This window comes from Paraburkholderia sp. J10-1 (assembly GCF_905220165.1).
GTDB lineage: Bacteria > Pseudomonadota > Gammaproteobacteria > Burkholderiales > Burkholderiaceae > Paraburkholderia.
Genome location: NZ_CAJMYW010000012.1, coordinates 115,344 through 170,657, shown reverse-complemented (window position 1 = coordinate 170,657; position 55,314 = coordinate 115,344). Strand labels below are relative to the sequence as shown.

The following is a 55,314-nucleotide window of genomic DNA, read 5'->3' as shown; positions in this document are numbered from 1 at the left end:
TCCTGCACCCAGCCCAGCGCACCGATTTCCGGCGACTGGAACGCATCCACCGCGTAGGTGCTGACCTTCGCGACGTCGCGTGCGCAATGAATGCGGTTGTTGAACGCCACCAGCACACCCTGCCCCGCCGCCGCCTCGCTCGCCGCGAGCGTGACGGCGTTGAGCAGATTGAGCGGACCGTCGGCGGAAAGCGCCGTGGCGGGCCGCATGGCCGCGGTCAAGATGCACGGCTTCGCACTCTTCACCGTGAGATGCAGCAGATACGCGGTTTCTTCGAGCGTGTCCGTGCCGTGCGTGATCACGACGCCGTCGATCTCGTCGCTGGCCAGCAGTTCGTTCACGCGCTGCGCGAGCGTGGACCACAGCGCGAGCGACATGTCCTTGCTGTCGATGCTCGCGATCTGCTCGGCGTGGATCTGCGCGATGACGTCGAGGCCTGGCACAGCCGCCAGAAGCTGCGCGACACCAATCACGCCGGCCTGGTAACCCGCGGTGTTCGCTGCGTCCGCAGCGGAGCCCGCGATCGTGCCGCCCGTGGCGAGCACAGCGATGCGCGGGAGCGCCTTGGGCGCCGCCGCGGAAGAGGAAGTGGAAGTATTCATGGCGGCGATTTTAAGCGATCCGCCGCCCGTCGGGAAAATCAGCCCGCCTTTCAGGTTGCCTCGCGCAACTGGCTCGCGATCTGCTGCTCGGTGAGTTGCGGCGCGAACATTTCGATGAGCCGGTACGCATACTGGCGCAGGAACGCGCCCTTGCGCAGGCCCACTCGCGTCGTGCTCGCTTCGAACAGATGCTCCGTGTCGAGCGCGACGAGTTCGCTGTCGCGCTTCGGGTCGTAGGCCATTGCCGCGACGATGCCCACACCCATGCCGAGTTCGACATAGGTCTTGATCACGTCCGCGTCGATGGCGGTCAGCACCACGTCGGGCACCACGCCCGCCTTCGCGAACGCCTGGTCGATATGCGAGCGGCCCGTGAAGTCCTGGTCGTAGGTGATGATCGGATATTCGGCCACGTCTTCGAGCGTGAGGTTTTCGCGGCCCACGAGCGGATGCGTCTTCGGCACGACCACCACGTGATGCCACGAGTAGCACGGGAACGTGACGATATCGGGGAAGCGGTCGAGCGCTTCGGTCGAGATGCCGATGTCGGCCTCGCCGTTGATGATCATCTGCGCGATCTGCTGCGGATTGCCCTGGCGCAGCGCGAGGTGGACTTTCGGAAACACTTCGCGGAACTGGTGCACGACCTTCGGCAGCGCGTAACGCGCCTGCGTGTGCGTCGTCGCGACCACGAGGTGACCGCTGTCCTGGTCGGCGAACTGGCGCGCCACGCGGCGCAGGTTCTCGGCGTCGAGCAGCATGCGCTCGATCAGTTGATGCACCGCCTTGCCCGGCTCCGTGAGGCCCGTCAAGCGCTTGCCGCGACGAATGAAGATGTCCACGCCGAGCTCGTCTTCGAGATCCTTGATCTGCTTGGAGACGCCCGACTGCGACGTGTACAGCACGTTAGCCACTTCGGTCAGGTTCATGTTCTGCCGCACGGCTTCGCGCACGAAACGCAACTGCTGAAAATTCATGGTCTTCTCTCCGGGACTGCTGACCGATTGTTCGTTTTTGTCGATGTGAGCACTGTAACGCGCATTGCGCCGCGATTTAAGCCGCGAGTCTAAGCCGGGAATCTAAGCCGGGAAAACGCGCAGCCCGCGCGGCACCGCCGTCACGCCCTGGCCCACCGTCAGCCCGAGCGCGCGCCACGACTCGCGGTCGAGCTCGGCTTCGAGCGCGCCGCCGGTGCGGCTTTCCAGCTCCACGCGCACCGAGCCGCCCAGCGTCACCACCCGGCGCACGTCGACGACGATGCCGTCGCGATGCTCGCTCGCTTCGCGGTGCAGCACGAGGTCGTGCGGACGCACATAGGCGAGCGCCGGGCCTTCGAAGCTCGCGTGCACCGAGATCGGCTGCGCCGCGCCTTCGGCCACGAAGCCGCGTGCATCCACACTGCCGCGCAGCCGGTTCGCGGCGCCGAGAAACTCGTAGACGAAAGCCGTCTGTGGATGATCATAGACGTCCTGCGGGCTGCCCACCTGCTCCACATGCCCATGATTCATCACCACGATGCGATCGGCCACTTCGAGCGCCTCTTCCTGGTCGTGCGTGACGAAGATCGTAGAGATGTGCAGGTCGTCGTGCAGGCGGCGCAGCCATGAGCGCAATTCCTTGCGCACCTTGGCGTCGAGCGCGCCGAACGGCTCGTCGAGCAGCAGCACCTTCGGCTCCACGGCGAGCGCGCGCGCGAGCGCGATGCGCTGACGCTGGCCGCCCGACAGTTCGGACGGGTAACGCTGGGCAAGCCAGTCGAGCTGCACGAGCTTGAGCAGCTCATGCACCTTTTCGCGGATCACAGCCTCCGAGGGCCGCTCGCCGCGCGGCTTCACGCGCAGGCCGAACGCCACGTTCTCGAACACCGTCATATGGCGGAACAGCGCGTAATGCTGGAACACGAAGCCCACCTGGCGCTCGCGCGCGCCCACCTCGCCCACGTCCTGGCCTTGCAGCACGACCTGGCCCGCGTCGGCGTATTCAAGGCCCGCGATCACGCGCAGCAGCGTGGTCTTGCCACAACCGGAAGGTCCGAGCAGCGCAACCAGTTCGCCCGGCGGAAAGTCGAGCGAGACGTTGTCGAGGGCGGTGAAGTCGCCGAAGCGCTTGTGCAGATTGCTGACGGTGATGCCCATGGTTACTGCTCCCCTACTTGAATCGGTTGGCGCACGGCGCGCGCCGTTGCGTGATCTGTCGCGTGTTGTGAAGCGTGTTGCACGGCCACCGCTTGCGGGCCGGCGTAGGCGGGAATGTCATCGGCGCTGCGCAGTTGCGCCGAAAGACGGCGCTCCGCGAGCAGCTTCAGGCCCAGCGTGACGAGTGCGAGCAACGCGAGCAGCGATGCCACGGCAAACGCCGCCGCGAAGTTGTACTCGTTGTAAAGGATCTCGACGTGCAGCGGCATCGTATCGGTCTGGCCGCGAATATGGCCCGACACCACCGAAACCGCACCGAACTCGCCCATCGCGCGCGCATTGCAAAGAATCACGCCGTACAGCAAGCCCCAGCGGATATTGGGCAGCGTCACGCGGCGGAACATCTGCCAGCCCGAGGCGCCCAGCACGTGCGCGGCCTCTTCTTCATCGTTGCCTTGCGCCTGCATCAGCGGAATCAGCTCGCGCGCAACGAACGGGAATGTCACGAAGATCGTGGCCAGCACGATGCCCGGCACCGCGAAGATGATCTGCACGTTACGGTCTTCGAGCCACGGCCCAAGCCACCCCTGCGCGCCGAACAGCAGCACATAGATGAGACCCGAGATCACGGGCGAGACCGAAAACGGCAGGTCGATCAGCGTGGTGAGCAGCGCCTTGCCGCGAAACTCGAACTTCGCGATCGCCCACGAAGCCGCGAGACCGAAGGCCAGATTCAGCGGCACCGCGATCGCCGCGGTGATCAGCGTGAGCTTGATCGCGGAGAGTGCGTCGGGGTCGACGAGCGACGTGAAGTAGAAGCCAATGCCCTTCGAAAGCGCCTGCCAGAACACGGCAACGAGCGGCACCACGAGAAAGAGCGCGAGAAACGCGAGCGCGATGCCGGTCAGGAGCCAGCGCACCCACGGCGCTTCGGTGACCGGATCCGGCCGGCGCGTGCTGCGTTGTTGCGGCAGCGTGCTCATTGCGCACCTCCCGCGACGGTTGCGCCCACCACGGCATTCGGCGCGCTGCCGGCCGAAACGCCCCGGCTCGTACGGCGTTGCAAATACCACTGCAGCGAGTTGATGAGAAGCAGCATGACGAACGAAACGCAGAGCATCATCACGGCAAGCGCGGTCGCGCCGGCGTAGTCGTATTGTTCGAGCTTCGTGATGATGAGAAGCGACGTGATCTCCGACTTCATCGGCACGTTGCCGGCGATGAAGATGACCGAGCCATACTCGCCCAGCGCGCGCGCGAACGCGAGCGCGAAGCCGGTGAGCAGCGCCGGCAGCACCGCGGGCAGCACGACGCGGCGGAACGTGAGCCAGCGCGAGGCGCCAAGGCACGCTGCGGCCTCCTCCTGCTCGCGCTCGAAGTCCTCGAGCACCGGCTGCACCGTGCGCACGACGAACGGCAAGCCGATGAAGGTCAGCGCGACGAGCACGCCAAGCGGCGTGAACGCGATCTTCAGACCGAGCGGTTCCAGGAACTGGCCGATCCACCCATTGCCAGCGTACACGGCGGCGAGCGAGATGCCCGCGACGGACGTCGGCAGCGCGAACGGCAGATCGACGAGCGCATCGATCACGCGTTTGAACGGGAACGGATAGCGCACGAGCACCCACGCGAGCAGGAACCCGAACACCGCGTTGATGAGCGCCCCGCCGAGCGCGGCCGTGAACGTGAGCCGGTACGACGCGATCACGCGCGGCGACCACACGGCGCGCACGAACTGGCTCCAGTCGAGCGTCGCCGTCTTGAGGAAGGTGGCGGCAAGCGGAATGAGCACCACGAGGCTCAGGTAAGCCACCGTGATGCCGAGCGTCACGCCGAAGCCCGGCAGCGCACTGGGCTTGCGCAATCGAAACGTTGTCATGCTCATCGTCCAGACATGGGTTGCGCGCTTGCCGGGTTCGCCGGCGGCGCCGAAAAGCGCGCCCGTGGGCGCGCTTCTTTGTTATGCGGTTGCGTCGTGATCGACTGCCAACCGGTACTGCGGTGCAGCGATGTTGCGTGACTTACTGCGGCTGGTAGATCGAATCGAACACGCCGCCATCTGCGAAATGCGTCTTCTGCGCGTTGGTCCAGCCGCCGAACGTGTCGTCGACCGTGTAAAGCTTCAGCTTCGGAAACTTCGCCGTGAGCGCCGCCGGGACCTTGTCCGAACGCGGACGGTAGAAGTTCTTCGCGGCAATCTCCTGGCCCTCTTCGCTATAGAGGAACTGCAGGTAGGCCTCGGCCTCCTTGCGCGTGCCCTTCTTTTCGACGACCTTGTCCACCACCGCAACCGGCGGCTCAGCCAGAATGCTCACCGAAGGGACCACGATCTCGAACTTGTCCGGGCCGAATTCCTTGAGCGAAAGGAATGCTTCGTTCTCCCATGCGATCAGCACATCGCCGATACCGCGCTGCACGAAGCTCGTCGTTGCGCCTCGCGCGCCCGAGTCGAGCACGCCTGCATTCTTATAGAGCTTCGAGACGAAGTCCTTGGCCTTCTGCTCGTTGCCGCCCGGCTGGTGCAGCGCATAGGCCCACGCCGCGAGATAGTTCCAGCGCGCGCCGCCCGAGGTCTTCGGATTCGGCGTGACGATCGACACGCCCGGCTTCGTCAGATCGTCCCAGTCCTTGATGTGCTTGGGGTTGCCCTTGCGCACGAGAAACACGATCGTCGACGTGTACGGCGAGGCGTTGTCGGGCAAGCGCTTTTGCCAGTCCTTCGCAACGATGCCCTTGTTGGCGAGCGCGTCGATGTCCCATGCGAGCGCCAGCGTCACGACGTCGGCCTGCAGGCCGTCGAGCACCGAGCGCGCCTGCGCACCCGAGCCGCCGTGCGACTGCTTGATGGTGAGCGTTTCGCCCGTCTTCGCCTTCCACTGCTTGATGAAGGCCTCGTTAATGTCCTGATACAGCTCGCGCGTCGGATCGTAGGAGACGTTGAGCAGCGACGTGTCCGCATGAGCGGCCACGGGCGCCATCGCCGCAACTGCGACGAGCGGCGCAACGCCGATAACCAGTTTTGCCGCCAGTGATTTCAGCCAGCCTGCGCGCCCCGTATGTGTCGTGCCCATCTATCTGTTCTCCGTTTTCGTGTGTGCTCGTTCGCGCTCATCCGTGCGCATCTGCGAATTGCAGCTAACGATGGAGGCCAGTCTAGCGATCCGCTTACATTATTAAAAATGATGTTTTCTCATTTTTTAATACGCAAAAGTGGTAAGGACAGAGGAAGTCGCTGCTAGAGCGCGATTTCGTCCGCACAAACGCGGGAAAACGGCCTGATAGCAACGCTCAGTTGACGAACTTCAAGTAACACTTGAAAAGTGGCGAGTACTGTATAAAAATACAGTTACCTGTTCAAACATACAGTGGCGCCATGACCAAACTCACCGCACGACAGCAGCAGGTTTTCGATCTGGTTCGCCGGGCGATCGAACGCACGGGCTTCCCGCCCACGCGCGCCGAGATCGCGGCGGAACTCGGCTTCAGCTCGGCCAACTCCGCGGAGGAGCATCTGCGCGCGCTGGCGCGCAAGGGCGTGATCGAACTGGCTGCGGGCGCCTCGCGCGGCATCCGCCTCATGCCGGGGCCCGACGACCTGCCGCACCAGTTCACGCTCCCGCACCCGAGCATCATGCAGCTCTCACTGCCGCTCGTTGGCCGCGTCGCAGCGGGTAGCCCGATCCTCGCGCAGGAGCACATCTCGCAGAACTACATGTGCGACCCGGCACTGTTCTCGAGCCGCCCTGACTATCTGCTGAAAGTGCGCGGCCTTTCCATGCGCGACGCCGGCATTCTCGACGGCGACCTGCTCGCCGTGCAGAAGAAGGCCGAAGCGAAAGACGGGCAAATCATCGTGGCGCGCCTTGGCGACGACGTCACCGTGAAGCGGCTGAAGCGCCGTTCGAACGGGCTCGAACTGATCGCCGAGAACCCCGATTACGACAATATTTTTGTCGAGGCTGGCAGCGCGGAATTCGCGCTGGAAGGCATCGCGGTTGGCCTGATCCGCCCCACCGAATTCTAAGCAATCCGTCTGCGCGCGTTGTGCGCTGAGTTTACGCACTACCTGGAGAGAGTCATGGAACGCCTTGCCCGCTTGCTGCCCTTCCGTCAATTCGGCCGTCTTCGCCACCTCCGTGGAATCGCCTCTTGCGCGGTGCGCGAGGTGCGCGACTCGGCCGCCGCACTGAGCGGCTCGCTCTTCGAAGACTCGCCAGAGATGGTGGCCGCCAGCACGGCCGACCTGCCGGCGCTGCCCTCGGCCCAGCCGGCGTTTGCGCGCGTGTCGCTCAACAGCACGCTCAACACCGAGCAGCCCATGCGCCGCGCGCCGGTGCGGGTCTATCAAGGTCAGTCGCGGCTCATTCTCGTCGGCACGGTTGACGCGGTCTGCCGTGCGATCGACCGCTGCATCGCGGAGCAGCACAGCGACCTGCCTGCAGCGCTGGCGAAGTAAGGTCGAATCGAGCGCGAATTCGCCAATACGCGGCTCAAATGTGAGAAGAGGTTACGGTCGGGATCGTTCAATCAAGTTTGCGGTCAACACCCTGTTTGAACGATTTGTCCTATGCCGATGACGGAATCTCCCTCAACCCCTCGTAAAACCCAAGGCTGGAAGAAGCCCGTAGCGATCACCGTTGCGCTCGCCATGATTGTTGGCGCGCTTGGCTACGCGTATGCGTCGCCCTATATCGCGGTGAAACACATGAAAGCCGCCGCCGACGCTCGCGACGCCGCCACGCTCAACGAGTACGTCGATTACCCTGCGCTGCGCCTGAGCCTCAAACAGCAGGTTGGCGAGATGCTGCATCGGCGCATCGAAGGGCAACACAGCAGCAATCCGCTGCTGATCCTCGGCGCCGTGATTGGTGCGGCACTGATCAGTCCGCTCGTGGATGCCTACGCAACGCCAGAAGGCGTGGCCGCCCTGCTGAGCGGCATGCCGCCGACAGGCAAGCCTGGCGACCGGCCGCACGCGCCGCCGCCGACGGAGTCCAGCGAGCAATCGGCAGAATCCGCGCAATCGGCACAATCGGCGCAATCGGCGCAATCGGCGCAATCGGCACAATCGGCGCCGTCACCGGCCCCAGCGGCGTCGGGCAATCCCGCGCCCGAGGCTCGGCCGGTCACCACGGCCGGCTATCGCGGCCTCAATGAATTCGCGCTCACGTGGGAGCGCGGCAATACGGGCGAGCACTATGCCGCCATCCTGCAGCGTCACGGGCTCTTCTCGTGGAAGCTCGCAGCGGTCGAGCTAGACGAAGGAAACGTCTCGAACTGAGACAGATTGGGAGCGAAAACGGAAACAGGCCGGTTCCGTGCGAACCGGCCCGCTTGGTCCTGCTTGATCCCGCTCGATCAACTAAGCGGCGGCTTGCTGCTGTTTTTCCTCAGCCGCCGACGAACACGCCACGAGAATGCTGCACGACACGCGGTCGAGCAGCGGCGTATTGCCCGCGCCCATCCACCAGCGCGAAAGCCCCGTGCGGCAGCGGTGACCCACCACCACGAGGTCGGCATTCAGTTCGTTGGCCAGATTTGCGATTTCGTCGATCGGATGCCCGAACGCGAAGTGCCCCTGGGCGCGCACGCCACGCTCGGTTAGCCAGTCCACGCCTTCCTGAAGGATTTCGCGCGCCGTTTCCTCGAAGCGGCCGCAGGCCACATCGGTCAGCAGGCCCGCGCTCTGCGCGATCGTCGAGCGCATGTCGACAACCGAGAGCAGATGCGTTTCCGCCTGCAGATCGAGCGCAAGGTCGGCGCCGCAACGCAGTGCCTTGCGGCCTTCGCGCGAGCCGTCGTAACAGAGCAGAATTTTTTTGTAGCTCGCCATGATCGATTCTCCCCGCCCGCGTGATTTGCAGGCTGTGCGATTCTCATGATGGTGCGCCGCAATTCCACACGCAAGGGCTGGAAAACGCCAGGTGGGCATCGAAAACCGCCAGATGCGTCTTAGGCAACGCACACCTCTTGTGCATGGCCTGATGCTTGCCGCGACATGCATTCGCCTCGTGCCACGTCGAACGGCCTGGAAGCGCCGCCCAACCCGCCACGCAGCAATGCACTAAAATGGGCCGCCTTGTTTCGCGCGATTGTTCGTTTGCTTTTGCGTTCGCTCTTGCGTGCGCCTCGCGCGACACCCGTTCGACTCACGTTCAACTGGTCCATGTCCGCACCCGCCATCGAATTCGAGCAGGTCATCAAACATTACGGAGACAGGACGGTCGTCAACGGCCTGTCGTTCAACGTCCTCCCCGGTGAATGCTTCGGGCTGCTCGGCCCCAATGGTGCTGGGAAAACCACGACGCTGCGCATGCTGCTCGGCATCGTTTCGCCCGATGCGGGTCGCATCAGCCTGTGTGGCGAGCCGGTGCCCGCTCGCGCGCGTCACGCCCGCCAGCGCGTGGGCGTCGTGCCGCAGTTCGACAATCTCGACCCCGACTTCACCGTGCGCGAGAACCTGCTCGTGTTCGGCCGTTACTTCGGCTTGTCCGCGCGTGAAACGCGTGACCTCGTCGCGCCGCTGCTCGAATTCGCGCGCCTCGAAAGCAAAGCCGATGCGCGCGTAGGTGAGCTCTCGGGCGGCATGCGCCGCCGTCTCACACTGGCGCGCGCGCTCGTGAACGACCCCGACGTGCTCGTGATGGACGAGCCCACGACAGGCCTCGACCCGCAGGCGCGGCATCTGATCTGGGAGCGGCTGCGCTCGCTGCTCGCGCGCGGCAAGACGATTCTCCTCACCACGCATTTCATGGAGGAGGCCGAACGACTTTGCAATCGCGTCTGCGTGATCGAGGAAGGCCGCAAGATCGCCGAGGGTGCGCCCAAGGCGCTGATCGAATCGGAGATCGGCTGCGATGTGATCGAGGTGTACGGCCCGGACCCGGTCTCGCTGCGCGACGAGCTTGCAGCCGATGCGAAGCGCACGGAGATCAGCGGCGAGACGCTATTCTGCTATGTCGACGACCCCGCGCCCGTGCATGCGAAGCTGCGCCACCGCTCGGATCTACGCTACCTGCACCGGCCCGCGAATCTCGAAGACGTGTTCCTGCGGCTCACAGGCCGCGAGATGCAGGATTAATGCGGCAGGATTGACGGCGGCATACGAATCGCCAAGGACACCATGCAGACACGCACCAACAACCCGACGCCCTCGCGCCCCACCCAGGCGCCCATGCGCGAGCCGCGCGCCGCGCTGCCTTCGAACGCCACGCACTGGATCGCCGTGTGGCGGCGCAATTATCTGGTCTGGCGCAAGCTCGCCCTTGCGTCGATGTTCGGCAATCTCGCCGACCCGATGATCTATCTCTTCGGTCTCGGCTTCGGGCTTGGGCTGATGGTGGGGCACGTCGACGGCGTCTCGTACATCGCGTTTCTCGCGGCGGGGACGGTGTCGTCCTCGGTCATGATGTCGGCGAGCTTCGAGTCAATGTACTCGGGCTTCTCGCGCATGCACGTGCAGCGCACGTGGGAGGCGATCATGCACACGCCGCTCACGCTTGGCGACGTCGTGCTAGGCGAAGTCATGTGGGCCGCGAGCAAGTCGATGCTCTCGGGCGCGGCGATCATGGTGGTGGCCGGTTTGCTCGGCTACGCGAGTTTTCCTTCCATGCTGCTCGCGCTGCCCGTGATCGCGCTTGCGGGCCTCGCGTTCGCGAGCTGCGCGATGATCGTCACCGCGCTCGCGCCGTCCTACGACTTCTTCATGTTCTATCAAACGCTCGTGCTCACGCCCATGCTGCTGCTCTCGGGCGTGTTCTTCCCGATCGCACAGTTGCCCGCGGCCGCGCAGCACATCACGCTGATGCTGCCGCTCGCGCACGCCGTCGCGTTGATCCGCCCCGCCATGCTCGACCGGCCTGTCGAGCAGGCCGGGCTGCACCTGCTCGTGCTCGCGATTTACGTGGTGGTGCCGTTCGCGATCGCTTCGGTGCTGTTTCGCCGGCGCATGATGCATTGAAGGACGTTTAAGCACATTAAGGCACGCCAAGGCATCGCGAGGCACTCAGTCCTCGTCGTCTCCCCAGGGAATATCGACGTCCGAAATAAACGCGACCGTCGCGAACGGGCCGCCTTCCTGGCGGCCGATCTTGCCGTCGGCGCGATGCCATTCCACGCGAAACATCGTCGATTGGGTCTGGGCGAGCAAACGCACCGTGCGGATCTCTTCCGGGTCCGACTCCTCCACCGGGCCATCGAGCGAAACCAGCAGCGACTGCGGCCACAGACCGTCGGCCGGGTCGTAAATGCGATCGCCGTCGGGAATCGAGGTGTCCGCTTCGACGCCGATGGTGGCCGAAGCCTCGACGATCATCTTGCCGAGCGCGCGCAGCACTGCGGTGGCGCGGGCCGAATTGGCCTGGCGGATGGCGAGGTCGCCGCGCGTGAGCGCCTGCTCGAGTTTCGGATTGGTTTTCTGCTTTGCCATGCTGGTTTTCGGGCCGAGGCCCGCTCCGTGGCGGACGGCGAACCGCCCGCGTATTACAAGAATGCCAACGCTGAACGCATGGCGACTGCCTCGTCGCGACGTCCCTAGAAGCCGAGGGTCACCGCCGCGAGCCCCGCGACGATGCCGAAGAACACCACCGTCGTGCCGACGATTGCCAGCATGCGCGGCCGGAACGAGCCCGCCAGCATCGCGAACGACGGCACGCTCACGGGCGGCAGCGTCATCAGGAGCGCGCCCGCGGGCCCCACGCCCATGCCGAGCGCGAGCATCGCCTGAATGATGGGGACCTCGCCGGCCGTCGGGATCACGAACAGCATGCCGACCACGGCGAAGGTGACGATCCAGCCAAGGCTGCTCGTCACTTCCGGGCCGATATGCGGAAAGAGCCACGCGCGCGCGGCGCCGAGCAGCAGCACGAGCACGATGTACTCCGGCACGAGACGCACGGCCATGCGCGCGAAGATGCGCACCCAGCGCACGAAGACGTTGCCGCCTTGCGCCTGTTGCTCAGTGAGAAGCGCCAGGCGGTCTTCGGCGGCACGCGACTCTTCAGGCGTGACGAGCCGGTTGCAGACCCAGCCGAGGCCAAACACCATCAACAAGCCTAGCGTGAGGCGCAGCGCACTCCACTGCCAGCCGAGCACGAAGCCCATGAACACCAGCGTGGCGGGATTGAGCACGGAGTTGCCGAGCCAGAATGCAATCGCGCCACCCGCCGACGCATTGCGCGCGCGCAGGCCCACGACCACAGGCGCAGCGCAGCAGGTGCACATCATGCCGGGCACCGCGAGCAGGCCGCCCGCCGCGACGCTGCCAAAGCCGCGCCGGCCGAGCACCCTCGCGACCCATTGCACGGGCAGGAGCGCCTGCACGCCGGAGCCGAGCAGCAAACCGAGCACCATGGCCTGCCAGATCGCCTTGCCATAGGCGAAGGCGTAATCGAGCGCGGCGGAGAACGAGGGATCCGGCGCTGTGGACGCGCCGCCCATCAGGATCGATTTGCCGATGGAGTGGGTTTCCTCGGCGGTGAATGCGCGGTGATAGTACGGGAACCACTTCACGTAGAAGAGACCGGCCACCGCAAGCAAGATAAAAATGGGCCAGCCATAGGACGGAGGTGATTGCGCTGGACGTGCGCTCGTCATTTTGAATTCTCCGGGCTTGAGCGTATGGACGGCCGGTCGGGGCGCCGTCACACGAAGCGTGATGGTGCCCCAACCAGCGCATGCTGGATCGTAGTGTATGCCTTGCGAATCGCCAACGACTTTGCCGAGTTAGCCGCTAACGCGGCGCAGCGCAGCGCGGCCCGGAAGGGACCGCGCTGCGCCCTGCTATTCCGCTTAAGGGGCAGGATTAGGCTGCTGCTCGTGCAGCACGTCGATCTGCGCGAGCAATTCGGGGGTGAGCTTGACGTTGGCGCTGGCGATGTTTTCCTTCAACTGCTCGAGCGAGGTCGCGCCGATCAGATTGCTGGTGAGGAACGGCCGGCTGTTGACGAAAGCGAGCGCGAACTGCGCGGGCGTATAGCCGTGCGCCCGGGCGAGTTCCACGTAGCGCGTGGTCGCGGCCACCGATTCCGGCTTGCTGTAGCGCTTGAAACGCTCAAACCGCGTGATGCGCGCGCCTTCCGGACGCGCCCCGCCCTCGTACTTGCCCGACAGCCAGCCAAACGCGAGCGGCGAATACGCGAGCAGGCCCACGCCTTCGCGATGTGCGAATTCGGACAGGCCGCTTTCGAACGTGCGATTGAGCAGGCTATACGGATTCTGAATGCTGACGATGCGCGGCAGCCCCAGCTTTTCGGAGGCGCGCAGGAACTGCGCAACACCCCACGGCGTTTCGTTCGACACGCCGATATGGCGGACCTTCCCGGCCTTCACGAAATCGGCGAGCACGCTGAGCGTTTCCTCGATCGGCACCGTGTACGCGTCGTCGAGATACGGATACATGTTGCGGCCGAACGTCATCGTGCTGCGGTCGGGCCAGTGCAGCTGATACAGATCGACGTAATCGGTCTGCAGGCGCTTCAGGCTGCCATCGAGCGCCTCGGTCAGATTCTTGCGGTCGAACTGGTTCTGCGGCCCGCGAATGTGCTGCGGATTGTGCGGCTGGCGAGCCGGGCCCGCAATTTTGGTGGCGAGCACGATGCGCTCGCGTGCCGCGCGATGCTGCGCGAGCCAGGTCCCGATGAAACGCTCGGTCTGCCCTTGCGTCTCCGGGCGCGGCGGCACGGGGTACATTTCAGCCGCGTCGATCAGCGTGACGCCCTGGTCGAGCGCGTAGTCGATCTGTTCGTGCGCCTCGCGCTCCGTGTTCTGCTCGCCCCACGTCATCGTGCCGAGCCCGATCAGGCTCACCTTGACGTCGGTATCGCCGAGTGTGCGGTATTCCATGGAAACGTTATCCGTCAGTTCGGTTGGGGAAACGCTGACGCTATCACGCCGCGAGAATTTTTTCAGGGAATGCTGAATGCGGCCAGATTCCGCTGAATGTGCTGCGGCCGGCCGCTTCCCGAACCAGGACAACGCCTTCGACGCCGCTTTCGACCGCATTCGCGAGGCCATCGACCAGCGCGTTCGCGGCGCCGCCTGAGAAGACGCTCGCCTGAAAAGCAAAAAGCCGGACGTCGAAACGACATCCGGCTTTCAGGCCGCCCGACTGGCGAGCGGCCCGGCAACTTCGGTGCGGCTTACTGGCCGAAGAAGACCGATTGCGGGCCCGTGGCCTTCGCGTGGCTGCCCGACTGCGAAGCCGAACCGGCAACGCCGCCGTATGCCGTTTGGGCGCCTTGTTCCTGGACGCGCTCGGCGGCCACGGTCTGAACGCTCTGGCCACGCTGCGAAGCCGGCGCGCCAACGTCCGGGCGATAGAACGGTGCCGGACCATAGCCGCTGGCGAACGCCGGAGCGGCAACAGAAGCGGTAGCTGCGACCAGCAGCGCTGCGATGAGTTTGGTCTTCATGGTGGACTCCAATATCAGGTTCAATTGCGGATCGGGAAGGCGCCGCGCCTGGGAGGTCAGTGCCCACGAGCTGCGTCAACGAAACTCAGTGTATACACCTACTATCAGAAAATAATCGCGATAATCCGAATTTACTATTCTCCATTCCACAACAATCGCGTCAGGCAATTCTGACAAGGCTGAGCGACGAACAGACCCTAAAAACACGCTCAAAAAAATTTGCGCGACGCAGCAAATTGCTTGGGAATTACATAATTGAAGTAGGGTTTTTCGGCCGAAAATGGCCATCAGGCGCGCTTCCTGCATGGGCATTTGGCAAATTGGCGCAGTGCGCAAAGGGTACGAAGAGCCGCGCCCGTATGCGTTAAAATGCAAGGTTGATCCACGCCAGCCGTTACTCACCGGTTTCCCATCGCCATGTCCGCCAACCGTCAAGCCAGCCCCCGCCGCGTTTCCGTCGCGCCGATGATGGACTGGACCGATCGCCACTGCCGCTCGCTGCATCGCTTCATCTCCCGGCACGCGTGGCTGTATACGGAGATGGTGACGACGGGCGCCCTTCTCCACGGCGACGTGCCGCGCCATCTCGCGTTCACGCCGGCCGAAGCGCCGGTCGCGCTCCAGCTGGGCGGCAGCGAACCCGACGACCTCGCGCGCGCCGCGAAGCTCGGCGAACAGTGGGGTTACGACGAAATCAACCTGAACTGCGGCTGCCCGTCCGAGCGCGTGCAGCGCGGCGCATTCGGCGCGTGCCTGATGAACGAACCGCGACTCGTGGCGGACTGCGTGAAGGCGATGCGCGACGTCGTCTCCGTGCCCGTGACGGTCAAGCACCGCATTGGCGTGGATGCGGTCGAGGACTATGCGTTCGTGCGCGACTTTGTCGGCACGATTGCCGAAGCGGGCTGCGACGTTTTCATCGTCCACGCGCGCAACGCGATTCTGAAGGGCTTGAGCCCGAAGGAAAATCGCGAGATCCCGCCGCTCAAGTACGACTACGCGTACCGGCTCAAGCGCGACTTCCCGCAGCTCGAAATCATCATCAACGGCGGCATCAAAACGCTCGACGAAGTCGAGCAGCACTTACAGCATGTCGATGGCGTGATGCTCGGCCGCGAGGCTTATCACAACCCCTATGTGCTCGCCGACGTCGATGCGCGCTTCTATGGCGCAACCGAAGCCGCGCTCACGCGCGAGGAAGTGGAAGCGAAGCTCATCGAGTACTGCGCAAGCGAGATCGCGCGCGGCACTTACCTCGGCTCGATCGTGCGCCATGCGCTGGGTCTCTATCGCGGCGTGGCCGGCGCGCGCGGATGGCGCCGCATCCTCTCGGACAACCGCAAGCTCGCGAAGGCAGATCTCGCGATCTTCGACGAGGCGCGAGAATATTTGCGCGTTGCGGATGAAATTCTTGAATAAAGGGCTAGGCAAGTCTGCTTTGGTGTGTATATAATCTTGCTTCTTGATTGACGCCGCTTCCAAAGCAGCGCTGATTGAGAAAAACAGCGGTGGCTGTAGCTCAGTTGGTAGAGTCCAGGATTGTGATTCCTGTTGTCGTGGGTTCGAGTCCCATCAGCCACCCCAAAGAATTCAAGCACTTATAAGTGCTCGCAGCGCAGAAACTGAATTTTTGGAAGATGTCATTCCAGATTCTGGAAGATGCGATGCAAAATGAAGCCCGCTTTATGCGGGCTTTTTTGCATTTGCGCTTGTGAATTCGAGCTCGCAAATCGCGGGGAAGAAAATGAAAAACGGGTAAAGCCGACTTTCGATTGGCTGATGACGCCGGTTCTTTGGATGAGGCGCGCCAAGCCCCTCTTTCCGCCACCCGCTGCATAAGGCTTTGAGCGATTGAGTCTGGCACAGTGCTGCCCCAACCCGTAGTCGAGCAGCACGACGACCATCGCTTAGGGAGCGCAGCCTACGCTAGCGCGAATGACAAGGAAGTCTCTATGCGCGGCGACTTCCTCAGCAATCAGAGCGCGTATTAAATCGTCGTCTGGCAATTCAAGGATCAGGCGCGGGAGTTCTCTGGCAACCTTTTCGCGAGCGATAACCCACGCCTCGTGGGCGGCTCCCACCTTATCCCTTGTATCCATTGTCTGTCCCCGGCGATTGGCAAAGTTTCTTCTGACTATCCGGCCGACATCGCTTGTCGTGCCTGCTTTTCGAGTGAAATCCGCAAGGAGTTAACCACAGACCGGCAACAAAACCGCACCCGAAACCTAGAGGCAGCGTTCAATTCATCCTCGGATCCCTATGGCGCCCACCACTGGAGGCCTTGGTGCACGTCGAGCACATCGTAACGGCCACGCGGGTTAATGAATGCTCCTTCCCACGAAGCGATCGCCGACGACTTTCATGCCCGCTTGACGTGCTGATCGAGGAATGGCCGTGGCGCTTCCGTGGGTCGGCACGCCGGTCTGGCACCTGCACGAATCACTCAGCCGCCTGGAACGTCTAGCCCTGGCGTGACCGAGCGTCTGCCTTGGCAGCCCCGGAGAGTACGCCGCAGTCGGCACGGACCTGTGGTATCGGCGCATGGCCGAGGTGGTGGGCGTCGTATGCGATCGCGGCGGACGCCCCGTCTGCAAGCTCCACGACCTGCGCACGCTCAACCCAAACGTGTTCACGCGCTTCCCGTTCACCAGCGCCGACAGCACGAACGTCGGCCAGAACGTCGGCATCGACAGCAAAAGGCGCAGCCCATACTGGCCGCCCACGAAAGAGGCGTGCGCCTGTCACGCCGCTCCCGTGGCCCCCTGCTGCGACCCAGCGAGCGAACAGGTTTGGAAACCGCCGTGGGCTTATCCACAGATGCGGTCGCACGGTTGTCCACAAAAACGGTGGACAAACCTGTGCAAAGGGCTAGCGACGCGGAGCGCGCTAGAGGCAGCCAATGAGCGCGACGCGCCTAGCCCATCAAGATTTCATCGACCTTCGCGCGCCCCCAAGCGAACCCGGCGCTTTCCGCATCGTCCCGAGTCCTGTGGCCCGTCTCCAGGTCTTGCGTCGAAGCAATGTCGCGTTCTGTGCCCCTGCTCACTTTCGCGCGCCAAACCCACATTTCATTGGGGCACTCAATGGTTTCCGAATGAAGGTCATAACCACGGTAGTCGGCAAAGCGCATGTTCCAACCCATCAGCAGTCTCCTTTCAAATTGAAAGGAAATAGTAGCATGGCCGACGCTCTCGTTCCGCGACGTGAAGCCGGGACTCAGCACCGACACCACAGCAACGAAATATGACAATGGGCCGAACCTCCGGGCATTCGCCTAAAACCGCGGGCAAAAGCGAGCCAAGCGGATTCGAAATCCGTCCTTGCGGTGGCTGGCGCGAGATAAGCAAACCTTGGATTAGGCTTCCACGGCAGCTAAGCTTCACCTCGTCTGACGAAATGTCGACTTGTCCCGCACAGAAAGAGACAAAGCTGGTCAACCCATTGGCGGAGCGCTCAGCGCCAAGGCGAACTTCGCGACTCGCCTTGCAGCGGCACCTCGGCTTTCAGACTTTCATCCGGTTGTGCGGTCCGCCAACGAGTCTGTTCATTCTCTCGTGGAGGCACCATGCACCGCCGTGAACTTTTGGCTCTGGTAGCCGCGGGGGCGCTCGTTGAGGGGGGAACCCGCCACGCGCAGGCGAGCCAGGCTAAATACACCAATGACATCGCACTGCCCAAGCCCACCTTCGCGGGCACCGTTTCCCTGGAAGAAGCCATTTCGCGACGCAGATCCGTGCGCACCTTCGGCACAGAACCGTTGCCAGTCGAGACGGTCGGCCAGTTGCTGTGGGCTGGACAGGGCATCACCAGCCCAGACGGCAAGCGTGCGTCTCCTTCGGCAGGCGCTTTGTACGCGCTTGAGCTCTACGCGGTGAGCGCCACTGAGGTCATGCACTACCTGCCACAGGGCCACCGGGCCGAGACGCGCGCCACGCCCGACCTGCGACCCAAGTTGAAAGCCGTTGCACTCGGGCAAGCGTCTGTCGGGGCAGCGCCGCTCGTCATCGCGGTGGCCGCCGACCCCAGTCGGCTTTCCCAGCGGTATGGCGCCCGGGACCTTCCCTACTCCCGGCAAGAGGCCGCGCATGCCGTCCAGAACATGCTGCTTCAGGCCGCCGTTCTTAAGCTTGCCGCCGTGCCCGTTGGGTCCGTCGACGGGTACAAAGCCGCGCAAGCGCTTGCCCTGCCTGCTGGCCAGACTGTCGTCTATCTCATCCCGGTAGGCCCTCCCGCCTGAACACAGCGAAAGACGCCAGTACAACGAGGCGTCATGCTGAGCTGCGCATCGGACAGCTTCCGCAGCTTTTCTCGAAGCTGTAGCGCTGGCGCTACGTCTACGATGCCGGCTAAAATGCATCGGAATTTCGGAACACGTCGCTGCAAACGCGCGCCAGTGTTGGGTCGACAAAGTGCGATATATTCCGAAATTGAAATCCTAGGGCTTGGATTTTTAACCTGAATTGGCTGTTCGGCGACTCGATTCTGAATCCTGTTGTCGTGGGTTCGAGTCCCATCAGCCCCCCAAAGAATTCAGCAGTGAACAAATGAGCCCGCACTGGTTGCGGGCTTTTTTGCGTCTGTGCACGAGAGACACCCGGGAACGCCCTTGAGCTTCGAGGAATATTACAGGCGGCTGCAGCTGCCGGAGACTGCGTCGCCGGCGGAGATCAAGCGCGCGTACCGTCATTTGCGCGCGAAGTACCACCCCGACCGCAACAAGGGACGCGAGGCGACGGTCGAGCCGGTGTTCAAGCTCATTCAGGAAGCCTTCGAGATTCTGAGCGGCAGGCGCGTCGCGCCAACAGACAGGACAACTGGTGCCGCAAACCCGGCCAGCAAAACCCGCACCGGAGAAGCATCGCCGCGACACCGCCGTGCGACGCCGCCCATGCGCGGCGCGAACTGTCTCGTCGAGCTATTCGTGCCGCTCGAAGTCGCACTCGACGGCGGCGGCGTTCAAGCCCACTACCCTGTCAAAGGTCCCTGTCCGGCGTGTGAGCAGGAAGATCGCGGCGCGCTTTGCGAGCAGTGTCACGGCACAGGCGTGAAAACGTGGCGCAAGTCGCAAGCTGTCGAGATTCCTCGCGGAGCATGGGACGGTCAGCGTCTGGTGGTGCCAGGCGGCGGCCATCCCGGCGTGAATGGCGGGCCGCCCGGCGACGCCACGTTTTCCGTTTCCATCGTTTGCGCCCCGGGCTTCACGCGCAACGGGCTCGACCTTGCCTGCGACCTGCAGATCGACTTCGTGACTGCCATGCTGGGCGGCGGCCTCCAGGCGAAGGTCCTCGGCCGCACGTTCGAGGTGAAGATTCCAGCGAACGCAAATGCGCGCACGGCAATCCGTCTGCCCGGCCAGGGGCTCGCGGACCGCAACGGCACGCGCGGCATCCTCACGCTGCACCTCGTGCTCACCATGCCGGCCGCCGCAGCGCATCTGAGCGGCGCCGAGCGCCAGCAACTCCGCGACATGTTCGCCGCTGCCGAGCGCCGGGCCAGCCAGTCGCCTGCCTCGGGCTCGCAAGGCAAACGCTAGCCAGCTTGCGCGCCGCGCGCATCGATCCACGCGCGCGCGGCGTCGAAGCCCGCCTGGGCCGCCGCGTGCTCAGTCGACCAGAGTCGCGTGATATGCACGAGCTGCCAGTCCTCTACAACGGTATCGCCCTTCAGCACGCGAAAGTGCGCCTTCACACCCGTGAGCACCTGCTCGACCGCGACTTCGATGTCGTAGTCCTTGTAGCGCTCCTGGTAGTCGCCCATGTCGTTGCCCTTCGGCTCCATGATCGCCTCTCCGTCTTCTGCTGACGGTTCATGCTAGCACTTCGCCCCTGTGCGGCTCGCAGGCGGGCCCGACGCGCGATCCGCTTCACAGGCGCGCGATCGACACCTCCGTGGACTTCACCAGCGCGACCACTTCCGATCCTACTTTCAACTCGAGTTCGTCGATCGAGCGCGTGGTAATCACCGAAGTCACGATGCCGAACGCCGTGTCGACATCGACTTCCGAAACGACGGGCCCGCGAATGATCTCCTTGATCTTGCCGCGAAACTGGTTGCGCACGTTGATGGCGGTAATGCTCATAAGTTAGGCTCCGGGAGTTCGAGTATAAAAAGAGGATTCCTGATAAACGATTCAAGCCGCCGCGCCTGAAGGCCGCCCGGTGGCTGGCTGCGCGCCGTGGCCGAGCACGCGCTGCAGAACGCTCTCCTCGAGCGCAGCGAAGCGCGCGTCCACTCGCGCACGCGGGCGTTCGAGCGGCACGGTCTGATCGAGCGCGATACGCCCCGCCTCGACGAGCAGAATGCGGTCGCCCAGCGCGACGGCTTCGTGCACGTCATGCGTCACCAGCAGCGCGGTGAAGCGGTGCTCGCGCCACAAGCGCTCGATCAATGCATGCATCTCGATACGCGTGAGCGCGTCGAGCGCACCGAGCGGCTCGTCTAGCAGCAACAGGCTCGGACGATGCACCAGCGCGCGGGCGAGCGCCACGCGCTGCCGCTGGCCGCCCGAGAGGCGCGCGGGCCACTCGTCGGCGCGCCCAAGCAGGCCCACCTCGTCGAGCACAGCGCGGGCGTCGTCGCGCGCACTTCGCCCGAGGCCGAGCATCACGTTCTGCAACACGGTTTTCCACGGCAGCAAGCGTGCGTCCTGGAACATGATGCGCGTGTCGAGCGGCGCGCCACCCGCGCCGCGCCGTTGCACCTCGCCCTCGTCCGGCGCTTCGAGACCTGCGATCAGACGCAGCAGCGTGGACTTGCCGCAACCGCTGCGTCCGACGATGGAAACAAAGCTGCCGCGCTCGATCGCAAGGTCAAAGCCGCTCAGCACGGCACGCTCGCCGTAGCGTTTTCCCACGCCACGCAGTGCAACGGCGGCGTCCGCTCCCTGCGAATTCGTGCGCAATGCCACGCCTTCGCGGGCGACCTGCGCACGGCCGTTGCGTTCGCGCGCCGGCTCGCGTTCAAAGCCGTCCCGGCCTGCGCCGTAGTTCGATGCCAACTGGCTCACGCTCATGCTTCGTTCTCCTGTTGATAGGCGGGATGCCAGCGCAGCGCCACGCGCTCGAGCCACTTCGCCAGCCAATCAGCGAGTTTGCCGAGCGCCGCGTATAGCAGGATGCCGACCACCACTACGTCGGTTTGCAGGAATTCGCGCGCATTCATCGTCATGTATCCGATGCCCGATTGCGCGGAAATCGTTTCGGCCACGATCAGCGTCACCCACATCAGGCCAAGCGCAAAGCGCACGCCAACGAGTATCGACGGCAACGCCCCCGGCAATATCACTTCGCGATAGAGCGCGAAACCCTTGAGCCCGTAGCTGCGCGCCATCTCCACGAGGTTGGCGTCCACCGAGCGGATGCCGTGGAACGTATTCACGTACACCGGGAAGAACACGCCCAGCGCCACGAGAAAGACCTTTGCTTCCTCGCCAATGCCGAACCACAAGATCACGAGCGGAATCATGGCGAGCGCCGGAATATTGCGGACCATCTGCACGGTCGAGTCGAGCGCGGTTTCAACGGGCTTGAAAAGTCCCGTAGCCAGTCCAAGCACGAGCCCGATGCCGCCACCGATCGCGAACCCCGAAAGCGCGCGCCAGGTGCTCACGCGCACGTCGGCCCACATCTCGCCCGACTCGATCAGCGACCAGGCGGCCCGCAGCACGGCGAGCGGCTCGGGCAGCACACGCGTCGAGAGCGCGCCGCTTTTGGCGGCGACCTCCCAGATCACCAGCACCGCCAGCGGCACGAGCCAAGGCGCGATCCGCCGCCGGCTCGCCCGCACAAATGCCCGCATACCGCGCAGTGCGCCGCCGGGGCTTGCGGGACCGCGGGTGGGCGCGGCCGTTACTACGGATTGCGTCATCGTTGCATTCTCCACGATTGCTGCGTTTGTCCAGTGCCTCAGCTCTGGCTCACCTTCGGCAGATAGTGATTGCCGACCACTTCGCCGAACGGCCCCGAAAGCGGGCCGCCCGCGCCCTTCGCCGCGCGCCCCGGCAGCAGCGGGAATACAAGCTCCGCAAAACGATAGGATTCCTCCAGATGCGGATAGCCGGACAAAATGAAGGTCTCGATGCCAAGCGCCGCATATTCCTTCATGAGCGCCGCCACCTGTTCAGGATTGCCGACGAGCGCCGTGCCCGCGCCACCACGCACGAGACCCACACCCGCCCACAGGTTCGGATACACCTCGAGGTCCTTGCGCGTGCCGCGCTTGCCGCCGTGCAGCGCAGCCATGCGGCGCTGCCCTTCCGAGTCCATCTTCGCAAACGCAGCCTGAGCGCGCGCAACCGTCTCGTCGTCGAGGTGGCTGATGAGCTTGTCGGCTGCGGCCCACGCTTCCTCTTCGGTCTCGCGCACGATCACATGCAGGCGGATGCCGAAGCGGATCGTGCGCCCATGCTCGGCCGCGCGCGCACGAATGTCGGCGATCTTGCGCGCGACGGCTTCGGGCGGCTCGCCCCACGTCAGATACGTGTCGATGTGCGCGCCCGCCATGGCGTGCGCAGCCGGCGAAGAGCCGCCGAACCACAGCGGCGGATGCGGATGCTGCACCGGCGGGTACAGGACCTTGCCGCCGACCGAGCGCAGATGCTGCCCTTCGAAGTCGATCGCCTCGTTCGTGTGCGATGCCGCGAGCAGCTGGCGCCAGATATGCAGGAACTCGTCGGTAATTTCGTAGCGGGTGTCGTGATCGACGAAAAGGCCATCGCCTTCCAGTTCGGCCGTGTCGCCGCCCGTCACGACATTGATGAGCAGACGGCCATTGGAGAGCCGGTCGAACGTGGCGGCCATGCGCGCGGAAAGCGCCGGCGACGAAAGACCCGGGCGGATCGCCACGAGAAACTTCAGGCGCCGCGTCGCGGCGATGAGGCTGGACGCCACGACCCATGCGTCCTCGCACGAGCGCCCCGTGGGCAGCAGGACGCCCTCGTAGCCGAGCGTATCGGCGGCCACGGCGATCTGCTGGAAGTACGCGAGATCGGCCGCGCGCGCGCCCTGGGTCGTGCCCAGATAGCGGCTGTCGCCGTGGGTCGGGATGAACCAGAAAACATTCATGCGTGGCTCCTGCCAGGAATTTCGAAACATGGCGCGCAACATGCTGCAGACGCGCGCGGGCGCGCCGCGCAAACGAATGCGCCGCTCATGGCTCAATTGAAAGGATTCGACAGCTGACGGATTGCGCCGGCGCGTTCGCGGTACGCCACGCGCGGCGCCCGGCGACGGCGGCGCCGTCTTCATGGGGAACCAGTCTAGGGACGGCCCTCGCCCTTTAGAACGATTTTTTTGAGCTTAGGTTTTCCACTTTCGTGCTTTGCCCGACGCTTTAGCATACGGCGCGCCTCGCGCGCACCGCGCGCCGATATAATGGCGCACGCACCCACAAAAACACCGGCACGCTGCGCGCGAGAACGCTCCATCAGGCTCATTGCGCGGTGAGGCCAAGCAAGCTCTCGCACGATTTCATGCAAAAACTGATTCTGCCGTTCGTCTCCGGCTTTCTGGCGTCGCTCTTCTTTCGCGAGGCGACGCTCGCGCTCCTGCATGCCGCGCAGGTTACCGACGCGGCCGGATTTTCGACGGACCCGTTCCTGCCGCTCGGGCTGCCCGAGTTCCTCGTGAACGCGATCTGGAGCGCCGTCTGGGCCATTCTGATGGCGTGGCTGCTGCGCGTGTCGCCTGCGCGGCCCGCGCCGTGGGTTCAGGCGTTCGTGTTCGGCGGCATCGTGCTCACCGCAGCGATGGTGTTCGTCGTCGATCCGCTGCGCGGCATCTGGCCGAGCGGCAACATGCTGCCGCGGCTGGCCACGGGCTTCGCCTCGAATGCGATGTGGGGCTGGGGCGCGCTCGTTTTCATGCGCGCGTTCATGAGCGAAACTGCCGAGGATTGACCCCGCCTGCGGGCCGTGCACGATGCGCGGCCCGTGTTTGACCGCCGCGCTTTTCCCTCCCGCTTTCCTCCCCTGCTCCCGCGCCAGCCAGCTCAACCCATGAGTTCGCGCAGCGGATGGTCCCCCGGACTCCAGGGACTCTCGAACATCCGCTCGACGTCTTCGCGGCGCACATCCTCGATATTCGCAAAGCGCCAGTGCGGATGATTGTCCTTGTCGATAATGCGTGCGCGTATGCCCTCCATGACGTCGCCGATCGCGAAGCTCGAGCGCGTGAGGTCGAGGTCGCGGCGCAGGCAGTCGGCCATCGTGCCTTCCGCGCGCGACACGACCTCCAGCGACACCGCCATCGAAAGCGGCGAGCGCTCGCGCAGCACCTCCACCATCTGCCCTGCCCATTCGGCTTGCGCACCTTCGCCCGTGCGCTGCGCGGCTTCGAGCGAAGCCAGCATGGCTGGCACATCGGCAAGCGAGAAATGCCGGTCGATCCAGCCGCGAACCGCAGCCAGCGACGAACCTTCGGCAAGGCGCTGCAACTCGGCCGCGGGCAGCGCCGCCTGTCGGATATGCGCGACCACTTCCGCGCCGCTTGCGAACGGCTCGCTCTCGAGCGCATCGAGCAGCGCGGGCCACGCGGCCTCGTCTAGCGACGCGTCGGCGAGGCCCGCATAGACCCCGCTGGCCTGGTCGAGCGTCTCGCCGGTCACCGCAAGATACCGGCCAATCGCGCCAGGCGTGCGCGCAAGGAACCAGCCCATGCCGACATCGGGAAAGAGGCCAATGCGCGTCTCCGGCATCGCCATGCGCGTGCTCGACCCCACGAGCCGCAGGCCGCCCGTGCGATGCGCGCCCTGCGAGATGCCCATGCCGCCGCCCATGACCACACCGTTGAGCAGCGCGATATACGGTTTCGGAAACGTGAAGATGGCGTGATTCAGGCGATATTCGTCGGAGAAAAACGTGTCGAGCGCCGCCTGATCGCCCGCGCGGTACGACTCGTACAGGAATCGAATGTCACCGCCGGCGCAGAACGCGCGCGCATGGCGCGTGCGCACGATCACTGCGAGCACGCCCGGGTCGTCGCGCCAGCGATCGAGCGCCGCGTGCATCGTGCGGACCATGCCAGTGGTGAGCGCATTGAGCGCCTGCGGGCGTTCGAGTTCGATAAAGCCGATACGGTTCGCTACGCGTGTCACCACGTGCGCGTCGGTATCGGTTGCGGTCGGGCTTGCGTTGGCTTCGTGTGACATGGCGATTGGCAAGGCGGAACGATGAGCGGCATCTTCAGATCGCGTGAGGTGCGGTCACAGACTGCTTGAGGCTATCACGTCGCCACCCGAGGCGCTGGCGCGGTCGACGGCGTAGCCGCGGCGGCGCGCGTGCCGAACCAGGCATCGAGCGTGGCGTCGATCAACGGACCGGGTGCGGCGTGCTGAAAGCCGGCACGTGCGAGCGTGAGCATCACCACGCCGTGCAGCGTTGCCCAAAGCGACTGCGCGAGCACGGCGCTGTCGACACGCGCCCCGCTCGCCGGTGCGAGTGCGGAGAGCGTAGCGGCAAAGAGCTGCGCGCCGCAGGCCGGCGCGGCGTCTGTGTCAGGTTCATCAACCGCAACAGGCGCGTCGTTCTGACGGCGCGCGGCCGGCTCCGCATGCGCCGGGCGCGCCTTGCGCGCCATGAAGATGAGTTCGTAAGTCTGCGGATGGTCGCAGCCATAAGCCACGTAGGCGTGTGCGAGCGCATGAAGCCGCTCGCGCGCGTCGGCGATCAGCGTGAGTGGTTCGAGCTGCGCAAGCAGTTGCGCGCAACCCTCTTGACCGAGCGCCTCGGCAATCTCGTCGCGGCCCGAGAAATGCAGGTAGAGGGACGCTGGCGAATATCCGATCGCGTCGGCGATCTTGCGCATCGAGAGCGCGGCGAGGCCTTCGCGCATGACGATGCGGCGCGCAGCATCGAGAATGCGCTCGCGCCGGTCGTGCGCGCGCGCTGCTTGCCTGGCTGGCAGTTCGCGATGCTTGCGTTCGACGATTCCCATGACGACGCCTGGCGGTTGCCGTAACCGAAATGTCCTGTGACGCCCGGGCGGGCGCGCCCTGCACTACGAATCCAGGCGTCCGGGCGGAAAGTGTCCGCTCTTGAGCAGCACCGGCGTGCCATTGCTGAGTTCGAGATGGGCGCGTGCCACGGCCTCGATGCGCGGACGACCCGCGTCGAACGCCTGCATCGACGCGTCGCGGCTCGCCGGCAGCGCGCCGAAATGGTCCTCGAGCGCCTCGACGGAAATCGCGCACGGTACGCGTGTGCCGTCGACGAGTGCGGGGAAGACCACGGTCAGATTGGCGTCGCGATAGAGCGGCGCGTCGGCGGGAAAACGAATGATCATGTCCAGCCCCAATGGGGAAAACCAGCAGAAAGCACTGCCGCCGCAGGACCACGCGGTGCGCGGCGGTAACCGGCCATACTACGCGCGAGACGCGATGTCTGGCGCGAATGTGGCCGCAGCAGCGTCAGCTTTCAGTGCGCCTGCATCTTCGAGAACAGATTCAGCACGACCACGCCGGCCACGATGAGGCCGAGCCCGAGCACGGCCGGCAGATCGGGCACCTGCCGATAGAGCGCCATCGCCACCAGCGTGATGAGCACGATGCCCACGCCCGACCACACCGCGTAGACGATGCCGACGGGCAAACTGCGCAAGGTGAGCGAGAGCCCATAGAACGCGATGCCATACCCCACCACGACGATCGCCGAGGGCACGAGCCGCGTGAAACCATCCGAAGCGCGCAGTGCAGAAGTGGCGATGACTTCCGCGACGATCGCGATGACGAGCCAGGTCCAGGCTGAGAGTGCGGGAAAGCGCATCGTTTTAGACCTTCGCGAGCGCGAGTTGCGCATAGTCGACGTCGAGTTGCGCACAAAGCGCCTCGACCACCAGTTCATGATCGGCGCGCTGTGGCAGCCCCGAGACGGTGACCGAGCCGATCACGCCCGCGCCCGCGACCGTAAGCGGGAACGAGCCGCCATGCGGTGCGAAATCGGTGATGGGCAAGCCGTGCTTGTCGGCGAGCGTCGTGCCGGTTTGCTGCATGCGCAAGCCGATCGCATAGGAGCTGCGCCGAAAGTGCTCGACCACGCGCGACTTGCGGCGCACCCAGTCGGCGTTGTCGGGCGTGGCGCCGTCGAGCGCGCAGAAAAAGAGCTGCTGGCCGAACGTGCGCACGTCGATGGCGACGGGCACCGCGCGTGCACGCGCAAGTTCATGCAGATGCGAGCCGAGCTGCCAGGCGCGATCGGCGTCGAAACGGGGAAACACCAGCGCGTGCTCCTGCGCGGCTATCGATTGCAGGTCGAGGGGAATGTCCATGGAAGAAGCGTGTGAAGCGCGGTGCGCATGAAGAACCAAGGCGCAGCGTGAACGTTGCGCCGACCGAGCCCCGATTCTATCCTGACGGCCTCGCAAGCCATGGCACGTGCGCCCCGCAAACATTTTGCAAACGCGTGGAAAGGCGACCGTCATTTGTTGTTGCAACGCGGCGCGAACTGTCATATAATCTTTTCTTCGACGGACGCGGGGTGGAGCAGTCTGGCAGCTCGTCGGGCTCATAACCCGAAGGTCGTAGGTTCAAATCCTACCCCCGCAACCAGCAGAATTCGAAAGGGTTACAGGTCATCGGCCTGTAACCCTTTTTCCGTTTACCGTCTTGACTGCGCGGTCCTCACAGCGCGGTCCTCACAGCGCGGTCTCTACTGCGCGCCTCTCACGAGGTGGCATTCTTGCCATTTCCCTGCGAGCACATGAGCGACGATCTGAGCGGTGATAAACTCGCATCACCCATCCCCCTATCGTGCCCATGAAATTCTGCTCGACTTGCGGTCAGGCGGTCAGCCTGCTCATTCCGCCCGGCGACAATCGCGAACGCTACGTCTGCTCACACTGCGGCACCATTCACTATCAGAATCCGCGCAACGTGGTCGGCACGGTTCCGGTCTGGGAAGACAAGGTGCTGTTGTGCCGCCGCGCCATCGAGCCGCGCTACGGCTACTGGACGCTGCCCGCCGGCTTCATGGAGATGGGCGAGACGACCGCCGAAGCCGCGGCGCGCGAAACGCTGGAAGAAGCCGGCGCGCGCGTCGAGGTGCAGAACCTCTTTTCACTCCTGAACGTGCCGCGCGTGCACCAGGTGCATCTGTTCTATCTCGCGCGCCTGCTCGACCTCGATATCGCAGCCGGTGAAGAAAGCCTCGAAGTGCGGCTATTCGAAGAGCACGAGATTCCCTGGGACGAGATTGCGTTCCCAACGGTCGGGCAGACGCTGCGCTGTTTCTTCGCCGATCGCCAGTCCGGCAGCTTCGGGCTGCACACCGGCGACGTCCTGCGCTCGCTGCGCGACGGCTGACTGTTCTTCCGACTGCGCCCGCGACGATGGTCCCCTGGCTTTCGCCCGACGAACCGTTTCCCGCCGTCGAGCGCGCGCTCGGCGCGTCGAGCGGCGCGCCGGGCCTGCTCGCCGCCAGCGCCGATCTGCTGCCCTCGCGCCTCATCGACGCCTACCGGCGCGGCATCTTCCCGTGGTATTCCGACGGCCAGCCGGTGCTCTGGTGGAGCCCCGATCCGCGCATGATCCTGCGTCCCGACGAGTTCAAGGTCTCGCCTTCGTTAAAGAAGACGCTCAAGCGCGTGCTGCGTGAGGACACGTGGGAAATTCGCGTCGACAACAATTTCGCAGCGGTCATGCGTGCGTGCGCGAATGCGCCGCGGCACGGCCAGCGCGGCACCTGGATCACAGGCGACGTCATCGACGCCTACTCCACCCTGCACCGCATCGGCGATGCGCACAGCATCGAAGCCTGGTTCGGCGGCGAGCGCGTGGGCGGGCTCTACGGCGTGGCGCTCGGCACGATGTTCTTCGGCGAATCGATGTTCGCCTCCGTCACCGACGCCTCGAAGATCGCGCTCGCGGCGCTCGTCGCGCATCTGCGTCGCCACGGCGTCGAATTGATCGATTGCCAGCAGAACACCGCGCATCTCGCCTCGCTCGGCGGGCGCGAAATCTCGCGCAAGGCATTCATCGCCCATGTGCGCACGCATGTGAACGCCGCGCCCATTCCGTGGAAATTCGACAAAGGCGTGCTCGCCGATCTGCTCGGCGGTCGAGGCACGCCCGACGCGTTTCTGCCCGCTGCGTGAATGGCCGGCGAGCCGCAAATGAGTGGCATATGAGCGGCGCGGGACGCCCGCGTGCGCGCTTGCTACAGCCAGCGCAATTCGATGGATACATGTTCGGCGTCAATGTTAGACTGAATAGAGAACCCGTCGCCGCGTGATCTGGCAAGGCTTACGCGCGCGCCACGCGACGATCCGAACTGCTACGAGAGCTGCCAACGTGACGCATCCAAACGAGCTGCCGCTTTCACCGCTTTCCGCGCTGCAATTCTATGCAACGGCGCCCTACCCCTGCAGTTACCTGGAGGGGCGCATCGCGCGCTCGCAGGTGGCAACGCCCAGTCATCTCATCAACTCCGACGTCTATACCGATCTCGTGAAGGCCGGCTTCCGGCGCTCGGGCGTGTTCACCTATCGCCCCTACTGCGACGGTTGCCGCGCGTGCGTGCCGGTGCGTGTGCCAGTCGAGCGCTTCACGCCGAACCGCACGCAGCGCCGCGCCTGGAAGCGCCATGACGCGCTCGTCGCCACCGTCGCGCCGCTGCACTACGACGAGTCGCACTACGCGCTCTACATGCGCTATCAGTCGGCGCGCCACGCGGGCGGCGGCATGGACCGCGACAGCCGCGACCAGTACGAGCAGTTCCTGCTGCAAAGCCGGATCAATTCACGCCTCGTCGAATTCCGCGAGCCGAACCCCGCGCACCCGGACGAGCCCGGCACGCTGTGCATGGTGAGCATGATCGACATCCTCGGCGACGGGCTCTCCTCGGTCTACACGTTCTTCGACCCCGATACGCTCCACACGAGCTACGGCACGTACAACATCCTCTGGCAGATCGAGCAGGCCCGCAGCCTTCAGCTGCCTTACGTGTACCTCGGCTACTGGATCCGCGAGAGCCCGAAAATGGCGTACAAGGCGCGCTTCCAGCCGCTCGAAGGCCTCTTCGACGGTGCATGGGCCGCACTCGCGCCCGAAGCCTGAGCCCCCGGCACATCGCCCCGGGCTCGCGTTGCCGGTAAAATAGCGGGTTCCCATTTTCCGGCGCCCGCGCCTTCTTCCCGTGTTCAGCACCCTTTATCCGTTCGTCCGCGACCAGCTCTTTCGCATGGACGCCGAAGACGCCCACCACCTCTCCCTGCGCATGATCGGCGCCGCGGGCCGCACCGGCATGGCCGGCCTGCTCGCGCCGCGCGTGCCCGATTCGCCGCGCACCGTCATGGGCCTCACCTTCCGCAATCCTGTGGGCCTCGCCGCAGGCCTCGACAAGGAAGGCGCCGCGATCGACGGTTTCGCCGCGCTCGGCTTCGGCTTCATCGAGGTGGGCACGGTCACGCCGCGCCCGCAGCCCGGCAATCCGCGTCCGCGCATTTTCCGGCTGCCGCAGGCGGGGGGCATCATCAACCGCATGGGGTTCAACAATCACGGCGTCGAGCAGTTCGTGAAGAACGTGCAGGCCGCGCGCTATCGCGGCATCCTCGGCCTGAACATCGGCAAGAACGCCGATACGCCGATCGAGCGCGCCGCCGAGGACTATCTCTTCTGCCTCGAGCGCGTCTACCCGTTCGCGAGCTACGTGACGATCAATATCTCGTCGCCGAACACGAAGAACCTGCGCCAGCTACAAGGCGGCGGCGAACTCGACGCGCTCCTCGCGGCGCTCAAGGACAAACAGCAGCGCCTGGCCGACATGCACGGCAAGCTCGTGCCGCTCGCGCTCAAGATCGCCCCCGATCTCGACGACGAGCAGGTCAAGGAAATCGCCGACACGCTCCTGCGCCACAAGATCGAAGGCGTGATCGCGACCAACACCACGCTCTCGCGCACGGCGGTGGAAGGCATGCCGAATGCGAACGAAACCGGCGGCCTCTCGGGACGCCCGGTATTCGACGCCTCGAACAACGTGATCCGCAAGCTGCGCGCCGAGCTGGGCGGCGACGTGCCGATCATCGGCGTGGGCGGCATTTTTTCGGGCGACGACGCGCGCGAGAAGATCGCAGCCGGCGCCTCGCTCGTGCAGATCTATACGGGCTTCATCTATCGCGGTCCGGCGCTCGTCGCCGAATGTGCGCGGGCGCTGGCCTCGGGCCGCGCCTGAAGCTATAGTGGCAGGCTAGTCATGGCGCATCGGAGGCGCTGTGCACTAGCACTAGAATCGCAGCAGCAGAACAAGAGGAAAACATGAAAGCCGGTTTGCTGAAAAAACTCCTTGCACTTGCAATCGTTGGCGCATCGTTCGTCGCAGCGAGCGCCCACGCCGACGACCTGCTCGATCAGGCCAAGGCGCGCGGCACGCTGCGCATCGGTCTCGAAGGCACGTTCCCCCCGTTCAATTCGAAGGCGCCGAGCGGCGAGCTGGTCGGCTATGACGTCGACATCGCCAAGGCTGTGGCCGCGAAAATGGGCCTCAAGCCCGAATTCGTCACGACCGAATGGAGCGGCATCATCGCGGGCCTGCAGGCAGGCAAGTTCGACGTGATCGTGAACCAGGTCGGCGTGACCGACCAGCGCAAGGCGGTGCTCGACTTCTCGCCGGCGTACACGTACTCAGCCGCGCAGCTCATCCAGCGCAAGGACGACACGCGCCAGTTCAAGACGCTCGAAGACCTGAAGGGCAAGAAGCTCGGCGTCGGTCTCGGCACGAACTACATGGACATGGCCAAGTCGGTGCCGGGCATCGACGTGAAGACCTATCCGGGCGCGCCCGAGTATTTGCGCGACCTCGCAGCGAACCGTCTCGACGCGGCGCTCAACGACCGCCTGATGCTCGCTTACCTGCTGAAGAACTCGCAGCTGCCGCTGCGCACGGGCGCGATCGTCGGCAACGGCAACCCGTCGGCTATCCCGTTCAAGAAAGGCAATCCGAAGTTCGCCAAGGCGATCGACGACGCGATGACGCAGCTCGAAGCCGACGGCACTTTCACGAAGATCTCGGACAAGTGGTTCGGCATCGACGTGACCAAGCCGATCACGCAATGATCCTGAGGGACGCTCAGTCCGGCTGACGCGAAGGGCGGCATCGCACGATGCCGCCCTTCGCACATGTGCGTCCATTGCAAAACGCGCCACTCCACCTCGTTACCTACGCCCATGCCCATCTATACGCTCATCATCCAGTCGCTGCCGGTGCTCGCACAGGGCGCGGTGCTGACGGTCAAGTTCGCCGTGCTTTCGATGATCTTCGGGCTCATCGGCGGCGCCGTGCTCGCGCTCATGGGCATCAGCTCGAACCGCCCGCTCGTGTTCATCGCGCGCGTGTATGTGAGCCTGATGCGCGGCACGCCGCTGCTCGTGCAGATCTTCGTCATTTACTACGGATTGCCGAGCATCGGTATTTCGCTCGACCCGACGCCTGCCGGCGTGATCGCGCTTTCCGCGAACGTGGCGGCGTATCTCTCGGAGAGCATGCGTGGCGCGATTCTCGGCATACACAGCGGGCAGTGGCTCGCGGCTTACAGCCTTGGCCTTTCGCGCACCCAGACGCTGCGCTACGTGATCGCGCCGCAGGCGCTTCGCATCGCCGTGCCGAGTCTCTCGAACAGCCTCATCAGTCTCATCAAGGACACGTCGCTCGTTTCGGTCATCACCGTGACGGAGCTGCTGCGCAGTGCGCAGGAAATCATCGCTTCGACGTATCAACCGCTGCCGCTCTATCTCGCGGCGGCCGCCATTTACTGGGTGCTCTGCCAGGTGCTCGAATGGGTGCAGCACTGGTACGAAAAACGCCTCGCGCTGCCTTCACGTCACTGATACCAGGCGCGTTTCAAACACGGCCCGCACGAGCGGGCCGTTTTGTTTTCAGGCGGCTTCCTGACGCGTCATTCGCAGGGGAAACGCAGTCCGAGCGCCGCGCGCGCGGCGTCGGCCATCGCGAGCATGCGGCGCGAAGTGTCGTGCGTCATCACCGGGCTTTCGAGCGCGCCCGCGCGCAGCAATTCGCAGAAGTGCGCAGTCTCGTAGTTGAGGCCGCCGCCCTCGAACGGCTCGTCGAGCTCGACGACGCGGCCATCCACATAACGCACCGTCGCACGCGCCGGATTCCACCAGTTCGCGTGGATCGTCACGTTGCCGAGCGGCCCCGCGAGCAGCGCGTCGCCATAGCCGTGCAGATCGAGCCCGCAGAACAGCTGCGCAATGCCGCGCTCATGCTGGCAGTTCAGGCTCGCGAAGGTGTCCACGCCTGTCGAGCCGAGGCGCCCGACCGTCTGCACCTCACGCGGCGCGCCGAGCCAGTCGACCGCGAGAAACATCTCGTACACGCCGATATCGAGCAGCGCCCCGCCCGCTTGCTCGAATGAAAGCGAAGGATGGTCGGTGGGCACACTGGCCACTGAACAGCCCGCGCGCACGAGTCCGACCGAACCGATGGGATCGGCATCGAGTTGCGCGCGCAACTTTCGATAGAGGGGGTAGAACGGCGGTTTCATCGCCTCCATGAAGAGGCGCTGCGCGCGGCGCGCCGCGTCGAGCACACGTTCGAGCTGCGCGCCGTTCACGGTGGCGGGTTTTTCGCACAGCACGGGCAGCCCCGCTTCGAGCGCGGCAATCGCGTAGTGGGCGTGAGTATCCTGCATCGTGGCGATATACACGGCGTCGATGCCGCTTGCGAAGAGCGCATCCACGCTCTCGCACGCCTTCGCGCCGCAGGTGGCGGCAAGCGCCTGAGCAGTCGTTGCGCGGCGCGACCAGACCGCTTCGACGCGCGCGTGCGCGACGTGCGCGACGCCCTGCGCGAAGCGGTGCGCAATGCGGCCCGCGCCGACGATGCCCCAACGTATCGTTTGTGTTTCGCTCATGTGCTGCGTGCTCCGGCTGTGAAGTCGAGGGCCGCCGCGCGGTGTACGTAACGTACGACACACGCGGCGCACCCAAAGACACGCACGATACCGGCCCGCGCAGCGCGCCGCAATGCGCTCGCATCAATCCGCGCGCAGCAAGCGCATTGATGTGAGCGAATCGACGCTGCCAACGGCCTTAGCGCTGCTCCAACGCCTCGGGCGCGAGCGCGCGAGTGAGTTCGTCGGCGGTGTATTCGATCATCGCGAGCGCGGCCGCTTCGGCCTCTTTCGGCGCACGCCGCTCGATTGCCTCGACGATGCGCCCATGCGCCGCTACGACATTGTTCCAGCCGCCGTCACGCGTGTTGAGAATCGGATTCACGAGCGAGAGTGCGCCGCGAATGATCGCCGCCATCTGCTGATAAAACTGATTCCCGCTCGCCGCGAGGATGCGCGTGTGCAGAAGAGCGTCGGCAGTCTGGAAATTCGGATCGTCGGTGCTCGTCTGGCGCAGGACCTCGAACGCCTCGCGAATGCCCGCAATGTCCGCCGCGCTCGCGCGCGTGGCGGCGAGTGCGCACGCCGCCGGTTCGATCAGGCCGCGAAATTCGATCACGTCGCGCAAAAACGTCTTGTCCGGTTTCGACCGGAAACGCCAGTTCACGACGTCCTCGTCGATCATGCGCCAGTCGCGCATGGGCCGGATGCGCGTGCCTATCTTCGGCCGCACGTCGAGCATGTGGCGCGCGAGCAGCATGGAGAGCGCCTCGCGCATGACCGTGCGGCTCACGTCGAACTCCTTTGACAGGATGTCCTGCGGAGGCAGCACTGCGCCGTAGCGCTCCTCGACGATGCCTGAAATCAGCCCGTCCATCACCTTGCTGACGAGCGAGCGTTCCTTGTTCCCCAGTTCCATGACCCTACCCCCCCGATGTGGACGTTATCGCCCATGTTTGCCGGATACTGCGCGGGCCCTCGTGCGTCGTCGAACTTAGGTGTTACGTTGCCATGCGTTTCGCATAATTCGCCAGCCAGGATATCTCCTGACATGATGCTTGCGCGCATGCGCATTGTTCGTATGTACGCGTGTTACGTCGGCCCTTGCGCTGCTCTTTTTGTAAGGCGATCGTATGGACCGCCCACTTACTTCAATCAACGCGCTTTCAATCTGCTTTTGAATCCGCTTCCGGATCGATCGGCATTCCCTGGCTGTGCATATGCAGCGATGCCGGCGTGCATGTTTCTTCTGCGTACGCTTTTCGCACGCTGACCCACGTCGTGCTTTTCAACGCTGCACTCGTTCAACGTTGTATCCGCCCATACTCATCGTCAAAGCGGACGATGTCGTCCTCGCCCAGATAACCGCCCGACTGCACCTCGATGATCTCGAGCGGCGTCTTGCCGGGATTCTCCAGCCGGTGCTTCACACCGAGCGGAATGTAGGTCGATTCGTTTTCCGAAAGCAGGAAAATTTCCTCGCCGCGCGTGACACGTGCCGTGCCACGCACCACGGTCCAGTGCTCCGCGCGGTGGTGATGCATCTGCAGCGACAGCCGCCCGCCCGGCTTCACGACGATGCGCTTGACCTGGAAGCGCTCGCCCTGATCGAGCGAGTCGTAGCAGCCCCACGGCCGCTCCACACGCCGGTGATGCTGCGCAACCGCGCTGCGCTCCTGCCTGAGCTTGCCGACGATCGCCTTCACGTCCTGCACCCGATCCCTCGCCGCGACGAGGACTGCGTCGGCCGTCTCGACCACCACCACGCCGTGCACGCCCACGCAGGCAACGAGCCGTCCGTCCGAGTGTGCGAACGTGTCAGTCACGTCTTCGAACATCACACGGCCGCGCGCCACGTTGCCGCTTGCGTCCTTGTTCGATACCTGCCACACCGCGTCCCATGCGCCGACATCGGACCAGCCGGCCACGAGCGGCACGACCACGCCCGCGAGCCGCGCGTCCGCGCCGAGCGACTCCATCACCGCGTAGTCGATCGAATCGGATGGGCAGGCGGCGAGCGCCGCCGCATCGAGATGCACGGTGCCGTCGGCATCAACTGCGGCCGCCTCGAACGCCGCCGCGCATTGCGCCGCGATGGCCGGCCGGCAATGCGCGATCGCGGCGAGCCAAACCGATGCGCGCACCACGAAAATGCCGCTATTCCAGAGGTAATCGCCCGAGGCCACGTAACTCGCCGCGAGTTCGGCGCCCGGTTTTTCCACGAAACGCTCGATCACGCGCGCGCCGCTGGCGCCGAGCGCCGCCCCCGCGCCGATGTACCCGTAACCGGTTTCCGCGCGCTGCGGCGGCACGCCCAGCGTGACGATCGCGCCCCGCGCCGCGTAGCCCACCGCTTCTTCGAGCGCGGCGGCAAACGCCGCGCGATCGGCAATCAGGTGGTCGGCCGGCATGGCGATGAGCACCGGGTCGCTGTCGCACACGCCACCGGCGCCGTTGCTGGCCAGTGCCGCCTCGTGCCCGGCGCGCGCCGCTAGCGCCGCCACCGTGAGGGCCGGCGCCGTGTTGCGCGCGACCGGCTCGAGCACGACCCGCGCGGGCATACCGCTGCGGCCGAGCCGGTCGACGGTCATGAGCCGCAACTCCTCGCTGCTCACAACAACAGGCGCGGCCTTGCGGATTGCGCCGCCCGCCTGGGCGTACACGCCGTCGAGCCGCCGCACGGTGGCTTCGAGCAGCGACTCGCCGTCGAGCAGATCGATCAGCTGTTTCGGACAATGCTCGCGCGAGAGCGGCCAAAGCCGCGTGCCCGAGCCCCCGGCCAGCACCACGGGCTGAACGATGAGCGCGACTTCGGGTTCATTGGCTGCCGCGATCAAGCCGGCTGGCGTCACGAGCTGGTTCATACAGTGAGCTCCCCGTTGAAATACGTCGGGTCACGTCGACGAACGCCGCGCCTGCCTGCCGGCGGGCTCGCCCGAAGCGTCACGCGCCTCCCGGACCTCTCAGGCCTCACGCATTCATGAGACCTTTTCCGGACCCCATTGGAGCAAACCTCGGCATGCCAATCTGTACGCATACCCACACTGATCGCATGCGCCCGGCCAAGCGCACGGCTAAGCCGTTCACGCGCGCGGTTTCAACACCGAACGCTTTTCGCCGGCTACGTCTGCGTTGCAACAGAACTGAATCAAAAACACTTGTTTTTTGGCCTGGGGCACGCGTCGCCCCGAATGCATGTTTCACGCAGGAGCCATTTCTGAATGCCCCTGTTACCGAGGTAAATAACTCAATTGAATCATCAACTTGCGGCTTTCAAAAATGCGATGCGCGGTGCCTCGATGCGCAAAGTCGCCGTACAAAACTGAAACAAAAATGCTGCGTTATGCCGCGCTGCCGCATGGCCAACACTCGCTTAGCCGCTTGAATGCGTGCTTTCGCACCAACTGGCACACACCCTGCTAAAGAGAGATCACCGCAAAGACGCGAGACGCGGACAAGCAATACCGCGCACACAAGCGCACGCGAGTGAGACCGGGCAGGACAGAGCGGGGACGTAGTAACAAGCGAAGAAACAAGTGCAGGAAAAAACGCAGAAAGAAGTGCAGGAACAAGCAGGAAAGAGCACGAACAAGCGGGACTATGGGGCCGGCACGACGAACGCAAAAGCCGCACGGGAAACGGCAAACAACAACGAGTTCGGCGTACGGAATCAAAAAACAGGAGGCGGCTCGCGCCGCTTCGCACGAGGACCAGTCATGTTAACCCTTCAATCCGATCTTCACGGCAACCATTTGCTGGGCGCCCTCCCGTCGCATGAATGGCAGGCTCTCGCCCCGCACCTCGAACTCGTTCATCTGCGCACCGAGCAGTTGATCTGCGATTCGGGCCAGCGCATTCATCACGTGTACTTTCCGACTACGGCGATCGTCTCGCTGCTCTCGACGATGGAAGACGGCAGTTCGGTCGAAATCGCAGCGGTCGGCCGCGAGGGCATGACGGGCGTGCCCGTGCTCACCGGCGGCGAAACGATGCCGAACCGCGTGCAGGTGCAATGCGCGGGCTTCGCTTATCGCATGAGCGCGCAAGCCCTCAAGCAGCAGTTCGCGCGCTCGGACTTCCTGCGCCGCCTCATGCTGCTCTATATGCACGCGCTGCTCACGCAGGTCGCACAGACCGCCGCGTGCAATCGTCACCATTCGCTCAACAAGCAGTTGTGCCGCTGGCTGCTGATCGAAGTGGACCGCGTGGCTTCCAACGATCTCAACGTCACGCAGCAACTGATTGCCGACATGCTCGGCGTGCGCCGCGAAGGCATTACCGAAGCGGCCGGCAAGCTGCATGACGAAGGTCTGATCCACCACAGCCGCGGTCATATCCGTGTGCTCGACCGCGAAGGTCTCGAAGCCCGCGCCTGCGAGTGCTATGGCCTCGTGCGCCGCGAATTCGACCGGCTTCTGCCGCGCCTGCACCAGGCGGAAACGGTCGAGTGAGTACGTAGTCGTCGCGCGCTCGCGGTTCGCGCCGCGAGTTCGCTTGCGAGTCGTCCCCGAACAAAGCGTGCCCTGGCGGCACGCTTTTGCGCGCCTGTTCGCTTTGCCTGCGCTTTCGCGGAACCGTTCACGCAAATTCGCAGACACCGATAACATACAGGATACCGAATCAATAATGTCTTTCCGCTTGAGCTGGAGAGAACAGGCGCGCGCCCTCTTCTCTTCAGCCTCGCGCGATTCAATGAGCCGAAGGGACGAGCGCCTGCGCAAGCGGCAACGCAGGCAGGTGCTCGCGTTCGCGCACGAACGGGTCGGTCGGCTCCTGCAGCTTCGGATCCGGGCTCGTGTCGGCGTTGCGCAATTGCACGGGCCCGCCATCGTTCTTCGCGACCTTGCGATTGTCGCCGCACGGATGATCGGTGAGCGCGGCCGCCTCGCGAAAGTCGTCTTCCTGACACATGATGTTGAACGCAATGTCCTTGCGGTCCATGCGCCACGCCACGGCCGCATTCAGGCGCTTGTTGCAGTCCATGTCCTTGATGGTGCCCGCGGCCGTCGCGCCCACGCCCACCACCGACACCGCAGCAGAAATACTGCCCCAGCAAGTCTCGGTCACCGAGGCCGTCAAGGCCGGCGCATAGACCGTGGGCGTCGTGCGCACATCGTAAGAACCGTGATACGTCACGTCCGACGCGCCGCCGCTCGGCAGTACCACGGTATTGGAGACGGTGCTCGTCTGGCTCGACGTGGACGTGGTCCCCGACGTCATCGTCGGCGTGGTTTGCGCCCACGCGGCGCCTGCGAACAGCAACACCCCGGCAACGGCGAATTTTTGTTTCAGCTTGCTCATTCTTCTCTCCGTGAACGGAAAAGGGGGCAGCGCCCCCTCTCCGACGCGCTAGTGAACGGCTGACCCGTTCGGATTACCAGTGCATACCGCCCGTGAGCGAACCCGAACCGCCCGCCGCGACGATGCCGACGCCGCCGTCCGCATTGGCCGTGCCGCTGCCGTTCGCCGTTGCGTTCGACGTAAAGCCCGAGCCGCCGTAGCTGCCGCTCGAACCGTTGAACGACGTGTTGATCACCGACGAATTGAAGTTCTGCGAACCCGACTGCGTGGCGCTCGTGAAGCCGAGCGTCGACGAATTCTGGTTCGTGGTCGTCGTGCCGGTCTGGCCGACGTAGCCGTTAGCCGTCTGGCCGTAGGTTTGCGAGTTGCCGTTTTGCGCCGTGTAGCTCGAACCGAACGTGAGGCTCGCGTTCGAGAACGACTGATTGCCTTGCGACACCGTGGCGTCGATATGGCCCGGCACCGTCAGCGCCGAGGTGAAGCTGCCGTTGACCGACGACGTCGAGTTCGACGTGAGCGCCGAAGCGCCAAAGCCGACGCCCGCTGCGCCCACCGCCGACGTGGTGGAGGACGACGGCGCGCCCACACCGCCGGCACCGCCTGCAAATGCGGCAGCCGAACCGAGAGAGAGCATGGCGGCGAGCGAAATGGCCTGAATCTTCTTCATGATTGTGGTCTTCCTGATAAAACAGGGGAGCGTTGGATGAATGCGCGCGCACTCCCCCTGATAGCGCGGGCGCATTTAACACGATTTCAATTGCAATGCTTATAAAATCACTGCATTTACGACGCGCGAATATCCCCGCGAGCCACCCGATATCGGGAGGACCGTTTAAACCGGAATTACCAGATTAATAATCGCGCGCAGAACGCCCTTACGTGTTTTCGTAAATCAGGCGATCATGCAGAATTGAAAATCCGGAGAACAGAAAGAAATGCCCCGCAAGACTCCGCACCTTCACGAACCCTATTGCATAGCAGTCCGACACAAGTTGCTCAACACCTGCTGTTGTCATTATTACCCCGTGTACCGCCCGACAGAAACCCTCGGGCCGCTGCGCATTTTCGCGCGCCGCCCTTCCCCTGCCCGGTTGTTCTCGACGTCTCTTTTAGCGAACTGCTTGCATAACGTCGCCGGACGGTGAATTTATAACTCAGACAGTAAGACTATTGCTACGTCATTCGCATGTTTTATGTGCGGTTCTCAACGTAGTAAATAGACATGTCCTTGAATATGGGGATTTTCTTTCAAAATCAATTGAAAGGCTTCAAATAGATGCACGCACAACCAGATACAGAAAATCGCTTTCTTTTAATGATTAATCGCGATGTTCGGTTCGGCAGGCCACGCAGACCTGCCAGAAAAAAGAGCGGCAACGCACAGGCAAAAGCAGACTAATGCCGGTGGAACGTGCCGCTCGCGCGAGACCGCTCAGGCCTTGCGGTATTCGATACGCTCGACGCCGGTTTCACCGCCAAGGAGGCAGAGGTCCGCGCCGCGGGCGGCGAACAGACCCACCGTCACCACGCCCGGCCAGGCGTTGACAAGCGCTTCAAGCGTGCGCGGATCGCTGATGCGCAAGCCCTTCACGTCGAGAATCTCGTTGCCGTTGTCGGTGATAAAGGGCGAACCGTCCTTCTGCACGCGCAACACCGGCACGCCGCCGAGCGCCGTCACGCGACGGCCGATGGCGGTGCGCGCCATCGGCACGACTTCGATGGGCAGCGGGAACTGGCCGAGCACGTCGACACGCTTGCTCGCATCGGCGATGCAGACGAACACGTCCGACACCGAAGCGACGATTTTCTCGCGCGTGAGCGCGCCGCCGCCGCCCTTGATCATGGCGCCTGCGCCGTCGATTTCGTCGGCGCCGTCCACGTACACGGGCAGCGATTCGATCTCGTTGAGGTCGAAAATCTTGAAGCCATGCGCTTCGAGGCGCGCGGTGGTCGCAACCGAGCTCGACACGGCGCCGCGGTAGCGGCCCTTGCTGGCCGCGAGGGCGTCAATGAAGCAATTCGCGGTGGAGCCCGTGCCGACGCCGATTACGGCGCCTTCCGGCACGTTTGCATTGACATAGTCGGCGGCGGCCTGGCCGACCAGTTGCTTGAGTTCGTCTTGAGTCATGGGAGTACAGCCCGAGGAGGAGAAAAACGCGGAATTCGCATAGTTTACCGGAGATGCGGGCACGGGCTGCCCGCACTCACAGGATCGCGCGCTGGGCAACGCGCGATCGGCCGGCGATCAGCGCGCAGCCGAGCGTTGGCGCACCGCCTCGAACAGGCACACGCCCGAAGCGACCGAAACGTTCAGGCTCTCGACCGTGCCCGCCATCGGAATCTGCATGACTTCGTCGCAGGTTTCGCGCGTGAGGCGGCGCATACCTTCGCCTTCGGCGCCCAGCACGAGCGCAACGGGGCCGTCGAGCTTTGTCTCATAGAGGCTCGCGCTCGCGTCGCCGGCGGTGCCCACCACCCACACGCCCGCGTCCTTGAGTTCGCGCAGCGCACGCGCCAGGTTCGTCACGGTGATGTAGGGCACGGTGTCGGCGGCGCCGCTCGCCACCTTCGCGGCCGTGGCGTTCAGACCCACGGCGCGGTCGCGCGGGGCGATCACGGCGTGCGCGCCGGCCGCATCGGCCACACGCAGGCAGGCGCCGAGATTGTGCGGATCGGTCACGCCGTCGAGCACGAGCAGCAGCGGCGATCCCTGGATGCCGTCGAGCAGTTCCGCGAGGTTCTGCGCGAGCGCCAGATCGTGCACGCGGGCCACGACGCCCTGATGGCGCTCCGTGTGCGCGAGACCCCAGAGGCGCGTTTCGTCGGCTGCGATCACGCGCGCGCCCGCTTCCTTCGCGGTGTGCAGGAAATCCTGCATGCGGCGGTCGCGGCGCGTCGGATCGTAGTAGACATCCTCGACCGTGGACGCGTCGTGCCGCAAGCGTGCGATCACCGCATGAAACCCGTAAAGAACCTTGAGACGTGACATGACTGAGACAACCCCTGATGAACGTTTTGCGGCGCAAACAGCGCGCCGCCAGCAACGAAAGTCAGCCGGCCGCGTCGTGCGGTCCGGCATCTGCAAACCGCGCGCCTGTGTGGCAACTCCCGACGCGGCATGCAAGTGAAAAAACCGGGCACGCGCACGACGGCGCGGCCCGGATACATAACGGCGGCGGGGCGCATCTGGCGCCCCGCACGGTGCTCAACGCTTCTTGCGCGGCGCCTGCTTCTTGGGCGTGGACTTCACGGCCGAGCGCTTCTTCGCGGTCTTGGCGGCACCGCGCGCCGCGCGTGCTTCCTTCACCGCCACGCTTGGCGCCGGCGCGGCCTTTCTCTGGCGCGCCATGTCGCCGCCCGGCAGCGCACGCACGCGCGGACCGCCATCCACACCGCCCTTGTCGACCGGCATCGGCCGGTTGCCGCCCGGCTTCACGGGCGTATCGCGCACGAGGCGGAAGTCGATCTTGCGCGCATCGAGATCCACGCGGCTCACCTGCACGCGCACACGATCCGATAGACGGTAGCGAATGCCGGTGCGCTCGCCGCGCAGTTCGTTCTTGATCTCGTCGTACTGGAAGTAATCCGAGCCCAGTTCCGTCACGTGCACGAGACCTTCGATGAAGAGCGCATCGAGCTGAACGAAAATGCCGAACGACGTCACGCCGCTCACCATCCCGCCGTACTCTTCGCCGAGCTTGTCGCGCATGAAGTAGCACTTGAGCCAGGCTTCGACGTCGCGCGAGGCTTCGTCAGCGCGGCGCTCGTTCGCCGAGCAGTGCAGGCCCAGCTCTTCCCAGATCGCCGTGTTGGCACCGCGGGCGCGCTTGCCGCGCTTCTCTTCGTCTTCGGCTTGCAGCGCGCGGGCGCGCGGCGAAAGCGCGGTATTGAGTTCGACGCCCTCGGGCGCCTGCGGCTGATACTTCTTGCCCTGCAGGATCGCGTAGATCGCGCGGTGCGTGAGCAGGTCGGGATAGCGGCGAATCGGGCTCGTAAAGTGCGCGTAAGCCTCGTAGGCAAGCCCGAAGTGACCGATATTGTCCGGGCTGTACACGGCCTGCTGCATCGAGCGCAGCAGCATGGTCTGCAGCATCTGCGCGTCGGGCCGGTCGCGGATGTGCGCCATCAGCGCCGCGTAATCGCTCGCGTGCGGCGTGTCGCCGCCGCCGAGCGAAAGGCCCATGCCACGCAGGAAGGTGCGCAGGTTCTCGAGCTTTTCGGCCGTCGGTCCCGCGTGCACGCGGTACAGGCCCGGGTGCTTGTGGCGCTTCATGAAGTCCGCCGCGCACACGTTGGCCGCGAGCATGCACTCTTCGATCAGCTTGTGCGCGTCGTTGCGCTGGCGTGGCACGATCTGCTCGATCTTGCCCTGCGCATTGCAGACGATATACGTCTCGGTCGTGTCGAAATCGATCGCACCGCGCTTCTGGCGCGCGGCGAACAGCGACTTGTACACGCCATAGAGATTCTGCAGCTGCGGCAGCAGCGCCGCGCGGCGCGTCGCCTCGGGCCCCTTGGTGTTGGTGAGCACCGCCGCGACTTCGGTATACGTGAGCCGCGCCGCCGAGTGCATGACGCCCGGATAGAACTGGTACGCCTTGATCTCGCCGCGCGCGGTGATCACCATGTCGCACACGAGCACGCAGCGATCGACGTGCGGATTGAGCGAACAGAGCCCGTTCGAGAGCTTCTCGGGCAGCATCGGAATCACGCGGCGCGGGAAGTACACCGACGTGCTGCGCTCGATGGCGTCCACATCGAGACCGCTGCCGGGCAGCACGTAATGCGAGACGTCGGCGATGGCGACGATCAGGCGGAAGCCCTCGCCCTTACCAACCTGCATCGGCTCGCAATACACGGCGTCGTCGAAGTCGCGTGCGTCTTCGCCGTCGATGGTGACGAGCGGCACGTCGCGCAAGTCCACGCGATAGCGGATGTCCGAGGGACGCACGGCGTCGGGCAGCTTCGCGGCTTCGTCGAGCGCGGGCTTGCTGAATTCGTGCGGCACGCCGTACTTGCGCACGGCGATCTCGATCTCCATGCCCGGATCGTCGATATCGCCGAGCACTTCCAACACGCGGCCAAGCGGCTGCGAGTGGCGGCTGGGGAAATCGGTGAGTTCGACGACCACGACCTGGCCGACCTTGGCTTTCTTGGGATTCTGCGTGACGAGAATGTCGTGGCCGATGCGCTTGTCTTCCGGCGCGACGATCAGCGCACCGTTCTCGTTGAGCAGGCGCCCAATCACGCTGCGGTTCGCACGGTCGGTGACCTCGACGATATGCCCTTCCGGCCGCCCGCGCCGGTCATAGCCGACAATGCGCGCGAGCACGCGGTCGTTGTGCATGACCTTCTGCATTTCGCCTTGCGGCAGGAACAGATCGTCCTGCCCGTCGTCGCGCACGAGGAAGCCGTAGCCGTCGCGATGCCCCTGCACGCGCCCGGCGACGAAATTCGAAGGATGCGCGAGCTGGTAGTGGCCGCGCGAATCGAGCCGGATCTGCCCGTCGCGCTCCATGGCGGCGAGGCGCCTGAAGAACCCTTCACGCTCCTGGCGCTTGATGGCGAGCGCCTCGGCGATATCGTTCGCGGTGCACGGCGAGTCGCTGGTCCGCAGCACGCCAAGAATCTCTTCGCGGCTGGGAATCGGGTACGGATATTTGCTCAAGGGCTTGTCGATGGTTGTTCTCGTTGCGTGGACGTCGGATTTTGCGCGGCCCGAATGTGCAGTACATGCGGGCGGCGCCCCGTCTTCGAGTGCTGCAATCTGCCGGCCCGTACGTGGACTGCCTGACCGCTCGCACTGCGTGCGCCACGCTGCACGCAGCACCTGAACCCCGTACTTGTGCCGGCGGAACTTCTGCGAGGCATTCTAACACCCGCATCGCACCCTACGAGCCGTGGGAGCGGCCTCACAGCGCGATCGGACGGCCACGCCACGCGCCCGGCAACGCTCGCGCAGCCGCGCTTGATTGCCTTTCACAAAACGCTTGACAGGCGTTCTGGGCCCGCTATAATTTCGGTCTTTGCTGCACAACACGTTGAACAGCAAACGACACCTTGCCCAGGTGGCGGAATTGGTAGACGCACCAGGTTCAGGTCCTGGCGGTGGCAACACTGTGGAGGTTCGAGTCCTCTCTTGGGCACCAGATTCAAAAGGCCGGCTTCATGCCGGCCTTTTTTCATTTCCAGAGCAGCAGTGAGTACAACTGCCCTGCTATCGCGTCAATCGCAGCAGCCGCGTTCCCGAGATGAAGTTTTTTTGAAAAAATCTATTGACAGGTACGCTAAATCGCGTCATAATTTCCTTCTAGCTTGAAGACGTGCCCAGGTGGCGGAATTGGTAGACGCACTAGGTTCAGGTCCTAGCGGTGGCAACACTGTGGAGGTTCGAGTCCTCTCCTGGGCACCACGTCTCATCAAGCAGAACTAGCAGCACACAGGATTCATCAAAAAAGCCCGCAAATTGCGGGCTTTTTTGTTTTCCGGCTTCCATTTTGCTGCGGCGAACCTACTGGAGGCACGACTCGATATATTTCATGGTATACATTGCCGGGAGCCGTGGATAAGCCGATCGAGGAATACAGAATGGAATTCGTTGTCGTCGCTGCGATCATCGCCGTCAGCTTTGGCGCCGCGGCGACCTGGCTGCTCGCAACCCGGTTGCCGGAGCGTTGGCTCGACAAGAGCGCCAGCGAAGGCCGTTATGCGCATCTCGGGCTGGACAGCGAGCGAGCCGCCGAAACGGACCCGCGTCGCGAGCAGACCCGCGTCGATATGCGGCGCGTACGGCGCGCACGCGTGCGTGCGCGACTCCAGGGCGCGGCACGCATGATGCGGGCGTTGCGCGCCGCGACCGCTCGCCACGATCACGACCGCACCGCCCGCCCGTAACGCTCAGGCGCGACATCCACCGCGCTTACTCGTGCGACCCCAGCGGTGAAGGGATGAACGCCGAATCGGCAACCTTCGCCTCCTCTGCCGACTGAAAGATCCAGCGCCGGCGCATGGGCTGCAAGATCACCTTCGCGCTCACGCCCGCCATCATCGCGACACAAGCGACCATATCGAACACCATGTTCCAGCCGCCGTGGAGCGCGAGCAGCGTAGCGACGGGTACGAGCAGCGCCGCGGTCCCCTTCGCGGTGTATAGCGTGCCTGCGTTGCCAGCCGCGTATTTCGCGCCGAACGTGTCGGCGCAGGTCGCCGGGAAGTTCGAGAAGATGTCGCCGTAAAACAGGAACACGAGCCCCGAGAACAGCACGAAGAGATAGGGGTCGTGGCCGAACGCCCGCAAGCCCAGCAGCGCGAGCCCCTCGCCGAGAAAGGTGATGAACATCGTATTCTCGCGGCCAATGCGATCCGAAATGAGCCCGCACAGCGGCCGCGTAAAGCCGTTGCAGAGATTGTTGATCGAGAGCGTCATCGTGAGCAGCGGCAGCGTCGCGGCCACCAGCGTAACCGGCATCGAGGCGAAGCCGTAGCTCTTCGCGATCGGGCCGATCTGCGCCGTCGCGATGATGCCGCCCGCGGCCACGCACACGAACATCGCGTACATCACCCAGAATACGGGCGCGCGAACCATCTGCTTCGTCGTGTAGTCGGTTTTCGTCGCCACGATGCGCTTCATGCCGGCTGCGTGCGCCGGCGGCTTCGGGCGCACCATGACGAGGGCGAGCGCCATGATGCACGCACCCTGCAGGAGTCCGAAGAACACGAACGCGCGCTCATAGCCCGAATGCTGAATCATGTTCGAAATCGGAATGACCGTGAGCGCCGCGCCCGCGCCGAAGCCCGCCGCTGTCATGCCGGCAGCGAGGCCACGGCGGTCGGGAAACCATTTGAGCGCGGTGCCAACGCACGTGCCGTACACGCAGCCCGCACCGATGCCCGAGATCACCGCCGCGACGTAGAGCACCGGCAGCGCGGGCGCCCACGCATCGAGCACCCAGCCGAGCGCCACGCAGCACGCACCGCCCATCACCACGGGGCGCGGGCCAAAGCGATCGACCAGCCAGCCCTCCACGGGCACGAGCCAGGTTTCCGTCACGATGAAAATGGAGAAGGCGAGCTGGATCGCAGCCTGCCCCCAGTGATGCCGTGCGTCCATTGGCACGACGAAGAGCGTCCACGCGTACTGCAGGTTCGCCACGAGCCCCATGCAGAGAATGCCCGCCACGAGCTGCACCCAGCGGTTGTGCCACCGGGACGTGTAGCCGCCTTCGAAACGATCGGTGTGTACCACGTTGTCTGTCTCCATCCGTAGTGATTGCCCGCGGGATTTGCGCCATCGACTCTTTCCCGCGTTACAGCCGGCGCGGCAGACGTTCGTTCGCCGCGCCTGACGTTGAATGTCACGCCGCTTCGAGCTGCCGCAGCAACGCGTCGACGCTGCCCTTCGCATCGCCAAACAGCATTCGTGTGTTGTCCTTATAGAAGAGCGGATTGTCCACGCCCGCATAACCCGTCGCCATGCTGCGCTTGGAGACGACCACGGTGCGCGCCTTCCACACCTCCAGCACCGGCATGCCGGCGATCGGGCTACCCGCATCCTCCTGCGCGCCCGGGTTGACGATATCGTTCGCGCCGATCACGAGTACGACGTCGGTGCTCGTGAAGTCTTCGTTGATCTCGTCCATTTCGAGCACGATGTCGTACGGCACTTTCGCTTCCGCGAGCAGCACGTTCATGTGGCCCGGCAAACGCCCCGCAACCGGGTGAATGCCGAAACGCACACGTATGCCGAGCGCACGCAAGCGCCGCGTGATCTCGCTGATGGTGCCCTGCGCCTGCGCCACCGCCATGCCATAGCCCGGCACGATCACGACTTCCTGAGCGTCGCGCAGGAGCGACCCCACTTCGTCCACGGTGGTCGATACGACCTCACCTTCCGGTGTCGCGCTGGCCGTGGCGCTCACGGCGCCAAAGCCGCCGAGGATCACCGAAACAAAGCTGCGATTCATCGCGCGGCACATGATGTAGCTGAGAATCGCACCGCTCGATCCCACCAGCGCACCCGTCGTGACGAGCAGATCGTTATCGAGCATGAAGCCCGTTGCCGCTGCCGCCCAGCCCGAATAGCTGTTGAGCATCGAAACCACCACGGGCATGTCCGCGCCGCCGATCGCCATCACGAGATGCACGCCGAGCGCCGCCGCCAGCACGCACATGACGATGAGCGCGTACAGCGCGTCGCCACCATCAGGAGCACTGACGAAGCGATACCCGATCGCGATGCACGCGCCCAGCACCACTGCGTTGAGCAAATGCCGCGCGGGCAGCACGAGCGGCTTGCCGCTCACCGTGCCCTGCAGCTTCAGGAACGCGATAATCGAGCCGCTGAACGTGACCGTGCCGATGAACGCGCCGACATAGATCTCGGTGTCGTGAATCGCACGCTCGACGCCGCTCATCGCGGCCTGGGGCGAGAGAAAGTTCGCGAAGGCGATCAGCGTGGCCGCGAGGCCGACGAAGCTGTGCAGCACCGCGACGAGCTGCGGCATCTGCGTCATCTCCACGCGGCGCGCAAGAATCGCGCCGAGCCCACCACCAACCAGCGCGGCGACGAGCGCGATCTGCAGGCCCGCGCCACCGGTGACGAGCAGCGTGGCGAGCACGGCGATCACCATGCCGGTCACGCCATACAGGTTGCCGCGCCGCGCACTCGCGGGATGACTCAGCCCGCGCAGGCTGAGAATGAAGAGCGTTGCCGCGCCGAGCCACGCCATGTTGCCGATTCCATTGAGCATGACGTCTCCTCAGGTCCGTTGGAACATCTTCAACATGCGCTGGGTGACGAGAAAGCCACCCGCGATGTTGATGGTCGCGACGACGAGCGCAATGCCCGCCAGCACGGTCACGATCGTGCTGGCGTTGCCCGGATGCAGCAACGCGCCGATCACGATGATCCCGCTGATCGCATTCGTCACGCTCATGAGCGGCGTATGCAGCGAGGGCGTGACATTCCAGACCACCTGATAGCCGACGAACACAGCCAGTACGAACACCGTGAAGTGCGCGACGAACGCCGGCGGCGCGACCGCGCCGAGCGCGAGCAGCAGCAACGCGGCCGCGACGAGCGCCGCGAGCGACCAGGCGCCATTGCGGCGAGCGGCTTGCGCGGTGTCTTCTTTCGCGTGGCCGGTCGCGGCGACAGCGGGCTTCGTCTGCGCAGACGCCTGCGGTGCGGCGCTGACCTGTACCGGCGGCGGCGGCCAGCACACCTGCCCGCTCTGCATGACCGTTGTGCCGCGCTGCACGACGTCGTCCATGTCGAGTTCGAGTTCGCCGTTCTTCGCGGGCGTGAGATCGGTCAGCAGATGGCGGATGTTGGTCGCGTAAAGCTGGCTCGACTGGTTCGCCATCCGGCTTGGCAGATCCGTGTAGCCGATCACGGTCACGCCGTTCGCATTCACGACTTCGCCCGCTCGCGTGAGTTCGCAGTTGCCGCCCTGCTCGGCCGCCATGTCGACGACCACGCTGCCCGCGCGCATGCACGCCACCGTCTTCGCGTCGATCAAGCGCGGCGCCGGCTTGCCCGGAATGAGCGCCGTCGTGATGATGATGTCGACCTCGCGGGCCTGAGCCTCGAAAAGCGCCATCTCCGCTTCGATGAACTTCGCGCTCATCTGTTTGGCGTACCCGCCTGAGCCGCCGCCCTCCTCCTCGATGTCGATGCTCAGGAACTCCGCACCCATGCTTTCGACCTGCTGGCCGACTTCGGGGCGCGTATCGAACGCGCGCACAATTGCACCAAGACCGCGCGCGGCGCCAATCGCGGCCAGCCCGGCCACGCCCGCACCGATCACGAGCACCTTGGCGGGCGGCATCTTGCCGGCCGCCGTGATCTGCCCTGTGAAAACGCGGCCGAAATGCTGGGCCGCCTCGACCACCGCGCGATAGCCGGCCATGTTCGCCATCGAGCTCAGGGCGTCGAGCTTCTGCGCGCGCGAGATGCGCGGCACGCAATCCATCGCGAGCACCGTGACCTCGCGCGCCGCCAGTTGCTCGAGCAGCGCCGCGTTTTGCGCAGGCCAGATGAAGCCGATTAGCGTCGCGCCCGGCTTGAGACGCAGTACCTCGTCGCTCGAAGGCGGGCGCACCTTGATGACGATATCCGCGGCGCTCAGGAGCGCGTGCGCATCGTCCACGACGCGCGCACCTGCCGCGCGGTAGGCGTCGTCCGGGTAGGACGCGCTCACACCCGCTGCCGTTTCGACTTCCACGGCATAACCGAGTTTGATCAGTTGTGCGACGCTTTCGGGCGTCGCCGCTACGCGTCGTTCGCCTTCATATGTCTCGCGGGGGACCGCAATTGTCATCGCCATGATGCGCCTCCGTGCTTCACAACCTGGAGCGCCGCGGCGCAAACAAACGGAATCGGCGGCGCGCCAATGCATCTGGCGCGCCGAAAGCGTAGCCACGACTTCATGAAACGTCTCCTGCTGATGTTGGAATGCTTTTTGTGCCGCGGCTCGATGAGGGCTTTGCCCTATGACACGCCCAGTGTGGGCGAATTGCCGCTCTTGAGATAAGCGATCGCCGCCTCGCGCGCACCGGCAATGGCGGCGGCCTCGCTTTCGAATACGGTTTCGTCGACCACCCATTGACGGGGCAAAACAGCGGCCGCCGGTTCATCGGCAGCGGCCTCGACCGCGTGAATGGCGGCGAACGCAGCCCAGCCGCCGTTGTGGATCATCTGACGGGCCGAGAGTTCGACCTCGAAATGTCCGAGTCTTTCGGTGTGCATCGAAGAGCTCCCGAGGTTTCAGGATTGCTGTGCCTGTGCTTCGAGTTCGGTGATGCGTTTCTTGAGCGCGCGCTCTTCCTGGAAGCGCGCCGTTTCGTCGCGAATCACAGCGACGATACCGTTGAGTTCGCCCTGCGGCGAGTGCAGCAGCGCCACGGTGAAGGCGATGGAAAGCGCCTTGCCCGCCTTGTCCACGGCCGGCACGCGCAGCACGTCGTTGCCGTAGCGCGTCTGTCCGGTCGCCATCGTCTTGTGATAGCCCTCCCAGTGGCGCCCGCGCAGCCGCTCGGGAATGATCAGGTCGAGCGTCTTGCCGAGCGCTTCTTCCTGCGTATAGCCGAACATGCGCGTAGCCGCCGGATTCCAGTATGTGATGTCGCCTGCTGCGTCGGAGATGACAATGGCGTCCCCAATGGCGTTTGCGAGCTGCTCGAAATCGATGGCGGATTGCATGGCGATGACTATGTGGGGTAAGTCGTTTGTCGTCGTCGCGCGGCATGCATTGCTCATGCCGCGCGGCGTCCTGCCTGCCAGTCTGGTATTGCAGTATTGCGCGGGTGCGGCGTTGGCCGCGCCCGCTTTCTACGTACTGCGTTCAGCTTGGGGAACGCACAGCGGACTTCAAACTGCGCGCGTCTCGTGCAGCGCCGCGATCTGCTGCGGCGTGTAGCCGAGGCCGGCCAGCACCTCGTCGGTATGCTCGCCGAGCAGCGGCGAACCCGTGATCTCCGGCTTCAGGTCCGAGAACTTGATCGGGCTGCCCACCGTGAGGTACGAGCCGCGCTCCTTGTGCGGCACTTCGACAATAGTACCGCTAGCGCGCAGCGAAGCGTCATCCGCAATTTCCTTCATGCTGAGCACCGGGGCGCACGGAATGTCGAACTTGCGCAGAATGTCGACCGCTTCGTACTTGGTCTTGTCGGCGAGCCAGGCTTCGATCGTCGCGAAGATGTCGAAGATATGCGGCTGGCGCGCCTGTGCCGTGTTGTAGTTCGGGTCGTCGATCCACTCCGGCTTGCCCAGTGCGCGGCAGATCGGCTCCCACGCGTGGCCCTGCACCGTGAAATAGATGTACGCGTTCGGATCCGTTTCCCAGCCCTTGCACTTGAGCACCCAGCCCGGCTGGCCGCCGCCGCCTGCGTTGCCGCCGCGCGGCACCACGTCGCTGAACGAGCCGTGCGGATACTGCGGATATTCCTCGAGGTAGCCCACGCGGTCCAGGCGCTGCTGGTCGCGCAGCTTCACGCGGCACAGGTTGATCACGCTGTCCTGCATCGACACGGCCACCTTCTGGCCCTTGCCGGTTTTGTCGCGGCCGATCAGCGCCGTGAGAATGCCGATGGCGAGGTGCATGCCGGTGTTGCTGTCGCCGAGCGCCGCCGCGCTGACCGTGGGCGGACCGTCCCAGAAGCCCGTGGTCGAAGCTGCGCCGCCTGCGCACTGCGCGACGTTCTCATAGACCTTGAGGTCGTCGTAGTGGTGGCCTTCGCTGAAGCCCTTCACCGAAGCGACGATCATCTTCGGGTTCAGTTCGTTGATGCGCTCCCACGTGAAGCCCATGCGGTCCAGCGCGCCGGGGCCGAAGTTCTCCACCATCACGTCCGACTCGCGAATCAGCTTTTCCAGCACTTCCTTGCCTTCGGGCTTCTTCGTGTCGAGCGTGAGCGAGCGCTTGTTGCTGTTGAGCATCGTGAAGTACAGCGCGTCTGCGCCGGGAATATCGCGCAATTGCGAACGCGTCACGTCGCCTGAACCCGGGCGCTCTACCTTGATCACGTCCGCGCCGAACCACGCGAGCATCTGCGTGCAAGCGGGACCGGCCTGTACGTGCGTGAAGTCGATGATCTTGATTCCGTCGAGGGGCTTGCTCATTTCTCGTATCTCCTGGTCTATCTGATCTACCTGATCGATGGGGGCTTATTTCTTCATGGCCGCGCTTTGCGGATTCAGATTCGTGAGGCGACCGCTTTCGGTCCCGGCCGATTCGTCGATGACTGCGTTGATCAACGTGGGCTTGCCCGACGCGATGGCTTCGAGCAGCGCGCTAGTCAGCTCTTCGGGCGTGGTCGCCTGATAGCCGATGCCGCCGAAGGCCTCGATCATCTTGTCGTAGCGCGCGTTCTTCACGAACACCGTGGGCGCGACGTCGCAGCCGCCGCTCGGGTTGACGTCGGTGCCGCGATATACGCCGTTGTTGTTGAAGACGATGGTGCAGACCGGCAGGTTGTAGCGGCAGATCGTTTCGAGTTCCATGCCCGAGAAGCCAAACGCGCTGTCACCTTCGATCGCCACGACCTGCGTGCCGCTCGTCACCGCTGCGCCGACCGCGAAGCCCATGCCGATGCCCATGATCCCCCACGTGCCCGAGTCGAAGCGCTTGCGCGGCTGATACATGTCGATGATGCTGCGCGCGTAGTCGAGCGTGTTCGCGCCTTCGTTGACGACGTTGATGTCGGGGCGCGTCTTGAGCACGTCGCGGATAGCGCGCAGCGCGCTGTGGAAGTTCATCGGCGACGGATTCTTCGCGAGCGTCGCGGCCATCTTTTCGAGGTTCTTGTTCTTGCGCTCGGCCACCGCATCGAGCCACTCTGCCGGCGGCTTCGGGAAGTCGTTGCCGAGGCCTGCAACGAGCGCTTCCACGCACGAACCGATGTCGCCGATCACGGGCGCTTCGATGGCGACGTTGCTATCGATTTCGGTCGGCGCAATGTCGATCTGCACGAACTTTTTCGGTCCGGCTTCCGCGCCCCAGGTCTTGCCCTTGCCGTGCGAGAGCAGCCAGTTCAGGCGCGCGCCGATCAGCACCACGGCATCCGACTCGGCCAGCACGAACGAGCGCGCGGCCGATGCCGATTGCTCGTGCGTGTCGGGCAGCAGACCCTTGGCCATCGACATCGGCAGATACGGAATGCCGCTCTTTTCCACCAGTGCGCGGATCTGCGCGTCGGCCTGGGCGTAGGCGGCGCCCTTGCCGAGCAGGATCAGCGGACGCTTCGCATTCCTGATGACGTCGAGTGCACGCTGCACGGCATCCGGTGCGGGAATCTGGCGCGGCGCGGCGTCGACCACCTTGATGAGCGACTGCTGGCCCTTCACGGCGTCGATGGTCTGCGCGAGCAGCTTGGCCGGCAGGTCGAGATACACGCCGCCCGGGCGGCCCGAGACCGCAGCGCGAATCGCACGCGCCACGCCAACGCCGATGTCTTCCGCGTGCAGCACACGGAACGCAGCCTTGGCATAGGGCTTCGCGGCGTTGAGCTGGTCCATCTCTTCGTAGTCGCCCTGCTGCAGGTCGACGATCTCGCGCTCGCTCGAGCCGCTGATGAGGATCATCGGGAAGCAGTTCGTGGTCGCGTTGGCCAGTGCCGTCAGGCCGTTCAGGAAGCCCGGCGCGGAAACGGTCAGGCAGATGCCCGGCTTCTTCGTCATGTAGCCCGCCACGGCCGCGGCGTTACCGGCGTTCTGCTCATGCCGGAAGCCGATGAAGCGCATGCCCTCGGCCTGCGCGAGACGCGCGAGATCGGTAATCGGAATACCGACGAGACCGAAGATCGTGTCGATATCGTTGAGTTTCAGCGCGTCGATGACGAGATGAAAACCATCGGTCGTTTGCTGCGCTTGCGGCACAGGGTTCTGCTGTGCCTCGTTGATGCCTGCTTCTGCCATGACGTCTCCTCTTTGGCGGGGCGTAGTGTGATTCGTGATATACAATATTCCACACACAATATTAGTCAAGACGTTTTTTTACGGATGCTACGTTTGCTGCACTGCGTCGCACCGCGCTGCCCCGATGCCGGCTCACGCGATCGCTCGCAAAGCGGCAAACTTTGATGCGGCACACCATGGGCGAGTTCTTTCAATCAACCCAAACGTCCCAACGAATTTGTTACGGACTCCATACTTTTCTTTCAGCATCGCGACGCTCATTCAACCGAACCGCGGATCGATGCCGCTTACTCATGCGCCGAGCCGATGTATATCGGCGGCTCGACACGGCGCACGCTACGCTTCAGTCCAGAAAATCGCAGTTGGCTTCCACGAACAGCGCGAGTTCTATCGAGTGCTGCCGCACGAGCTGCTCGACGCGCTCGGTGTCGCGCGCCTCGAGCGCTTCGATAATGCGCATATGCTCCACGATCGAGCGCGACGCGCGATCACTCTGCGCGATCGTCATGCGCCGGATCGCGCGCACATGCATGAAGATGTTCTTGATGGTGTCGACGATGATGGGCGACTTCGAAAGCTCCACCAGCGACTGGTGGAACATGATGTTCGCCTCCG

General features: G+C 64.4%; 57 protein-coding genes and 4 tRNA genes (2 of these 61 running past the window's edge). 22 read left to right on the top strand and 39 right to left on the bottom strand.

Translation table 11 applies throughout. The features are described from left to right. The 6 genes from U5A65_RS30235 to U5A65_RS30210 form a co-directional block, all read right to left on the bottom strand. Positions 1 to 602, bottom strand: the 5' portion of a protein-coding gene (locus U5A65_RS30235; RefSeq protein ID WP_321948734.1) for an asparaginase. The gene continues 427 nt to the left of window position 1, outside the view; only the first 602 of its 1,029 coding nucleotides appear in the window; it begins with the start codon at positions 600 to 602; its stop codon lies beyond the left edge, outside the window. Positions 603 to 652: 50 nt separating this feature from the next. Beyond that, entirely contained in the window at positions 653 to 1,579 is a 927-nt protein-coding gene (locus tag U5A65_RS30230) for a CysB family HTH-type transcriptional regulator (protein WP_321914297.1), read from the bottom strand. A gap of 102 nt (positions 1,580 to 1,681) precedes the next feature. Beyond that, complete coding sequence (locus U5A65_RS30225) at positions 1,682 to 2,737, bottom strand: sulfate ABC transporter ATP-binding protein (RefSeq protein WP_321914296.1); 1,056 nt, start codon at positions 2,735 to 2,737, stop codon at positions 1,682 to 1,684. A gap of 2 nt (positions 2,738 to 2,739) precedes the next feature. Next, a complete protein-coding gene (gene cysW, locus U5A65_RS30220; RefSeq protein ID WP_321948733.1) occupies positions 2,740 to 3,720 on the bottom strand; it encodes a sulfate ABC transporter permease subunit CysW in 981 nt (326 codons plus the stop codon). After that, a complete protein-coding gene (cysT, locus tag U5A65_RS30215; protein WP_321914294.1) occupies positions 3,717 to 4,616 on the bottom strand; it encodes a sulfate ABC transporter permease subunit CysT in 900 nt (299 codons plus the stop codon). Before cysT ends, cysW begins: the two co-directional genes overlap by 4 nt. 142 nt (positions 4,617 to 4,758) lie before the next feature. Then, positions 4,759 to 5,808, bottom strand: a complete 1,050-nt coding sequence (locus U5A65_RS30210) for a sulfate ABC transporter substrate-binding protein (RefSeq protein ID WP_321948732.1) — start codon at positions 5,806 to 5,808, stop codon at positions 4,759 to 4,761. Between the two features lie 302 nt (positions 5,809 to 6,110). Here U5A65_RS30210 and lexA point away from each other — a divergent pair, with 302 nt between their 5' ends. The 3 genes from lexA to U5A65_RS30195 all read left to right on the top strand — a co-directional run bounded on the left by lexA (position 6,111) and on the right by U5A65_RS30195 (position 8,018). Beyond that, positions 6,111 to 6,761 (top strand): transcriptional repressor LexA, encoded by a 651-nt coding sequence (gene lexA, locus U5A65_RS30205; protein ID WP_158757930.1) that lies wholly within the window; start codon positions 6,111 to 6,113, stop codon positions 6,759 to 6,761. Positions 6,762 to 6,815: 54 nt separating this feature from the next. After that, on the top strand, positions 6,816 to 7,193 hold the full coding sequence (locus U5A65_RS30200) for a hypothetical protein (RefSeq protein WP_321914292.1): 378 nt from the start codon (positions 6,816 to 6,818) through the stop codon (positions 7,191 to 7,193). A gap of 117 nt (positions 7,194 to 7,310) precedes the next feature. Further along, on the top strand, positions 7,311 to 8,018 hold the full coding sequence (locus U5A65_RS30195) for a DUF2939 domain-containing protein (protein WP_321948743.1): 708 nt from the start codon (positions 7,311 to 7,313) through the stop codon (positions 8,016 to 8,018). A gap of 81 nt (positions 8,019 to 8,099) precedes the next feature. Here the strand turns inward: U5A65_RS30195 and U5A65_RS30190 are convergent, their stop codons facing one another. Further along, complete coding sequence (locus U5A65_RS30190) at positions 8,100 to 8,570, bottom strand: universal stress protein (protein WP_069267551.1); 471 nt, start codon at positions 8,568 to 8,570, stop codon at positions 8,100 to 8,102. Positions 8,571 to 8,903: 333 nt separating this feature from the next. Between U5A65_RS30190 and nodI the strand changes: the two genes are divergently transcribed. Together nodI and U5A65_RS30180 are read left to right on the top strand one after the other, a co-directional pair. Then, entirely contained in the window at positions 8,904 to 9,818 is a 915-nt protein-coding gene (gene nodI / locus U5A65_RS30185) for a nodulation factor ABC transporter ATP-binding protein NodI (RefSeq protein WP_321936727.1), read from the top strand. A gap of 42 nt (positions 9,819 to 9,860) precedes the next feature. Continuing rightward, positions 9,861 to 10,697 (top strand): ABC transporter permease, encoded by an 837-nt coding sequence (locus U5A65_RS30180; protein WP_415765872.1) that lies wholly within the window; start codon positions 9,861 to 9,863, stop codon positions 10,695 to 10,697. 45 nt (positions 10,698 to 10,742) lie between these two features. On the opposite strand, the gene U5A65_RS30175 is transcribed toward U5A65_RS30180, so the two are convergent. The 3 genes from U5A65_RS30175 to U5A65_RS30165 form a co-directional block, all read right to left on the bottom strand. Beyond that, a complete protein-coding gene (locus tag U5A65_RS30175) occupies positions 10,743 to 11,165 on the bottom strand; it encodes a hypothetical protein (RefSeq protein WP_321914289.1) in 423 nt (140 codons plus the stop codon). A 104-nt stretch (positions 11,166 to 11,269) separates the two neighbouring features. Beyond that, on the bottom strand, positions 11,270 to 12,331 hold the full coding sequence (locus U5A65_RS30170; protein WP_321948731.1) for a permease: 1,062 nt from the start codon (positions 12,329 to 12,331) through the stop codon (positions 11,270 to 11,272). A 195-nt stretch (positions 12,332 to 12,526) separates the two neighbouring features. After that, entirely contained in the window at positions 12,527 to 13,579 is a 1,053-nt protein-coding gene (locus U5A65_RS30165) for an NADP(H)-dependent aldo-keto reductase (protein WP_321914287.1), read from the bottom strand. A gap of 76 nt (positions 13,580 to 13,655) precedes the next feature. On the opposite strand from U5A65_RS30165, the gene U5A65_RS30160 reads away from it, so the two are divergent. Then, a complete protein-coding gene (locus tag U5A65_RS30160) occupies positions 13,656 to 13,778 on the top strand; it encodes a hypothetical protein (protein ID WP_321948730.1) in 123 nt (40 codons plus the stop codon). A 97-nt stretch (positions 13,779 to 13,875) separates the two neighbouring features. Here U5A65_RS30160 and U5A65_RS30155 read toward each other — a convergent pair whose 3' ends face one another. Next, on the bottom strand, positions 13,876 to 14,148 hold the full coding sequence (locus U5A65_RS30155; protein WP_028204875.1) for a hypothetical protein: 273 nt from the start codon (positions 14,146 to 14,148) through the stop codon (positions 13,876 to 13,878). Positions 14,149 to 14,565: 417 nt separating this feature from the next. Between U5A65_RS30155 and dusA the strand changes: the two genes are divergently transcribed. Continuing rightward, positions 14,566 to 15,567, top strand: a complete 1,002-nt coding sequence (dusA, locus tag U5A65_RS30150; RefSeq protein WP_321936729.1) for a tRNA dihydrouridine(20/20a) synthase DusA — start codon at positions 14,566 to 14,568, stop codon at positions 15,565 to 15,567. An 89-nt stretch (positions 15,568 to 15,656) separates the two neighbouring features. Beyond that, positions 15,657 to 15,732, top strand: a tRNA-His gene (locus tag U5A65_RS30145). A 56-nt stretch (positions 15,733 to 15,788) separates the two neighbouring features. On the opposite strand, the gene U5A65_RS30140 is transcribed toward U5A65_RS30145, so the two are convergent. Together U5A65_RS30140 and U5A65_RS30135 are read right to left on the bottom strand one after the other, a co-directional pair. Beyond that, the gene (locus U5A65_RS30140) at positions 15,789 to 16,043 is read right to left on the bottom strand and encodes a hypothetical protein (protein WP_321936730.1); all 255 of its coding nucleotides are present in this window, start codon (positions 16,041 to 16,043) and stop codon (positions 15,789 to 15,791) included. A 1,019-nt stretch (positions 16,044 to 17,062) separates the two neighbouring features. Then, a complete protein-coding gene (locus U5A65_RS30135) occupies positions 17,063 to 17,398 on the bottom strand; it encodes a hypothetical protein (RefSeq protein WP_321914283.1) in 336 nt (111 codons plus the stop codon). Between the two features lie 315 nt (positions 17,399 to 17,713). Here U5A65_RS30135 and U5A65_RS30130 point away from each other — a divergent pair, with 315 nt between their 5' ends. Continuing rightward, complete coding sequence (locus tag U5A65_RS30130; protein WP_321948729.1) at positions 17,714 to 18,385, top strand: SagB/ThcOx family dehydrogenase; 672 nt, start codon at positions 17,714 to 17,716, stop codon at positions 18,383 to 18,385. Between the two features lie 369 nt (positions 18,386 to 18,754). Further along, the gene (locus tag U5A65_RS30125; RefSeq protein WP_321948728.1) at positions 18,755 to 19,681 is read left to right on the top strand and encodes a DnaJ C-terminal domain-containing protein; all 927 of its coding nucleotides are present in this window, start codon (positions 18,755 to 18,757) and stop codon (positions 19,679 to 19,681) included. Here the strand turns inward: U5A65_RS30125 and U5A65_RS30120 are convergent. The 5 genes from U5A65_RS30120 to ssuD form a co-directional block, all read right to left on the bottom strand. Further along, a complete protein-coding gene (locus U5A65_RS30120) occupies positions 19,678 to 19,926 on the bottom strand; it encodes a DUF6566 family protein (RefSeq protein ID WP_321914280.1) in 249 nt (82 codons plus the stop codon). The two genes, U5A65_RS30125 and U5A65_RS30120, sit on opposite strands and share 4 nt — an antisense overlap. A gap of 85 nt (positions 19,927 to 20,011) precedes the next feature. Then, a complete protein-coding gene (locus U5A65_RS30115) occupies positions 20,012 to 20,227 on the bottom strand; it encodes a TOBE domain-containing protein (RefSeq protein ID WP_028204871.1) in 216 nt (71 codons plus the stop codon). Positions 20,228 to 20,278: 51 nt separating this feature from the next. Beyond that, positions 20,279 to 21,160 carry an ATP-binding cassette domain-containing protein gene (locus U5A65_RS30110; protein ID WP_321948727.1) on the bottom strand — a complete coding sequence of 294 codons (882 nt, stop codon included), beginning with the start codon at positions 21,158 to 21,160 and terminating at the stop codon, positions 20,279 to 20,281. After that, the gene (gene ssuC / locus U5A65_RS30105; protein ID WP_415765867.1) at positions 21,157 to 22,014 is read right to left on the bottom strand and encodes an aliphatic sulfonate ABC transporter permease SsuC; all 858 of its coding nucleotides are present in this window, start codon (positions 22,012 to 22,014) and stop codon (positions 21,157 to 21,159) included. Before ssuC ends, U5A65_RS30110 begins: the two co-directional genes overlap by 4 nt. 38 nt (positions 22,015 to 22,052) lie before the next feature. Then, positions 22,053 to 23,210: an FMNH2-dependent alkanesulfonate monooxygenase gene (gene ssuD, locus U5A65_RS30100; protein WP_321948726.1), complete on the bottom strand. Its 1,158-nt coding sequence runs from the start codon at positions 23,208 to 23,210 to the stop codon at positions 22,053 to 22,055. 407 nt (positions 23,211 to 23,617) lie between these two features. On the opposite strand from ssuD, the gene U5A65_RS30095 reads away from it, so the two are divergent. Next, on the top strand, positions 23,618 to 24,043 hold the full coding sequence (locus tag U5A65_RS30095) for a hypothetical protein (protein WP_321948725.1): 426 nt from the start codon (positions 23,618 to 23,620) through the stop codon (positions 24,041 to 24,043). Positions 24,044 to 24,135: 92 nt separating this feature from the next. Here U5A65_RS30095 and U5A65_RS30090 read toward each other — a convergent pair whose 3' ends face one another. From U5A65_RS30090 to U5A65_RS30070, 5 genes are all read right to left on the bottom strand, one after another. After that, positions 24,136 to 25,293 (bottom strand): enoyl-CoA hydratase/isomerase family protein, encoded by a 1,158-nt coding sequence (locus U5A65_RS30090; RefSeq protein ID WP_321948724.1) that lies wholly within the window; start codon positions 25,291 to 25,293, stop codon positions 24,136 to 24,138. 74 nt (positions 25,294 to 25,367) lie between these two features. Continuing rightward, positions 25,368 to 26,078, bottom strand: coding sequence for a TetR/AcrR family transcriptional regulator (locus tag U5A65_RS30085; protein WP_321914275.1), 711 nt, complete (start codon positions 26,076 to 26,078; stop codon positions 25,368 to 25,370). A 63-nt stretch (positions 26,079 to 26,141) separates the two neighbouring features. Further along, the gene (locus U5A65_RS30080; protein WP_321914274.1) at positions 26,142 to 26,426 is read right to left on the bottom strand and encodes a DUF1488 domain-containing protein; all 285 of its coding nucleotides are present in this window, start codon (positions 26,424 to 26,426) and stop codon (positions 26,142 to 26,144) included. 131 nt (positions 26,427 to 26,557) lie between these two features. Beyond that, positions 26,558 to 26,905: a DMT family transporter gene (locus U5A65_RS30075; protein ID WP_158757954.1), complete on the bottom strand. Its 348-nt coding sequence runs from the start codon at positions 26,903 to 26,905 to the stop codon at positions 26,558 to 26,560. A 4-nt stretch (positions 26,906 to 26,909) separates the two neighbouring features. After that, the gene (locus U5A65_RS30070) at positions 26,910 to 27,407 is read right to left on the bottom strand and encodes a heme-degrading domain-containing protein (RefSeq protein ID WP_321914273.1); all 498 of its coding nucleotides are present in this window, start codon (positions 27,405 to 27,407) and stop codon (positions 26,910 to 26,912) included. 203 nt (positions 27,408 to 27,610) lie between these two features. Between U5A65_RS30070 and U5A65_RS30065 the strand changes: the two genes are divergently transcribed. The 7 genes from U5A65_RS30065 (at position 27,611) to U5A65_RS30035 (ending at position 32,958) form a co-directional block, all read left to right on the top strand. After that, a tRNA-Met gene (locus U5A65_RS30065) sits at positions 27,611 to 27,687 on the top strand. A gap of 207 nt (positions 27,688 to 27,894) precedes the next feature. Further along, entirely contained in the window at positions 27,895 to 28,440 is a 546-nt protein-coding gene (locus tag U5A65_RS30060) for an NUDIX hydrolase (RefSeq protein ID WP_321914272.1), read from the top strand. A gap of 26 nt (positions 28,441 to 28,466) precedes the next feature. Further along, on the top strand, positions 28,467 to 29,231 hold the full coding sequence (gene aat / locus U5A65_RS30055; protein WP_321914271.1) for a leucyl/phenylalanyl-tRNA--protein transferase: 765 nt from the start codon (positions 28,467 to 28,469) through the stop codon (positions 29,229 to 29,231). 196 nt (positions 29,232 to 29,427) lie between these two features. After that, the gene (locus U5A65_RS30050; protein WP_321948723.1) at positions 29,428 to 30,192 is read left to right on the top strand and encodes an arginyltransferase; all 765 of its coding nucleotides are present in this window, start codon (positions 29,428 to 29,430) and stop codon (positions 30,190 to 30,192) included. 79 nt (positions 30,193 to 30,271) lie between these two features. Further along, a complete protein-coding gene (locus tag U5A65_RS30045) occupies positions 30,272 to 31,306 on the top strand; it encodes a quinone-dependent dihydroorotate dehydrogenase (RefSeq protein ID WP_321914269.1) in 1,035 nt (344 codons plus the stop codon). Between the two features lie 83 nt (positions 31,307 to 31,389). Continuing rightward, on the top strand, positions 31,390 to 32,187 hold the full coding sequence (locus U5A65_RS30040; protein WP_321914268.1) for a transporter substrate-binding domain-containing protein: 798 nt from the start codon (positions 31,390 to 31,392) through the stop codon (positions 32,185 to 32,187). Between the two features lie 111 nt (positions 32,188 to 32,298). Beyond that, a complete protein-coding gene (locus U5A65_RS30035; RefSeq protein WP_158757960.1) occupies positions 32,299 to 32,958 on the top strand; it encodes an amino acid ABC transporter permease in 660 nt (219 codons plus the stop codon). 68 nt (positions 32,959 to 33,026) lie between these two features. Here U5A65_RS30035 and U5A65_RS30030 read toward each other — a convergent pair whose 3' ends face one another. The 3 genes from U5A65_RS30030 to U5A65_RS30020 form a co-directional block, all read right to left on the bottom strand. Next, complete coding sequence (locus tag U5A65_RS30030) at positions 33,027 to 34,004, bottom strand: Gfo/Idh/MocA family oxidoreductase (protein WP_321948722.1); 978 nt, start codon at positions 34,002 to 34,004, stop codon at positions 33,027 to 33,029. Between the two features lie 178 nt (positions 34,005 to 34,182). Then, entirely contained in the window at positions 34,183 to 34,902 is a 720-nt protein-coding gene (locus U5A65_RS30025; RefSeq protein WP_321914266.1) for a FadR/GntR family transcriptional regulator, read from the bottom strand. Between the two features lie 385 nt (positions 34,903 to 35,287). Continuing rightward, positions 35,288 to 36,847 (bottom strand): mannose-1-phosphate guanylyltransferase/mannose-6-phosphate isomerase, encoded by a 1,560-nt coding sequence (locus tag U5A65_RS30020; RefSeq protein WP_321936742.1) that lies wholly within the window; start codon positions 36,845 to 36,847, stop codon positions 35,288 to 35,290. A gap of 852 nt (positions 36,848 to 37,699) precedes the next feature. Between U5A65_RS30020 and U5A65_RS30015 the strand changes: the two genes are divergently transcribed. Beyond that, positions 37,700 to 38,434 carry a Crp/Fnr family transcriptional regulator gene (locus tag U5A65_RS30015; protein WP_321914264.1) on the top strand — a complete coding sequence of 245 codons (735 nt, stop codon included), beginning with the start codon at positions 37,700 to 37,702 and terminating at the stop codon, positions 38,432 to 38,434. A 238-nt stretch (positions 38,435 to 38,672) separates the two neighbouring features. Here U5A65_RS30015 and U5A65_RS30010 read toward each other — a convergent pair whose 3' ends face one another. From U5A65_RS30010 to rnr, 5 genes are all read right to left on the bottom strand, one after another. Beyond that, positions 38,673 to 39,284 (bottom strand): hypothetical protein, encoded by a 612-nt coding sequence (locus U5A65_RS30010; RefSeq protein WP_321948721.1) that lies wholly within the window; start codon positions 39,282 to 39,284, stop codon positions 38,673 to 38,675. A gap of 73 nt (positions 39,285 to 39,357) precedes the next feature. After that, positions 39,358 to 39,951 carry a hypothetical protein gene (locus tag U5A65_RS30005; protein ID WP_321914262.1) on the bottom strand — a complete coding sequence of 198 codons (594 nt, stop codon included), beginning with the start codon at positions 39,949 to 39,951 and terminating at the stop codon, positions 39,358 to 39,360. A gap of 765 nt (positions 39,952 to 40,716) precedes the next feature. Then, a complete protein-coding gene (gene rpiA / locus U5A65_RS30000; protein WP_321914261.1) occupies positions 40,717 to 41,412 on the bottom strand; it encodes a ribose-5-phosphate isomerase RpiA in 696 nt (231 codons plus the stop codon). A gap of 117 nt (positions 41,413 to 41,529) precedes the next feature. After that, entirely contained in the window at positions 41,530 to 42,273 is a 744-nt protein-coding gene (gene rlmB / locus U5A65_RS29995; RefSeq protein WP_321914260.1) for a 23S rRNA (guanosine(2251)-2'-O)-methyltransferase RlmB, read from the bottom strand. 216 nt (positions 42,274 to 42,489) lie between these two features. Then, complete coding sequence (rnr, locus tag U5A65_RS29990; protein ID WP_321914259.1) at positions 42,490 to 44,952, bottom strand: ribonuclease R; 2,463 nt, start codon at positions 44,950 to 44,952, stop codon at positions 42,490 to 42,492. A 394-nt stretch (positions 44,953 to 45,346) separates the two neighbouring features. On the opposite strand from rnr, the gene U5A65_RS29985 reads away from it, so the two are divergent. The 3 genes from U5A65_RS29985 to U5A65_RS29975 all read left to right on the top strand — a co-directional run bounded on the left by U5A65_RS29985 (position 45,347) and on the right by U5A65_RS29975 (position 46,178). Beyond that, positions 45,347 to 45,433 (top strand) — tRNA-Leu (locus tag U5A65_RS29985). 176 nt (positions 45,434 to 45,609) lie between these two features. Continuing rightward, a tRNA-Leu gene (locus U5A65_RS29980) sits at positions 45,610 to 45,696 on the top strand. 176 nt (positions 45,697 to 45,872) lie between these two features. Further along, positions 45,873 to 46,178, top strand: coding sequence for a hypothetical protein (locus U5A65_RS29975; protein ID WP_321914258.1), 306 nt, complete (start codon positions 45,873 to 45,875; stop codon positions 46,176 to 46,178). Positions 46,179 to 46,203: 25 nt separating this feature from the next. Here U5A65_RS29975 and oxlT read toward each other — a convergent pair whose 3' ends face one another. From oxlT to U5A65_RS29935, 8 genes are all read right to left on the bottom strand, one after another. Beyond that, a complete protein-coding gene (gene oxlT / locus U5A65_RS29970) occupies positions 46,204 to 47,529 on the bottom strand; it encodes an oxalate/formate MFS antiporter (RefSeq protein ID WP_321948720.1) in 1,326 nt (441 codons plus the stop codon). 109 nt (positions 47,530 to 47,638) lie between these two features. Then, a complete protein-coding gene (locus U5A65_RS29965) occupies positions 47,639 to 49,033 on the bottom strand; it encodes an NAD(P)(+) transhydrogenase (Re/Si-specific) subunit beta (RefSeq protein WP_321948719.1) in 1,395 nt (464 codons plus the stop codon). A 9-nt stretch (positions 49,034 to 49,042) separates the two neighbouring features. Further along, positions 49,043 to 50,611 (bottom strand): Re/Si-specific NAD(P)(+) transhydrogenase subunit alpha, encoded by a 1,569-nt coding sequence (locus tag U5A65_RS29960; RefSeq protein WP_321948718.1) that lies wholly within the window; start codon positions 50,609 to 50,611, stop codon positions 49,043 to 49,045. Between the two features lie 164 nt (positions 50,612 to 50,775). Then, positions 50,776 to 51,033: a hypothetical protein gene (locus U5A65_RS29955; RefSeq protein ID WP_321914254.1), complete on the bottom strand. Its 258-nt coding sequence runs from the start codon at positions 51,031 to 51,033 to the stop codon at positions 50,776 to 50,778. A gap of 18 nt (positions 51,034 to 51,051) precedes the next feature. After that, positions 51,052 to 51,486 (bottom strand): PAS domain S-box protein, encoded by a 435-nt coding sequence (locus U5A65_RS29950; RefSeq protein WP_321914253.1) that lies wholly within the window; start codon positions 51,484 to 51,486, stop codon positions 51,052 to 51,054. A 168-nt stretch (positions 51,487 to 51,654) separates the two neighbouring features. Beyond that, entirely contained in the window at positions 51,655 to 52,905 is a 1,251-nt protein-coding gene (gene frc / locus U5A65_RS29945; protein WP_321914252.1) for a formyl-CoA transferase, read from the bottom strand. Positions 52,906 to 52,950: 45 nt separating this feature from the next. After that, positions 52,951 to 54,699 carry an oxalyl-CoA decarboxylase gene (oxc, locus tag U5A65_RS29940; protein WP_321914251.1) on the bottom strand — a complete coding sequence of 583 codons (1,749 nt, stop codon included), beginning with the start codon at positions 54,697 to 54,699 and terminating at the stop codon, positions 52,951 to 52,953. A 343-nt stretch (positions 54,700 to 55,042) separates the two neighbouring features. Then, positions 55,043 to 55,314, bottom strand: the final stretch of a protein-coding gene (locus tag U5A65_RS29935; protein WP_321936744.1) for a GntR family transcriptional regulator. It continues 448 nt past the right edge of the window; 272 of the gene's 720 nt are visible here — the last part of the coding sequence; the start codon falls outside the window, past its right edge — the gene reads right to left on this strand; the stop codon is at positions 55,043 to 55,045.

Bases quoted from the DNA above. Each gene is read 5' to 3' on its own strand.
- U5A65_RS30230 (WP_321914297.1), bottom strand. From the start codon at position 1,579: ATGAATTTTCAGCAGTTGCGTTTCGTGCGCGAAGCCGTGCGGCAGAAC.
- U5A65_RS30225 (WP_321914296.1), bottom strand. From the start codon at position 2,737: ATGGGCATCACCGTCAGCAATCTGCACAAGCGCTTCGGCGACTTCACC.
- cysW (WP_321948733.1), bottom strand. From the start codon at position 3,720: ATGAGCACGCTGCCGCAACAACGCAGCACGCGCCGGCCGGATCCGGTC.
- cysT (WP_321914294.1), bottom strand. From the start codon at position 4,616: ATGACAACGTTTCGATTGCGCAAGCCCAGTGCGCTGCCGGGCTTCGGC.
- U5A65_RS30210 (WP_321948732.1), bottom strand. From the start codon at position 5,808: ATGGGCACGACACATACGGGGCGCGCAGGCTGGCTGAAATCACTGGCG.
- lexA (WP_158757930.1), top strand. From the start codon at position 6,111: ATGACCAAACTCACCGCACGACAGCAGCAGGTTTTCGATCTGGTTCGC.
- U5A65_RS30200 (WP_321914292.1), top strand. From the start codon at position 6,816: ATGGAACGCCTTGCCCGCTTGCTGCCCTTCCGTCAATTCGGCCGTCTT.
- U5A65_RS30195 (WP_321948743.1), top strand. From the start codon at position 7,311: ATGACGGAATCTCCCTCAACCCCTCGTAAAACCCAAGGCTGGAAGAAG.
- U5A65_RS30190 (WP_069267551.1), bottom strand. From the start codon at position 8,570: ATGGCGAGCTACAAAAAAATTCTGCTCTGTTACGACGGCTCGCGCGAA.
- nodI (WP_321936727.1), top strand. From the start codon at position 8,904: ATGTCCGCACCCGCCATCGAATTCGAGCAGGTCATCAAACATTACGGA.
- U5A65_RS30180 (WP_415765872.1), top strand. From the start codon at position 9,861: ATGCAGACACGCACCAACAACCCGACGCCCTCGCGCCCCACCCAGGCG.
- U5A65_RS30175 (WP_321914289.1), bottom strand. From the start codon at position 11,165: ATGGCAAAGCAGAAAACCAATCCGAAACTCGAGCAGGCGCTCACGCGC.
- U5A65_RS30170 (WP_321948731.1), bottom strand. From the start codon at position 12,331: ATGACGAGCGCACGTCCAGCGCAATCACCTCCGTCCTATGGCTGGCCC.
- U5A65_RS30165 (WP_321914287.1), bottom strand. From the start codon at position 13,579: ATGGAATACCGCACACTCGGCGATACCGACGTCAAGGTGAGCCTGATC.
- U5A65_RS30160 (WP_321948730.1), top strand. From the start codon at position 13,656: ATGCGGCCAGATTCCGCTGAATGTGCTGCGGCCGGCCGCTTCCCGAAC.
- U5A65_RS30155 (WP_028204875.1), bottom strand. From the start codon at position 14,148: ATGAAGACCAAACTCATCGCAGCGCTGCTGGTCGCAGCTACCGCTTCT.
- dusA (WP_321936729.1), top strand. From the start codon at position 14,566: ATGTCCGCCAACCGTCAAGCCAGCCCCCGCCGCGTTTCCGTCGCGCCG.
- U5A65_RS30130 (WP_321948729.1), top strand. From the start codon at position 17,714: ATGCACCGCCGTGAACTTTTGGCTCTGGTAGCCGCGGGGGCGCTCGTT.
- U5A65_RS30120 (WP_321914280.1), bottom strand. From the start codon at position 19,926: ATGGAGCCGAAGGGCAACGACATGGGCGACTACCAGGAGCGCTACAAG.
- U5A65_RS30115 (WP_028204871.1), bottom strand. From the start codon at position 20,227: ATGAGCATTACCGCCATCAACGTGCGCAACCAGTTTCGCGGCAAGATC.
- U5A65_RS30110 (WP_321948727.1), bottom strand. From the start codon at position 21,160: ATGAGCGTGAGCCAGTTGGCATCGAACTACGGCGCAGGCCGGGACGGC.
- ssuC (WP_415765867.1), bottom strand. From the start codon at position 22,014: ATGACGCAATCCGTAGTAACGGCCGCGCCCACCCGCGGTCCCGCAAGC.
- ssuD (WP_321948726.1), bottom strand. From the start codon at position 23,210: ATGAATGTTTTCTGGTTCATCCCGACCCACGGCGACAGCCGCTATCTG.
- U5A65_RS30095 (WP_321948725.1), top strand. From the start codon at position 23,618: ATGCAAAAACTGATTCTGCCGTTCGTCTCCGGCTTTCTGGCGTCGCTC.
- U5A65_RS30090 (WP_321948724.1), bottom strand. From the start codon at position 25,293: ATGTCACACGAAGCCAACGCAAGCCCGACCGCAACCGATACCGACGCG.
- U5A65_RS30085 (WP_321914275.1), bottom strand. From the start codon at position 26,078: ATGGGAATCGTCGAACGCAAGCATCGCGAACTGCCAGCCAGGCAAGCA.
- U5A65_RS30080 (WP_321914274.1), bottom strand. From the start codon at position 26,426: ATGATCATTCGTTTTCCCGCCGACGCGCCGCTCTATCGCGACGCCAAT.
- U5A65_RS30075 (WP_158757954.1), bottom strand. From the start codon at position 26,905: ATGCGCTTTCCCGCACTCTCAGCCTGGACCTGGCTCGTCATCGCGATC.
- U5A65_RS30070 (WP_321914273.1), bottom strand. From the start codon at position 27,407: ATGGACATTCCCCTCGACCTGCAATCGATAGCCGCGCAGGAGCACGCG.
- U5A65_RS30060 (WP_321914272.1), top strand. From the start codon at position 27,895: ATGAAATTCTGCTCGACTTGCGGTCAGGCGGTCAGCCTGCTCATTCCG.
- aat (WP_321914271.1), top strand. From the start codon at position 28,467: ATGGTCCCCTGGCTTTCGCCCGACGAACCGTTTCCCGCCGTCGAGCGC.
- U5A65_RS30040 (WP_321914268.1), top strand. From the start codon at position 31,390: ATGAAAGCCGGTTTGCTGAAAAAACTCCTTGCACTTGCAATCGTTGGC.
- U5A65_RS30035 (WP_158757960.1), top strand. From the start codon at position 32,299: ATGCCCATCTATACGCTCATCATCCAGTCGCTGCCGGTGCTCGCACAG.
- U5A65_RS30030 (WP_321948722.1), bottom strand. From the start codon at position 34,004: ATGAGCGAAACACAAACGATACGTTGGGGCATCGTCGGCGCGGGCCGC.
- U5A65_RS30025 (WP_321914266.1), bottom strand. From the start codon at position 34,902: ATGGAACTGGGGAACAAGGAACGCTCGCTCGTCAGCAAGGTGATGGAC.
- U5A65_RS30020 (WP_321936742.1), bottom strand. From the start codon at position 36,847: ATGAACCAGCTCGTGACGCCAGCCGGCTTGATCGCGGCAGCCAATGAA.
- U5A65_RS30015 (WP_321914264.1), top strand. From the start codon at position 37,700: ATGTTAACCCTTCAATCCGATCTTCACGGCAACCATTTGCTGGGCGCC.
- U5A65_RS30010 (WP_321948721.1), bottom strand. From the start codon at position 39,284: ATGAGCAAGCTGAAACAAAAATTCGCCGTTGCCGGGGTGTTGCTGTTC.
- U5A65_RS30005 (WP_321914262.1), bottom strand. From the start codon at position 39,951: ATGAAGAAGATTCAGGCCATTTCGCTCGCCGCCATGCTCTCTCTCGGT.
- rpiA (WP_321914261.1), bottom strand. From the start codon at position 41,412: ATGACTCAAGACGAACTCAAGCAACTGGTCGGCCAGGCCGCCGCCGAC.
- rlmB (WP_321914260.1), bottom strand. From the start codon at position 42,273: ATGTCACGTCTCAAGGTTCTTTACGGGTTTCATGCGGTGATCGCACGC.
- U5A65_RS29975 (WP_321914258.1), top strand. From the start codon at position 45,873: ATGGAATTCGTTGTCGTCGCTGCGATCATCGCCGTCAGCTTTGGCGCC.
- U5A65_RS29965 (WP_321948719.1), bottom strand. From the start codon at position 49,033: ATGCTCAATGGAATCGGCAACATGGCGTGGCTCGGCGCGGCAACGCTC.
- U5A65_RS29960 (WP_321948718.1), bottom strand. From the start codon at position 50,611: ATGGCGATGACAATTGCGGTCCCCCGCGAGACATATGAAGGCGAACGA.
- U5A65_RS29955 (WP_321914254.1), bottom strand. From the start codon at position 51,033: ATGCACACCGAAAGACTCGGACATTTCGAGGTCGAACTCTCGGCCCGT.
- U5A65_RS29950 (WP_321914253.1), bottom strand. From the start codon at position 51,486: ATGCAATCCGCCATCGATTTCGAGCAGCTCGCAAACGCCATTGGGGAC.
- frc (WP_321914252.1), bottom strand. From the start codon at position 52,905: ATGAGCAAGCCCCTCGACGGAATCAAGATCATCGACTTCACGCACGTA.
- oxc (WP_321914251.1), bottom strand. From the start codon at position 54,699: ATGGCAGAAGCAGGCATCAACGAGGCACAGCAGAACCCTGTGCCGCAA.